General features: G+C 58.3%; 54 protein-coding genes and 2 pseudogenes (1 of these 56 only partly in view). 36 read left to right on the forward strand and 20 right to left on the reverse strand.

Annotation, left to right across the window (positions count from 1 at the left end; translation table 11 throughout):
• Window positions 1–183, reverse strand: a pseudogene (locus ATY80_RS29220) (hypothetical protein); the annotation flags it as partial.
• Between ATY80_RS29220 and ATY80_RS11900 the strand changes: the two are divergent.
• Window positions 182–1,099, forward strand: coding sequence for a recombinase family protein (locus ATY80_RS11900; protein WP_088692632.1), 918 nt, complete (start codon window positions 182–184; stop codon window positions 1,097–1,099). The pseudogene ATY80_RS29220 and the gene ATY80_RS11900 sit on opposite strands and share 2 nt — an antisense overlap.
• 58 nt (window positions 1,100–1,157) lie before the next feature.
• On the opposite strand, the gene ATY80_RS11905 is transcribed toward ATY80_RS11900, so the two are convergent.
• The 6 genes from ATY80_RS11905 to repA form a co-directional block, all read right to left on the reverse strand.
• The gene (locus ATY80_RS11905) at window positions 1,158–1,649 is read right to left on the reverse strand and encodes a hypothetical protein (protein ID WP_088692633.1); all 492 of its coding nucleotides are present in this window, start codon (window positions 1,647–1,649) and stop codon (window positions 1,158–1,160) included.
• A gap of 45 nt (window positions 1,650–1,694) precedes the next feature.
• Entirely contained in the window at window positions 1,695–2,054 is a 360-nt protein-coding gene (locus tag ATY80_RS11910) for a hypothetical protein (protein WP_141105555.1), read from the reverse strand.
• Window positions 2,055–2,209: 155 nt separating this feature from the next.
• Complete coding sequence (locus ATY80_RS11915; RefSeq protein ID WP_088692635.1) at window positions 2,210–2,566, reverse strand: hypothetical protein; 357 nt, start codon at window positions 2,564–2,566, stop codon at window positions 2,210–2,212.
• 296 nt (window positions 2,567–2,862) lie between these two features.
• Window positions 2,863–4,077, reverse strand: coding sequence for a plasmid replication protein RepC (repC, locus tag ATY80_RS11920; RefSeq protein WP_088692636.1), 1,215 nt, complete (start codon window positions 4,075–4,077; stop codon window positions 2,863–2,865).
• A gap of 198 nt (window positions 4,078–4,275) precedes the next feature.
• The gene (gene repB / locus ATY80_RS11925; RefSeq protein ID WP_088692637.1) at window positions 4,276–5,265 is read right to left on the reverse strand and encodes a plasmid partitioning protein RepB; all 990 of its coding nucleotides are present in this window, start codon (window positions 5,263–5,265) and stop codon (window positions 4,276–4,278) included.
• Window positions 5,266–5,482: 217 nt separating this feature from the next.
• Complete coding sequence (gene repA, locus ATY80_RS11930; protein ID WP_088692638.1) at window positions 5,483–6,727, reverse strand: plasmid partitioning protein RepA; 1,245 nt, start codon at window positions 6,725–6,727, stop codon at window positions 5,483–5,485.
• 351 nt (window positions 6,728–7,078) lie between these two features.
• Here repA and trbB point away from each other — a divergent pair, with 351 nt between their 5' ends.
• From trbB to ATY80_RS12000, 14 genes and pseudogenes are all read left to right on the forward strand, one after another.
• A complete protein-coding gene (gene trbB, locus ATY80_RS11935; protein ID WP_088692639.1) occupies window positions 7,079–8,044 on the forward strand; it encodes a P-type conjugative transfer ATPase TrbB in 966 nt (321 codons plus the stop codon).
• The gene (locus tag ATY80_RS11940; RefSeq protein WP_088692640.1) at window positions 8,034–8,429 is read left to right on the forward strand and encodes a TrbC/VirB2 family protein; all 396 of its coding nucleotides are present in this window, start codon (window positions 8,034–8,036) and stop codon (window positions 8,427–8,429) included. Before trbB ends, ATY80_RS11940 begins: the two co-directional genes overlap by 11 nt.
• The gene (locus tag ATY80_RS11945; RefSeq protein WP_088692641.1) at window positions 8,422–8,721 is read left to right on the forward strand and encodes a conjugal transfer protein TrbD; all 300 of its coding nucleotides are present in this window, start codon (window positions 8,422–8,424) and stop codon (window positions 8,719–8,721) included. Before ATY80_RS11940 ends, ATY80_RS11945 begins: the two co-directional genes overlap by 8 nt.
• Before the next feature lie 10 nt (window positions 8,722–8,731).
• Window positions 8,732–11,167, forward strand: coding sequence for a conjugal transfer protein TrbE (locus ATY80_RS11950; protein WP_088692642.1), 2,436 nt, complete (start codon window positions 8,732–8,734; stop codon window positions 11,165–11,167).
• Complete coding sequence (gene trbJ / locus ATY80_RS11955; protein WP_088692643.1) at window positions 11,160–11,969, forward strand: P-type conjugative transfer protein TrbJ; 810 nt, start codon at window positions 11,160–11,162, stop codon at window positions 11,967–11,969. Before ATY80_RS11950 ends, trbJ begins: the two co-directional genes overlap by 8 nt.
• Window positions 11,966–12,169: an entry exclusion protein TrbK gene (gene trbK, locus ATY80_RS11960; RefSeq protein ID WP_088692644.1), complete on the forward strand. Its 204-nt coding sequence runs from the start codon at window positions 11,966–11,968 to the stop codon at window positions 12,167–12,169. The genes trbJ and trbK overlap by 4 nt, the downstream gene beginning before the upstream one ends.
• Window positions 12,163–13,344: a P-type conjugative transfer protein TrbL gene (gene trbL, locus ATY80_RS11965; protein WP_088692645.1), complete on the forward strand. Its 1,182-nt coding sequence runs from the start codon at window positions 12,163–12,165 to the stop codon at window positions 13,342–13,344. The genes trbK and trbL overlap by 7 nt, the downstream gene beginning before the upstream one ends.
• Window positions 13,345–13,365: 21 nt before the next feature.
• Window positions 13,366–14,028, forward strand: coding sequence for a conjugal transfer protein TrbF (locus tag ATY80_RS11970; protein WP_088692646.1), 663 nt, complete (start codon window positions 13,366–13,368; stop codon window positions 14,026–14,028).
• A 14-nt stretch (window positions 14,029–14,042) separates the two neighbouring features.
• A complete protein-coding gene (gene trbG, locus ATY80_RS11975) occupies window positions 14,043–14,873 on the forward strand; it encodes a P-type conjugative transfer protein TrbG (RefSeq protein WP_088692647.1) in 831 nt (276 codons plus the stop codon).
• A gap of 3 nt (window positions 14,874–14,876) precedes the next feature.
• On the forward strand, window positions 14,877–15,323 hold the full coding sequence (trbH, locus tag ATY80_RS11980; protein WP_088692648.1) for a conjugal transfer protein TrbH: 447 nt from the start codon (window positions 14,877–14,879) through the stop codon (window positions 15,321–15,323).
• A 15-nt stretch (window positions 15,324–15,338) separates the two neighbouring features.
• Window positions 15,339–16,637, forward strand: a complete 1,299-nt coding sequence (gene trbI / locus ATY80_RS11985; RefSeq protein ID WP_088692649.1) for an IncP-type conjugal transfer protein TrbI — start codon at window positions 15,339–15,341, stop codon at window positions 16,635–16,637.
• Between the two features lie 570 nt (window positions 16,638–17,207).
• Window positions 17,208–17,606 (forward strand): hypothetical protein, encoded by a 399-nt coding sequence (locus ATY80_RS11990; protein WP_088692650.1) that lies wholly within the window; start codon window positions 17,208–17,210, stop codon window positions 17,604–17,606.
• 39 nt (window positions 17,607–17,645) lie between these two features.
• Window positions 17,646–17,894 (forward strand): annotated as a pseudogene (locus ATY80_RS11995) (HlyD family type I secretion periplasmic adaptor subunit); the annotation flags it as partial.
• 470 nt (window positions 17,895–18,364) lie between these two features.
• A complete protein-coding gene (locus tag ATY80_RS12000) occupies window positions 18,365–18,664 on the forward strand; it encodes a transcriptional repressor TraM (protein WP_088692651.1) in 300 nt (99 codons plus the stop codon).
• Here ATY80_RS12000 and ATY80_RS12005 read toward each other — a convergent pair whose 3' ends face one another.
• Window positions 18,665–19,369 carry an autoinducer binding domain-containing protein gene (locus ATY80_RS12005; RefSeq protein WP_088692721.1) on the reverse strand — a complete coding sequence of 235 codons (705 nt, stop codon included), beginning with the start codon at window positions 19,367–19,369 and terminating at the stop codon, window positions 18,665–18,667.
• Window positions 19,370–19,656: 287 nt separating this feature from the next.
• Here ATY80_RS12005 and ATY80_RS12010 point away from each other — a divergent pair, with 287 nt between their 5' ends.
• From ATY80_RS12010 to ATY80_RS12025, 4 genes are all read left to right on the forward strand, one after another.
• Window positions 19,657–21,282: a hypothetical protein gene (locus ATY80_RS12010; protein WP_088692652.1), complete on the forward strand. Its 1,626-nt coding sequence runs from the start codon at window positions 19,657–19,659 to the stop codon at window positions 21,280–21,282.
• Window positions 21,272–22,267, forward strand: coding sequence for a dienelactone hydrolase-related enzyme (locus ATY80_RS12015; RefSeq protein ID WP_088692653.1), 996 nt, complete (start codon window positions 21,272–21,274; stop codon window positions 22,265–22,267). The genes ATY80_RS12010 and ATY80_RS12015 overlap by 11 nt, the downstream gene beginning before the upstream one ends.
• A gap of 144 nt (window positions 22,268–22,411) precedes the next feature.
• Window positions 22,412–22,591: a hypothetical protein gene (locus ATY80_RS12020; protein WP_018010295.1), complete on the forward strand. Its 180-nt coding sequence runs from the start codon at window positions 22,412–22,414 to the stop codon at window positions 22,589–22,591.
• Complete coding sequence (locus ATY80_RS12025) at window positions 22,588–23,205, forward strand: hypothetical protein (RefSeq protein ID WP_088692654.1); 618 nt, start codon at window positions 22,588–22,590, stop codon at window positions 23,203–23,205. The genes ATY80_RS12020 and ATY80_RS12025 overlap by 4 nt, the downstream gene beginning before the upstream one ends.
• A 23-nt stretch (window positions 23,206–23,228) precedes the next feature.
• On the opposite strand, the gene ATY80_RS12030 is transcribed toward ATY80_RS12025, so the two are convergent.
• Genes ATY80_RS12030 through traA form a run of 4 tightly spaced genes read right to left on the reverse strand, consistent with a single transcriptional unit; the run spans window position 23,229 to window position 29,161 of the window.
• Window positions 23,229–23,846, reverse strand: a complete 618-nt coding sequence (locus ATY80_RS12030; protein ID WP_088692655.1) for a TraH family protein — start codon at window positions 23,844–23,846, stop codon at window positions 23,229–23,231.
• Window positions 23,847–23,860: 14 nt separating this feature from the next.
• Entirely contained in the window at window positions 23,861–25,027 is a 1,167-nt protein-coding gene (locus tag ATY80_RS12035; RefSeq protein ID WP_088692656.1) for a conjugal transfer protein TraB, read from the reverse strand.
• Window positions 25,017–25,580 carry a conjugative transfer signal peptidase TraF gene (gene traF / locus ATY80_RS12040; RefSeq protein ID WP_189637139.1) on the reverse strand — a complete coding sequence of 188 codons (564 nt, stop codon included), beginning with the start codon at window positions 25,578–25,580 and terminating at the stop codon, window positions 25,017–25,019. The genes ATY80_RS12035 and traF overlap by 11 nt, the downstream gene beginning before the upstream one ends.
• Window positions 25,580–29,161: a Ti-type conjugative transfer relaxase TraA gene (gene traA / locus ATY80_RS12045; RefSeq protein ID WP_088692658.1), complete on the reverse strand. Its 3,582-nt coding sequence runs from the start codon at window positions 29,159–29,161 to the stop codon at window positions 25,580–25,582. The genes traF and traA overlap by 1 nt, the downstream gene beginning before the upstream one ends.
• A gap of 252 nt (window positions 29,162–29,413) precedes the next feature.
• Between traA and traC the strand changes: the two genes are divergently transcribed.
• From traC to ATY80_RS12080, 7 genes are all read left to right on the forward strand, one after another.
• A complete protein-coding gene (gene traC / locus ATY80_RS12050; protein WP_088692659.1) occupies window positions 29,414–29,686 on the forward strand; it encodes a conjugal transfer protein TraC in 273 nt (90 codons plus the stop codon).
• 4 nt (window positions 29,687–29,690) lie between these two features.
• Window positions 29,691–29,903: a conjugal transfer protein TraD gene (traD, locus tag ATY80_RS12055; RefSeq protein WP_088692660.1), complete on the forward strand. Its 213-nt coding sequence runs from the start codon at window positions 29,691–29,693 to the stop codon at window positions 29,901–29,903.
• Window positions 29,893–31,848, forward strand: coding sequence for a Ti-type conjugative transfer system protein TraG (traG, locus tag ATY80_RS12060; RefSeq protein ID WP_088692661.1), 1,956 nt, complete (start codon window positions 29,893–29,895; stop codon window positions 31,846–31,848). The genes traD and traG overlap by 11 nt, the downstream gene beginning before the upstream one ends.
• A gap of 81 nt (window positions 31,849–31,929) precedes the next feature.
• Complete coding sequence (locus ATY80_RS30005; RefSeq protein ID WP_280950677.1) at window positions 31,930–32,064, forward strand: hypothetical protein; 135 nt, start codon at window positions 31,930–31,932, stop codon at window positions 32,062–32,064.
• 409 nt (window positions 32,065–32,473) lie between these two features.
• Window positions 32,474–32,743: a WGR domain-containing protein gene (locus ATY80_RS12070; RefSeq protein WP_348626633.1), complete on the forward strand. Its 270-nt coding sequence runs from the start codon at window positions 32,474–32,476 to the stop codon at window positions 32,741–32,743.
• Between the two features lie 33 nt (window positions 32,744–32,776).
• Complete coding sequence (locus ATY80_RS12075) at window positions 32,777–33,253, forward strand: thermonuclease family protein (RefSeq protein WP_088692663.1); 477 nt, start codon at window positions 32,777–32,779, stop codon at window positions 33,251–33,253.
• Between the two features lie 172 nt (window positions 33,254–33,425).
• On the forward strand, window positions 33,426–33,650 hold the full coding sequence (locus ATY80_RS12080) for an HU family DNA-binding protein (RefSeq protein WP_088692664.1): 225 nt from the start codon (window positions 33,426–33,428) through the stop codon (window positions 33,648–33,650).
• A 421-nt stretch (window positions 33,651–34,071) separates the two neighbouring features.
• On the opposite strand, the gene ATY80_RS12085 is transcribed toward ATY80_RS12080, so the two are convergent.
• Window positions 34,072–35,001: a zincin-like metallopeptidase domain-containing protein gene (locus ATY80_RS12085; RefSeq protein WP_088692665.1), complete on the reverse strand. Its 930-nt coding sequence runs from the start codon at window positions 34,999–35,001 to the stop codon at window positions 34,072–34,074.
• Window positions 35,002–35,696: 695 nt separating this feature from the next.
• On the opposite strand from ATY80_RS12085, the gene ATY80_RS12090 reads away from it, so the two are divergent.
• The 3 genes from ATY80_RS12090 (at window position 35,697) to ATY80_RS12095 (ending at window position 37,201) form a co-directional block, all read left to right on the forward strand.
• The gene (locus ATY80_RS12090) at window positions 35,697–36,353 is read left to right on the forward strand and encodes a transcriptional regulator (RefSeq protein WP_088692666.1); all 657 of its coding nucleotides are present in this window, start codon (window positions 35,697–35,699) and stop codon (window positions 36,351–36,353) included.
• Between the two features lie 344 nt (window positions 36,354–36,697).
• Window positions 36,698–36,949, forward strand: a complete 252-nt coding sequence (locus ATY80_RS28585) for a hypothetical protein (RefSeq protein WP_141105557.1) — start codon at window positions 36,698–36,700, stop codon at window positions 36,947–36,949.
• A 12-nt stretch (window positions 36,950–36,961) separates the two neighbouring features.
• Window positions 36,962–37,201, forward strand: coding sequence for a hypothetical protein (locus ATY80_RS12095; protein ID WP_088692667.1), 240 nt, complete (start codon window positions 36,962–36,964; stop codon window positions 37,199–37,201).
• 673 nt (window positions 37,202–37,874) lie between these two features.
• On the opposite strand, the gene dhaL is transcribed toward ATY80_RS12095, so the two are convergent.
• The 3 genes from dhaL to ATY80_RS12110 are packed head-to-tail and all read right to left on the reverse strand — an operon-like array spanning window position 37,875 to window position 40,407.
• Window positions 37,875–38,531 (reverse strand): dihydroxyacetone kinase subunit DhaL, encoded by a 657-nt coding sequence (gene dhaL / locus ATY80_RS12100; RefSeq protein ID WP_088692668.1) that lies wholly within the window; start codon window positions 38,529–38,531, stop codon window positions 37,875–37,877.
• A gap of 10 nt (window positions 38,532–38,541) precedes the next feature.
• Complete coding sequence (locus ATY80_RS12105) at window positions 38,542–39,534, reverse strand: dihydroxyacetone kinase subunit DhaK (RefSeq protein ID WP_088692669.1); 993 nt, start codon at window positions 39,532–39,534, stop codon at window positions 38,542–38,544.
• Between the two features lie 21 nt (window positions 39,535–39,555).
• Window positions 39,556–40,407, reverse strand: coding sequence for a sugar phosphate isomerase/epimerase family protein (locus ATY80_RS12110; RefSeq protein WP_088692670.1), 852 nt, complete (start codon window positions 40,405–40,407; stop codon window positions 39,556–39,558).
• A gap of 228 nt (window positions 40,408–40,635) precedes the next feature.
• Here ATY80_RS12110 and ATY80_RS12115 point away from each other — a divergent pair, with 228 nt between their 5' ends.
• Entirely contained in the window at window positions 40,636–41,565 is a 930-nt protein-coding gene (locus ATY80_RS12115; protein ID WP_088692671.1) for a LysR substrate-binding domain-containing protein, read from the forward strand.
• 70 nt (window positions 41,566–41,635) lie between these two features.
• On the opposite strand, the gene ATY80_RS12120 is transcribed toward ATY80_RS12115, so the two are convergent.
• Together ATY80_RS12120 and ATY80_RS12125 are read right to left on the reverse strand one after the other, a co-directional pair.
• Window positions 41,636–42,484, reverse strand: a complete 849-nt coding sequence (locus ATY80_RS12120) for an alpha/beta fold hydrolase (RefSeq protein ID WP_088692672.1) — start codon at window positions 42,482–42,484, stop codon at window positions 41,636–41,638.
• Window positions 42,481–43,329: an NAD(P)-dependent oxidoreductase gene (locus tag ATY80_RS12125; RefSeq protein WP_245306828.1), complete on the reverse strand. Its 849-nt coding sequence runs from the start codon at window positions 43,327–43,329 to the stop codon at window positions 42,481–42,483. Before ATY80_RS12125 ends, ATY80_RS12120 begins: the two co-directional genes overlap by 4 nt.
• 525 nt (window positions 43,330–43,854) lie before the next feature.
• Between ATY80_RS12125 and ATY80_RS12130 the strand changes: the two genes are divergently transcribed.
• The 3 genes from ATY80_RS12130 (at window position 43,855) to ATY80_RS12140 (ending at window position 48,387) form a co-directional block, all read left to right on the forward strand.
• On the forward strand, window positions 43,855–44,871 hold the full coding sequence (locus ATY80_RS12130) for a TRAP transporter substrate-binding protein (RefSeq protein ID WP_088692674.1): 1,017 nt from the start codon (window positions 43,855–43,857) through the stop codon (window positions 44,869–44,871).
• Between the two features lie 9 nt (window positions 44,872–44,880).
• Window positions 44,881–46,746 (forward strand): TRAP transporter large permease subunit, encoded by a 1,866-nt coding sequence (locus tag ATY80_RS12135; RefSeq protein WP_088692675.1) that lies wholly within the window; start codon window positions 44,881–44,883, stop codon window positions 46,744–46,746.
• Between the two features lie 642 nt (window positions 46,747–47,388).
• Complete coding sequence (locus ATY80_RS12140) at window positions 47,389–48,387, forward strand: MBL fold metallo-hydrolase (protein WP_088692676.1); 999 nt, start codon at window positions 47,389–47,391, stop codon at window positions 48,385–48,387.
• On the opposite strand, the gene ATY80_RS12145 is transcribed toward ATY80_RS12140, so the two are convergent.
• Entirely contained in the window at window positions 48,312–48,788 is a 477-nt protein-coding gene (locus tag ATY80_RS12145) for a recombinase family protein (protein ID WP_245306829.1), read from the reverse strand. The genes ATY80_RS12140 and ATY80_RS12145 overlap by 76 nt on opposite strands.
• A gap of 549 nt (window positions 48,789–49,337) precedes the next feature.
• The gene (locus ATY80_RS12150) at window positions 49,338–51,782 is read right to left on the reverse strand and encodes a glycoside hydrolase family 3 C-terminal domain-containing protein (RefSeq protein ID WP_088692723.1); all 2,445 of its coding nucleotides are present in this window, start codon (window positions 51,780–51,782) and stop codon (window positions 49,338–49,340) included.
• A gap of 207 nt (window positions 51,783–51,989) precedes the next feature.
• Between ATY80_RS12150 and ATY80_RS12155 the strand changes: the two genes are divergently transcribed.
• The 3 genes from ATY80_RS12155 to ATY80_RS12165 form a co-directional block, all read left to right on the forward strand.
• Window positions 51,990–54,503 (forward strand): HAMP domain-containing methyl-accepting chemotaxis protein, encoded by a 2,514-nt coding sequence (locus ATY80_RS12155; protein WP_088692724.1) that lies wholly within the window; start codon window positions 51,990–51,992, stop codon window positions 54,501–54,503.
• Between the two features lie 84 nt (window positions 54,504–54,587).
• The gene (locus ATY80_RS12160) at window positions 54,588–55,481 is read left to right on the forward strand and encodes an MBL fold metallo-hydrolase (RefSeq protein WP_088692677.1); all 894 of its coding nucleotides are present in this window, start codon (window positions 54,588–54,590) and stop codon (window positions 55,479–55,481) included.
• Between the two features lie 12 nt (window positions 55,482–55,493).
• Window positions 55,494–56,583, forward strand: the 5' portion of a protein-coding gene (locus ATY80_RS12165) for a zinc-dependent alcohol dehydrogenase family protein (protein ID WP_088692678.1). It continues 35 nt past the right edge of the window; the window shows 1,090 of its 1,125 coding nt (coding positions 1–1,090); its start codon is at window positions 55,494–55,496; its stop codon lies off the right edge, out of view.

Below are 56,583 nucleotides of genomic sequence, written 5' to 3' on the forward strand. Positions count from 1 at the left end.
GGATTTTCCGCCACAGAAGCCCACTGACGCGCGTTTGCCACTGCGGATGCTCCATTGCTCGTCCGCGATGCCATTTCGAGTCCAACGGGCCGCTATTCGGTGCCTAAAACACGCTTGCAACTGACCGTTTATCACTGCATTCATTATCTGAACAAAGACGCGCGGTTCAATCGAGAATTTCATGGCCAGAAACCGAGAAGGCGCCGCCCCTCCCCCAGCCCGCCGGCTAATCGGTTATGCACGCGTCTCAACTGACGAGCAGTTCAACGATGCCCAAGTCGCGGAACTCCGTGCAGCCGGCTGTGATCGCATCCACCAAGAACACGGATCCGGTGCGTCGCGAGCCCGGCCTGTGCTCGCGCGAATGCTGGGTGAGCTGTCAGCCGGCGACGTCCTTGTCGTGGTGCGATTGGACAGGCTAGCGCGATCCGTCAGTCACCTGCTTAATGTGATCGAGGATCTCGAACAACGTGGCGTCCATTTCCGCTCGCTCCGCGACCCAATCGACACGTCGACGCCGCAGGGCATGTTCTCGCTGCAGGTCCTCGGGGCCGTTGCCCAGCTCGAGCGTGCCTTGATTGCTGAGAGGACAAAATCAGGCATGAGGGCGGCCAAGGCCCGGGGCCGTGTCGCGGGAAACCCGGGACTGCGCGAGCGGCGCCCTGAAGCAATCAAGGCCGCAGCCGCAGCCCGGAACCAAGTCTACCTTGATGAGCTGATCACATCAGCGCAGACGTGGCTTCCAACCGTCAAGCAGCTCCGGCCGAAGCACAGCTGGGACAACGTTGTGCGCGTCCTCAACCGCAAGGGCCATGACTGGACCGTCGAGCGACTTCGCCGCGCCGTTCATCGGATGGTTCGAGAAAAGCTCGCTGACCCTGGGCTCCTGGCGCGATCACCGCGGCGGCCGCCGGAGGATCACCATATGAAGCTCGTCGCAGCGATCGCCATTGCAGATCCGACGCTGTCTCTGCGCGACATTGCCGGCCAGCTCGAACAGATGGGCGAGCGCCCGGTCCGCGGTGGCCGAAAATGGCAGCCTTCGTCCGTCAAAGCGCTCATCGATGAAGCGGTTCGGTTCGGGTTGCTTCGGAACTAGGCGACAAACCATCTGGTCCGCTTTGCGCCAGATGCGGTCATCGTGCACATTGCTGTAGTTAAGGTGCCCGACCGAACAGGAAATAGGCCCGGTCATCGAACTTTATCTTGATGATGGCAGCGGAGGGCCCTCTAACACAATCCTCTAGGGAAAAATTGTGAGGCACAGAATCAGAAATTGCCGTCGGCAGCTTTCGATTGCCGAAGAAATCCAGTTCTTGTGATCGCTTGATCTTTTCTATCTCGATGCTTTGCTTTCTGACGAAAACAAAAGCGAAGTGTCCCTCATCGGAGGAATATTCGACCTTCGCGAGATGAGTATTTACCCTCGCGGCAAGGTCAACGTTTGTGTTCAGTCGATCCTGATATGGGTGGAGGATACATACCGCCTCGAAATCCGACGCCGTCAAAGTGCCCACTTTTCGGATGCTGCCCATCGGAGCGTTTAGCAGCGCCTCATGAAAATCGGACGCGTACAGCTCATAAGCTAAGCACATCGTCGGCGCCGCCACGAGGGCTGTTAACAGAATAATGCTTCGACGCAATACCATATCCGCACCCCTTTCAAGGGCCCTCTTTCCATATTGAAAGCGTGGTCAAGGATATTCGCGCTTGCACATCACTACTAACGAACGCGCCGCTTCGGGCTTTGAAGTAGCCATTTCATCAATGATATTGGCGAAGTTCTGGGTGGCCTTACGGGCTTGCTCCCTTGTGCCGCCTGCAGCGAGAACATTGGCAACGCCCTGCTCATATAAGGTCTTGAATTTGGCCATGTATCGATCGGAAATTGCTTCGTCCCCCGTGTCCTTGTAGGCCTTCGCTAAGGCTCGATAAAACACTGCGCATGCCATCGGCCTATCATCGTAGGTCGATTGCCGCTTCTGCTCCGCCACCGCGGAAAGCGATATCAAGTAAATTCCGGCTGCTGATGCCAGAAGTGTAATCGCCCTCAAGACCGTTCTCTCTAGTTATTAACCCTGTCGCCGCGCTTTGGTTGCAGTTCATACCACAGCGCAATTTCTAAACGGTAAGGAAATCACTAAAAATTTCGACGTACAAAGGGCCGACTCCGGCCCTCCGCCTTCGCGCCGATTTTGGCCTTGCACGCTTATTCTTCGTATCTGCTCGCGACAGCACGCGTTTTGTCAGCGTTGCTCAAAAGCTCAACAACACCACCGCGCTCGAAGCTTGGTGGTTGAACACGATACCGAACTCCGATGTCGAACTCGCGCCCGAGATTTGGATAATCCAAGTAGCTGCCTGTTCCAGATGCAGGCTCATCGAGCTCCCAACCAGCCAGAAGTTGTTCAAAGTCCTTTGGGTTGATTGCGAAGGCACAGGAGATGATGACATCGGTAATGGCATCCGATGAGCAATCTACATCACGGACAGACGGAGGAAGCGAAGGAAGGTTCAGGATAAAAGCGAGGCGGCCAGGGTCCTTGAGACCATCAAGAGTATTCATCGCCGTGGTGAACCCCCATAGCACCGCAGACCCCGCTAGAATTAGCACCAGCGCTCGCGCGAACTTCACTGTCTCACCTCACGATTAATCGGGAAGTTCCTCTTATCGGCGACCGGTGCCTGAATAATGAGGAAGATCAATACAATTTTCCAAGTCAGCTTTGCGCGATAGCCGACATCGACAGTCGGCCACTTTGCGGCAAAGAGTGATCGCTTCGACCTTGCCGAGGAGCCTTCACCAAAGACCCCCGGACCTTCTACATCACTACCTGCCAGATATCGCAGCGCGTTGATTGGCTAACTCACACGACGTTTCTGCCCATCGCCCGCCCTCAATAGCGCCATCAACATCGACCCAAGCGAAAACTCGCCACACACTGCCCGTTTCGTTAGATCACGAAGGTAGCCGCCGGCCGAGTTGATGTGGCCTGCCCGCTCCAGCATGCAGGCCACCGCGACCGCCGCATTTTCAGGCCCCATGGCTTCGCAGGCATCCTGGTAGGCCGACGGGCTGACACCCAGCATGGATCGAACCACGACGGCAGCCGCCATCAGATCGCGCCAGCTCCCAACCGCGCCACCGGGGCCATAGTTTCCAACTTCGGGGCATGCCTTCAAGACCAATCCCAACGGGAAGGCCTTCAGCGGCTCGCACTGGCGCCCGCCGGTTTCACTCGGCCTCGCCCCCTGCTCTTTTCCAGAGCTAGGTTCAAGTTCATTGATGGATTCGGTATTTGAATTCTGTATGTGGCGTTCAAAACGGACGTCATTGGTGTCCGTTTTTTTGGATTTTTCATGAAAATCCAGACGATTGAGGACCTCTGACTGAAGAAGCTGCATTTCGTCGAGGATCGCTTCCAAGTCGGCGACCGCCGGCGTGCGCGGAATCCGGCTGACGAGGGCGATATAGATAGCCTCGACTGCTACCCAGTCGCCTGGTGCGCTTTCTTCGATCGCCGCGGAGATGAGCTTGCGGACGTCGCGACGGCAGATCGACAGAGTTTCCTTCACGCGCCGGAAATGCGCGCGGCGATCGGCTACGTCCTGAGCCATGAGCGCGAGCTCTTCAGCGCGCGCCAAGAGCGGAGCCAGGTCGAAGCCATAGGCGTCCTCGATGCCCCCTTGCCTGTCTTTGCGCGCGTAGCGCTTTCCATTGGCGCTGTCCTTGCGTGAGATCAGTCCGGCCTCGACGAGCGCCGCCAGATGCCTGCGTAACGTCGTTCCAGTGATCCCGTGAGCCCGGACACTCAACTGCGCGTTCGACGGAAACACGATCATGGCCTTGTCCTGCGAGAGTTCGCTTTCGGGATAGAAGGTCAGCAACGCATCGAGCACGGCGAGCGCACGGTCCTGAATGCCGAGCAACGCCCTCGCCTCTGAGGCGTCGCGAAAGACCTTCCACTTTTCTGCCGTCTTGCCGGGCTTGATGTCCGCCGAAACGAGCTGGCGTTTCACCGAGGCAAGCGTCATCGGCCGCCGCCCAAATGGCGTCGTCACACTTTCCGTCCGCATGTCATTCACCTTTCAAGAAGGCAAAGATCATCGTCCCGCCGAGATGGCGTCCATCGACTCTTGACAGTGATTCCGGGAAGTGCGATTCTCTAGGTGCTAAACGAGAGAAATGGGCTTCCGGATGGACATCTGGGGGCCTTTTTCTTTGCTTGGGTTCCTGTCTTCTCCGTATCAAATCATCTGGCACTGTCGTGCCGGTTAGCCATTCCGTGTTTTTTCAAACTCGGCATGGAGTTCTTCAAGGCGTGTGGTCACGAACGCCGCAAATTCAGGAACCACGCGTTCATCGAACGTAAGGCGCGTGGTCTTTCCGAGACGCTCGATCTTTGCTGCCTTCTGACCCTTTGCATTCTTCCACTGCTCACCTGACGCCGCCTTCTTCTTCTGCGGGACCGCAGCAGCGAGCGCCTTTGCAAACCGCTCATCAGACGGGAGCGTCGCGAATTTGGGCTCACCAATCGCACTGTCCAGCTTCTTGCGTGAGGATGGCAAAGTGTCGGCCAGAGCCATCCAACGCGAGCGGCCGGCCTTCGGAGCCGGGCCGATTGCCTGGATAATCTCCGAAGGCAGCGAGCGAGCAACGGCGATGTAGCGGCTGAGATCTGACTTGTCGGTGGAGAGCGCGGCAATGATTGTTTCGCGCTTGTAGCCGGCATCTTCCAGCCGCAGGGCGAAGAGTGCCTTCTCGATGAAGGAGAGGTCCTGCCGGTCGAGGTTTTCCTTGCCCTGCGCAATGACGAGGTCTTCGTCGCTCAGCGCTTGGACGACGGCCCGAACTTTCAGCGACAGTTTCGCGGCAGCACGCAGACGGCGACGGCCATAGGCGATTTCATAGCGACCGGCATGATCGGCCTGCGGACGGACCAGAACCGGGACCTGCTGGCCGTATTGCTGAATACTCGAAACCAGTTCGTCGAAACCGGGATCGACGTCGATCGGAATTCGATCACCGACTGATGAATCGGAAATCGCGGAAGGCTCAATCTCGATGACGACGTTCCCAGAGGCGAGTTGCTCCTGGAGACGGGCGGCAGAGCGCGCGCCCTCGCTCATCTCCTGAAGCGACGTTCCCATCGCCGAGATGGCACCGGTGCGAACCCGCTCGGGGCTTTTGCTGACTGCAGGGCTTGCTACGGTCGGTTCGGCCTTCCGCATGAAGAGTGAATTGACGGTGTCCTTCCGGCTCATCGGCCACTCCCATAATGATTGGACAGACGCAAAGTCGCGCCGCCATCTCTAAAGTTGGGAGCTCCCAACAAACTTGGGGCAGGGGCGTTCACTCCGTCCTGCAAAGCCATGATCAATCCCGAAAACCATCCGCGCGCGATCGAAACGCCCGCGGTCAAAGGTGAATAGAACATGGAATTGGGAGCTCCCAACTTTGGCGCTTGGAAGGGGAGGGCGCTCATCTTTTCTTGCGACCCCACGCAGCTCGAATTTCGTTTTCGATTTCGAGATTGACGGCGTCGAGCGACTCCATGGCGCGATCGTAAGTCGATCGCGTCAGGTTTTCGCGTCCGATCTCATAGAGTGTCTGCTTGGTGAGGCCGGCATCGGAGACGGCAGCCGACTTCAGCATCGGATTGGTCATGACGCTATCGTCAAATAGATTTCGCAACAGAGCCGCGACCTTGGTCTGCGGCGCATCCTGCGGCTCGAACCGCGTCAGCAGATATTTGATGAAGTCATAGCGCAGCTCACCGCCAGCCTCGCGCACGACCGCCAGGAGGTCATGAGTCATCAGCAGGAACTGGCTCATCGATGCGACATCGAGCATCTGCGGATGGACCGTCACCACCATGGACGTCGCCGCACACAATCCACTGAGCGTGAGGTAACCAAGCTGCGGCGGGCAGTCGATGACGACGACGTCATAATCATCGGCGACTTCGCCGAGAGCGCTTGCGATCCGAAGGAAGAAGATTTCCTGTTCGGATTTACTCGCGCCGGTGAGCGCACGCGGCGTCGTATGCTCGAACTCCATGAGTTCCAAATTACCCGGGACGAGATCCAGGCCGTCGAAATAGGTCTGGCGGATCACATCCTTGAGTGGGCGGCGGTCCTCGTCATATCGGATGGCTGCATAGAGCGTCTCGTTATGTCCGACATGGGTTTCCGGCAATATCCCTAGCAGGGCTGAAAGACTTGCCTGCGGGTCAAGATCGAGCGCAAGGACGCGGTATCCCTGAAGAGCAAGATATTGGGACAGGTGGACCGAGGTGGTGGTCTTGCCAGATCCTCCCTTGAAGTTGGTAACGGCAACGACTTGCAAATGATCGTCTGGACCACGTCGCGGCAGAAAGTCGTGAGAATTACGACCACGGGAGGTCGAGGCGAGCCGCTCGCGCAGCTCGTTGATCTGGCCGAGGGAATAGAGCCTGCGGCCATTGCTGGTCAGCTCAGGCTGCGGGCCATCGCCCGCTAGGCTCATTTTTCTCAAGGTCGAATCGGATACACTGATAAGCTTGGCCGCCTCGCCAGATGTGAAACGGCGAAGTGTCTTGCTTGCGGTCGGCGGGAAAATCGCTTCGCTGATCGACTGCAGTTGCGAGCTGATCAACGAGGCATGGGCGCCGATCGTCTCGTCAACGGTTTTCTGCGGGACTACCCTTGTAGATCTCAGCGGCTTGCTCACGCTCAAAACTTCCATCACGGATAAATTACGGTTTCGGTGTTTTCAGCGTGACGATTGCGGAATACCGCGATTCTTGCAAGAACTTAATAGTTAACAGAGTCTTAAGTCGACACTGCCTATTCCCTCTTAATCGCCTGATAAGCCTGAAAATCCCGTTGGTTAGCCCGAATACGGTTGCACTCGCCGGTTCCCATTTCTTGTGAGTCAAGCACCTGACTTGCTGACAAGAAATCTGCCCGGCTCTTGATTCGGGTCGAAATTGACGGAATCGGCCGCGACTCGCGAGGTGCAATATTGCACATAGACTTCGCGCGGCCACCGAGGTCTGTCTCCTCTCGCACTCAAAACGAGGAGACGAGCTTTCCCATGCTTCAGTCGCACTCCCGCCTTGTCCGCAAACTGCAGGACGCACTTGGCGAACATCTTTGCATTGCCCTTGAAGACCCGATGGTCGTCGAGATCATGCTCAATCCGGACGGCAAACTTTTCATCGAACGCCTGGGTCACGGCGTCGCGCCAGCCGGCGAAATGCAGGCGACCGCGGCCGAGACTGTTATCGGATCGGTGGCACACGCTCTCCAGTCCGAAGCCGACGGAGAACGACCAATCATCTCCGGTGAGCTGCCTATTGGCGGCCATCGCTTCGAAGGTCTTTTGCCTCCCGTCGTCAATTCGCCGACCTTTACGATCCGCCGGCGCGCTTCACGGCTTATTCCCCTCGACGACTATGTGACCGCGAAAATCATGACGGAAGCGCAGCCTTCCATCATCCGCAGCGCCATAACCGACCGGCTGAACATTGTCATCGCGGGCGGGACGGGCTCAGGCAAGACGACGCTCGCAAACGCGGTCATCGCAGAAATCGTTTCGGCCTCGCCGGAAGACAGGATGGTGATCCTCGAGGATACGTCCGAGATCCAATGCGCCGCGGAGAATGCCGTCTGCCTCCACACGAGCGACGCGATCGACATGGCCCGCCTTCTCAAGAGCACGATGCGCCTGCGTCCTGACCGGATCATCGTTGGCGAGGTTCGTGACGGCGCCGCACTGACCCTCTTGAAAGCCTGGAACACGGGACATCCCGGCGGTGTCACGACGATCCATTCCAACACCGCCATGTCGGCGCTTCGACGCCTGGAGCAACTGACGTCGGAAGCCAGCCAGCAGCCAATGCAAGCCGTGATCGGCGAAGCGGTCGATCTCGTTATCTCGATCGAACGCGCCGGGCGAGGCCGCCGGGTGAGGGAGGTCCTCCATGTCGAGGGGTTCAATGGCTCGCGCTATCAGACAGAACACTATCCGCAGATCGATGAGGACAGTCATGCAGCATAATCGCTTTTTTCGTTTGGGAATTATCGGCGCATTGCTTTGCGCCTCGCTTGCCGGGCCAGCGCTTGCAGGTTCAGGCGGCGGAAGCCTACCTTGGGAGGGTCCCCTTGAGCAGATCCAGCAATCGATCACGGGACCGGTCGCCGGATACATCGCATTGGCTGCGGTCGCGATTGCCGGCGGCATGCTGATCTTCGGCGGCGAGCTCAACGATTTCGCACGGCGTTTGGTGTACGTGGTGCTCGTCGCGGGGATCCTGCTTGGCGCAACGACGATCGTCGGTCTCTTCGGCTCGACCGGTGCTTCGATCGGCGGCTCGGTCGTTGTCGGCCAAGCCGCGGTCCCGAATACAATTCGGACGGGGGAAGGGGAGGGGCGTGATGGCTGACCCAGGCGCCGCGCTCCATCGCAACCGCATCCACCGTGCTCTGTCGCGGCCAAACCTTTTGCTGGGGGCGGATCGAGAGCTCGTGCTACTGACCGGGCTCGCGGCGATCATCCTGATCTTCGTTGTGCTGACCGTCTATTCGGCCCTGTTCGGCGTGGCAATCTGGATCGTTGTCGTCGGCGCGCTCCGCATGATGGCTAAGTCTGACCCGATGATGCGCAAAGTCTATGCCCGCCATATGCGGTATCGAACGCATTACCTTCCGACCTCCGCGCCTTGGCGTCGATACTGAGGAGTTGTCGATGGTCGCTTTACGAACATTTCGATCGACCGGTCCATCATTCGCTGACCTGGTTCCCTATGCGGGCCTTGTCGATAACGGCATCCTTCTGCTGAAGGACGGTAGTCTGATGGCGGGCTGGTATTTTGCTGGCCCGGATTCCGAAAGCGCAACAGATTTCGAGCGCAACGAGCTCTCCCGTCAGATCAACTCGATCCTCTCGCGACTGGGTACCGGCTGGATGATCCAGGTCGAGGCCGTGCGCGTGCCGACGACGGAATACCCATCTGCTGAACGCAGCTATTTTCCCGACACTGTCACTCGGCTGATTGACGATGAACGCCGGCGGCACTTCGGTCAGGAACGAGGGCACTTTGAAAGCCGGCACGCACTCATCCTAACCTATCGGCCGCCGGAGCGACGCCGATCCGGCTTCACTCGCTATATCTACTCGGATACGGAAAGCCGCTCTGCGAAATACGCTGATACCGCTCTCGACGCGTTCCGGCGCTCAATCCGGGAGATAGAGCAGTACCTCGGCAATGTCCTGTCCGTGCAGCGCATGCAGACCCGAGAGGTTTCCGAGCGCGAAGGTAGTCGCGTTGCGCGCTACGACGAGCTTTTCCAGTTCATTCGGTTTGCCATAACCGGCGAGAACCATCCCGTCCGCCTGCCAGAAATTCCCATGTACCTGGACTGGCTCGCGACGGCGGAGCTTGAACATGGACTGACGCCGCGGGTCGAGGGCCGGTTTCTCGGCGTGATCGCGATCGATGGGCTTCCGGCCGAGAGTTGGCCGGGCATTTTGAACAGCTTGAAGCTGATGCCACTGACCTATCGCTGGTCATCACGCTTCATTTTCCTCGACGCAGAGGAAGCCAAGCAGCGACTGGAGCGGACCCGCAAGAAGTGGCAACAGAAGGTGCGGCCGTTTTTCGATCAGTTATTCCAAACGCAATCCCGCTCTGTCGATCAGGATGCGATGGCCATGGTCGCCGAGACTGAGGATGCGATCGCTGAAGCCTCCTCGCAGTTGGTGGCCTACGGCTACTACACCCCTGTTATCATTCTCTTCGATGAAAGCCGCTCGGCGCTGCAGGAGAAGGCGGAGGCGGTTCGTCGCCTCATCCAGGCGGAAGGCTTCGGGGCCCGCATCGAGACGCTGAATGCGACCGATGCCTTTCTCGGCAGCCTGCCGGGCAACTGGTACTGCAACATCCGCGAACCGCTTATCAACACGCGCAATCTGGCAGACCTAGTTCCGTTGAACTCTGTCTGGTCAGGTCAGCCGTCCGCCCCATGCCCGTTCTACCCACCCGATGCACCGCCGCTCATGCAGGTCGCGTCCGGCTCGACCCCTTTCCGATTGAACCTGCATGTCGACGATGTCGGCCATACATTGATTTTCGGGCCAACCGGCTCCGGCAAGTCGACCCTTCTCGCGCTGATCGCCGCGCAGTTCTGCCGGTACGAAAAAGCGCAGATTTTCGCCTTCGACAAGGGAAATTCGATGCTGCCGCTGACGCTTGGCGTCGGTGGTGACCACTATGAGATCGGCGGCGAGGGCGGGAAGGGGGCCAAGCTTGCCTTTTGCCCTTTGTCAGAGCTTTCGACTGACGCTGATCGGGCCTGGGCCTCCGAGTGGATCGAGACCCTCGTTTCGCTCCAAGGCGTGACTATTGCGCCAGATCATCGAAACGCGATTTCGAGGCAAATCGGATTGATGGCCTCAGCGCCCGGCCGTTCACTGTCTGATTTCGTCAGTGGCGTCCAGATGCGCGAGATCAAGGATGCTCTCCATCACTACACGGTCGATGGCCCGATGGGTCAGCTCCTCGATGCGGAAGAAGATGGCCTGACGCTTGGGCGCTTCCAGTGCTTCGAGATCGAGCAGCTGATGAATATGGGCGAGCGCAATCTGGTCCCCGTTCTGACCTATCTCTTCCGGCGGATTGAGAAGCGGCTCGATGGGTCGCCAAGCCTCATCGTTCTGGACGAGGCATGGCTGATGCTCGGCCATCCTGTATTCCGCGACAAGATCCGGGAGTGGCTCAAGGTGCTTCGCAAAGCGAACTGCGCCGTCATCCTTGCGACGCAGTCAATCTCCGATGCTGAGCGCTCGGGCATCATCGACGTTCTGAAGGAATCTTGCCCAACCAAGATTTGCCTTCCGAATGGTGCCGCCCGGGAAACCGGCACCCGCGAATTCTATGAGCGGATCGGCTTCAACGAGCGGCAGATCGAGATTGTCGCGAACGCCATTCCCAAACGCGAATACTACGTGACGTCGCCCGATGGCCGGCGGCTTTTCGACATGTCGCTTGGCGCGGTCACACTTTCCTTTGTCGGCGCCTCTGGCAAGGCCGATCTAGCCCGCATCAGGGCGCTCTCGTCGACCCACGGCCGCGAGTGGCCGGGTCAATGGCTCATCGAAAGGGGGATCAACCGCTATGAGTGAAGCAATCCGATTCTCAGAACTCGGCAAATCGTTGATGACCGCGTTGGTCGTCGCCGGCCTTTCTGCAACTCCCAACGTCTCCTACGCGGGAGGCGCGGTTACCGGCGCGACCGAGATGACTCAGATGCTCAACAATGGCGAGCTTATCCATCTCGTTGGTCAATCGACCGAACAGATCAACAATCAGATCAAACAGATCACGCAGCTTGCCGAGCAGATCCAGAACCAGCTCAATATCTACCAAAACATGCTGCAGAATACGGCCCAGCTTCCGAACCACATCTGGGGCCAGGTCGAAGGCGATCTGAACCAGCTCCGTGATGTCGTCAATCAGGGTCAAGGCATCGCTTTCTCCATGGGCAATGCCGACGATCTACTGGAGCAACGCTTCAAAAGCTATTCGGACCTGAAGACAAACCTGCCCAACGCCGAGAGCTTTTCGTCCACCTATCAGACGTGGTCGAACACGAACCGGGACACGATTTCCAGCACCCTCAAGGCCGCAAGCCTCACCGCTGACCAGTTCGACAGCGAAGAGGAGACTATGGGCCAGCTTCGATCAATGTCGCAGTCGGCGGACGGGCAGATGAAAGCGCTGCAGGTCGGCCACCAGATCGCCGCTCAGCAGGTCGCCCAGATGCAGAAGCTTCGCGGCATTGTCTCCCAGCAGACAACAATGATGGGAACCTGGCTGCAGAGCGAACAGACGGACAAGGACCTCGCACAGGCGCGCCGCGAGAAGTTCTTCAATGCCGACGTCCAATCCATTCCCTCCGGACAGAAAATGGAGCCCCGCTGGTGACCCGCCCCACATTGATCGTCTCCGTCTGCATCGTGGTCGCGGGGATTGCTACCATCACCACAGTCGTTCTGGTGCGCAGAGAGAGTTCCGCCGCGCCGCACATGAGTGAAGAACAACGAGAAACTCGCGAGAAGTTCTTTGGCACGAGCAAGCCGCTCCCGCCGATCGAGAAGGGACAGGAGATGCGACCGAAATGGTGAAGCGCGGCCGCAGAAGTATCATCCTGGCTGCGGGCATCGCCCTCCTCGCGTTGGCGGCGCCCGCTCTCGCTCAGCAAGGCCAAGTTCTGACGGAATTGGAAAACCAAGTCTCGACGGCCGCCAAAGGGTGGGAAACTACCGTCATGGATGCGGCGAAATCGCTGTTCTGGATCCTCGCAGGCATCGAAGTCGGCATCGCCGCCGTGTGGCTCGCGATCCAGGCAGCATCGCTGGACAGTTGGTTTGCCGAGCTCGTCCGGCGCATCATGTTCATCGGCTTCTTCGCCTTTGCACTCACGCAGGGTCCGACTTTCGCCAAAGCGGTCGTCGATAGCCTGTTTCAAATTGGCGCCGGTGGCGGCTCTGCATCTCCGGCCGAAGTCTTCGACGCAGGCATTCGCGTTGCATCTCAGATCTCAGAACAGGCGAAGTTTGGGGTCTTCGAGGACAATGCCCTTGCGATCGCCGCCGTGCTTGCAATGGGCATCGTCGTCATCTGCTTCTCACTCGTTGCGGCAATCTTCGTCTCGGTCATGGTCGAGATGTATGTCGGCCTACTGGCAGGCATGATCATGCTCGGTCTCGGCGGCTCCTCCTTCACCAAAGATTTTGCGATTCGCTATCTCGTCTATGCCTTCGGCGTTGGAATGAAACTGATGGCTTTGGTCATGATCGCCAAGATCGGCTCAAACGTCCTGCTTGGCCTAGCGCAGGCGCCAACAGCCGAAAGCGATCAGTTCATCACCACACTCGCGATTGCTGGCATCTCCGTCGTCGTCTTCATCATCGCGATGTACGTCCCGAACATTATCCAAGGCGTCGTGCAGGGGGCTTCGGTCTCCGGCGGCATGGAGACAATCCGCCACGGCGGCCAGGCGGCCTCATTCGCGGCGGGCGGCGCCTTCCTCGGCGCCGGTGCTGTTGGTGCTGGTTTTGCGGCCGCGCAGGCAGCGCGCGCCGGCGGGTCCTCGGCGGCGGGCTCGGTGCTTCGAGGCATGGGCGCGAGCATCAGCTCCGGTGCCATGGCTGCGGGATCCGCCGCCAAGGAGAAGGCGATCGGATCACCTGGCGCTTACGCCGGTTCCCTTCTTGGCCTGGCCAACGCGAAGCTCGATCAGGCAAGGGGCAATCCGCCCACTCCGGCGCCGCCTTCGGAAAGACCGGACAAACAATAATTCACGGACAGGATCACACACATGGCAGGGCATCCCGCACCTGAGAACCCGTATCTTGCCGCAAGGCAGGAATGGTCAGAACGTTACGGCTCCTACGTCAAGGCCGCCTCCACCTGGCGGGCCGTTGGCATCCTGAGCCTAGGATTGGCCGTTATCGGCGTCAGCTACGCGCTTTATCTCAGCACGCAGGTCAAGCTCGTTCCTTACATCGTCGAGGTCGACAAACTCGGCAACACGGTTTCCGGCGGCTTCCCGCAGCAGATCGAATACGCCGATACGCGGGTCGTACGTGCGACCCTTGGGAATTTCGTGACCAGCTTCCGTTCGATCACGCCGGATGCGGTGGTCCAGAAGCAATATATCGATCGCACCTATGCCCTGCTGCGAACGAGTGACGCTTCGACGCAAAAGGTCAACGCCTGGTTTCGCGGCAACTCGCCGTTCGAAAAGGCGGTCAACGCGACAGTGGCGATCGAGGTGAACAACATCGTCGCGCTTTCGAACCAGACCTACCAGATCGACTGGACCGAGTACGAGCGTGATCGGAAAGGCAAGGAGGTCGCCACCCGCCGCTTCCGCGGGATCGCGACCGTGTCGATCACGTCTCCGCAAGACGAAGCAACAATCAGGCTCAATCCGATCGGCGTCTATGTGACCGATTTCGACTGGACCGCGCAACTTTGAGGGCAGGATCTGCAATGAGGATCAAACACAAACGCGTCGCTCTTTGCTGCATGCTGGCGCTTGCCGTTTCGACCAAGGTCTCGTCCATGGCCATCGCGCAAAGCCTGACGATCAATGAGGCGAAGGCAACAAACCTTTCCGGCAAATGGCGCGGACAGGCAGGACTGGTCACCCGCGGCCCGGATGGCAAGGTGATCTTCCTCTTTGGTGAGACGCAACCCTCCGTCGTCTGCTCACCCTTGCAGGTCTGCGACATCGAGCTACAGGGCGGCGAAATCGTCCGCGACGTCCTCGTCGGCGATACGGTTCGCTGGAAGGTCGAGCCGGCAACGTCTGGCGCCGCCGGCGGGCAGGTGATCCACCTGATCGTCAAGCCGGCCGAGCCGGGGCTTGTCACGTCGATGGTGGTGACGACCTCACGCCGCACGTACCATATCCAGCTGAAATCTCATCCCACACAATACATGGCCCGGGTCGGATTCGAATATCCCGAGGATGCCGCCACAAAGCTCTCAGATATCAATGCCCGAATCCAGTCCATGACTGGGCCGGGGGGCGGTGTCGCTCCCGAACAGCTTGCCTTTTCCTATTCCTTGAGCGGACGCGCTCCATGGCGACCGAAGCGGGTCTATTCTGATGGGCAGAAGACCTACATCCAGTTCCCGCGCGCGATCTCCGGCGAGGACGCGCCAGTTCTCTTCGTGGTTTCGGGCGGGCAGAACCGCATCGTGAATTATAGGATGAAGAACGACCTGATGATCGTCGACTACAATATCGACAAGGCGATCTTGATCTCCGGGGTCGGCTGGAAACAGCAGAAGATCACGATCCGGCGGGGAGGGTGAACCATGCAGCTCCATCGCCTCATTCCCATTGTCCTCGCCCTCGGTCTAGCCGGATGCCAGACGGCAACCGACGGGCTGTCTACCAGCGCTGCACCCGCTGACGTTACCGGACCTGCCGCGGGCGCTATCGCTGGCGACATGGCAGGACGTTTCGCCGAGCAGGCCGGATCGACTTCCACGCCGATTAAATTGCAGAAAGACACGTCCGAATTCTCAGTCGCACTCGAGGCCGCGTTGAAAGGCTGGGGCTTTGCCATTGTCACCGATGACAAGAGCACAGGCGAAAAGGATGCGGCGAAGCCGCTCGAGCTGGCCTATTCGATCGCCGCTGTAGACGGACAGGTGTTGGCGAGGCTCTCGACTGACACGATGGAGCTCGGCCGAGCTTACTCGGTTAACAACGGCGTGGCGACGCCAGCAAGCCCGCTTTCCCTTATGAAGCGAAACTGACAGGCGGAGACGATCATGGTCCAATCGCTACAACTGGGAACGTCCAATCAGACTGCTGACGAGAAGGGGATGAAGCGCCTCAATCGCATGCCTCTGTACGTCGGCCTCGGGATCCTAGTTCTGTTCCTCGCCGTTCTCGTTTACGGCCTCTCCTCACGTGGATTGAGGTTTGGCCAACACGACCCGAACGATAGCGGATCTGGCACTCCGGCCTCTACCTTTGCCGATCAGTTGAAGCGGGGTGTCAAAGACGGGATCATCGGAGATCGAGAGGAACAGCAGCCGATGTTTCAGCCAACTCCGGTCCCGCAGCCGCAGGAAGCTGCCCGGCCGGCGGAGGCAGAACCAAGGGTCGAACCACGGGAGCCGGGCAGGTCTCGCATGGAATCGGACGAGGAGTGGAACGCCAGGATGCTTCGCGAGCAGCGGGAACAGATTTTTCGCGAACAGCAGCGCCAGCGCATGGCAAGCCTACAGGCGAGAGGAGCGGCTTTCGACTCGCCGCTGAAGGTTGATATCACCGATGTCGCCGGACAAGTGCCGGCAGCTGCTGCTACCGGACCCCGGCAATCCACCAGCGCAGGGAACGGCACGCAGGATCTGTATGCCGCAGCATTGAGAGCGGGCGTCGCGGGACAGGGCGATCAGAACGGCCAAGCGTCCAAGGAAGATTTCTTCAACGCAGACATCAAGGATCTTGGCTACCTGCCCAACCAAGTCGTACCTCAGCAGTCACGTTACGAACTCAAGCGTGGATCGGTGATCCCCGCGACACTGATCACAGGTATCAATTCCGACCTCCCAGGCCGCATCACTGCCCAGATCAGCCAGAACGTTTACGACAGTGCGACCGGCCACTACACGCTCGTTCCGCAGGGCACGAAGCTTCTTGGCCGTTACGACAGCAAGGTGTCGTTCGGCCAAAACCGGGTCCTCGTCGTCTGGACCGACATCATCTTCCCGAATGGTTCAACCCTTCAGATCGGCGGCATGGCCGGGACCGACTCGGAAGGCTATGGCGGCTTCACCGACAAGGTCGACAACCATTATCTGCGGACCTTCGGCTCGGCCGCGCTCGTCGCGCTGATCGGGACAGGGATAGACCTGTCGATGCCTGAGAGCTCAACCCTTGCCACGCAGGACACCGCCTCAGACGCGGCGCGTCGGAATTTTGCCGAAACTTTTGGAAGGGTCGCCGAGCAGACAATCTCGAAAAACCTCAATGTCCAGCCGACGATCAAGATCAGGCCAGGTTACAGGTTCAATGTGCTCGTAGACCAGGACATCATTTTCCCGGGTATTTACGGCAATTGAGGTTTGAGTACGATGTTGGAGTCAGAACAAGAACTGTTCCCCCAGGCACGCTAAGGCGCAACAGAATATCAACATCAAAGCTCGCGTAAGAGAGGTCGCCAAATGTGCGAGATATGTAACGTTGCTCACGTTTTATCCAGTTTTTTACCGCCGCTTCGGCACGCGGTGATGTATTCTTCTGACACGCAGCGACTTGCGATTATAAATTTATATATTGCACAAATTTCTACTTGCGCGATATTAAATATTCCTTTAGTTGAATACTATGATTGAAATACGCAGTTTGCGGGAGTTGTTCGCGCAGACTTTAATATACTCGCCGATGTTTGTTGTTGACTGGTTCTTCTGCGGTGCGTTCCAGCATTAGAGTCGGATAATAACCGACTCGTAGAATATCATCTCCATGCCGAAGCGTGTGATCTGACCAACCTCGAGTCCACCTGCTAGGGAAATTAGTGGCGGCTCCGTGTTCCGCTATTTTGCCGCTCTGGATGTCTGCGGACAGGCCTTAGTGCTCGTACTTTCACGGTCGGGAAACTATTGATAAGTTGTGTTCTCATAGTGAAATACTTGTTTGCCGCTTTTGCTGGCTTGAGCATGCAGCTCGCGGTGGGCTGGGCTCAAGAAGCGGTCGCTCAAGACGTCGCGTCGAGGCGTTGCGCGAACGAAATGAAAGACTTTGTCGCGACGATCGATCTCCTGATGTCGTCGCAGTCCCCAAATGTCGAACACCGAACCGACTTCCTAAGAGAAAAGGTTCCAACCGGCAAATGCGACGTGGAGGTTGTTCGCGAGTCTGCGCGCCATTCGAAATACTTCCTCTATTCCCGAAAAGGAGAAACGTCCGAATCCTTCAGATTTGCTAGCGAGACGCTTGTAGCAACGTTTTGGATTGATCTGCGGATCATGGAAATACCGGGCGATTCGCCCGTCATTCATGTCAAGAAGACGGAGGGTGATTTTCAATGAGCGAACGTATCGTTGTGACTTACGGCTATATACCCGGGACCGGCTCCGCCTATCATGCAGATCGTCCCGGATAACGACCTCCTGACGCCGGAGCTCAAGCTGTCGCCGCAAAGCTATTACAGCCTGCGCGTTTCAGTTCCCGCAGAAGAATGGGCACGGCTGGGCAATCTCACACCTCTCGCCGGGATGCCGGTGGAGGCATTCGTTCAGACAGGCGAGCGGACAGCGCTGGCCTATCTTGCAAAGCCGCTGACGGACCAGGTGGCTCGGGCGTTCAGGGAAGAATAGGGCGTCCGCGCGCCATGGGCGTGTCGGGAATTGGCATCGTCGCGTGAGGGCCTGGGCGATGCCATTGCGGACCTCCATATCTATGATGGCGTCTTTTATCATGGATATTCAGCGTGTTGGGCCCAACGTGTTGAGCCTAACCAAACTAGATGGCCGCCGGTTCGAACGTGTTCAAGAGCTAGCAAACGGCTAAATCCGCTATAAGAAAGGCCGTTCGCGGCAAATCACTTCCACGAGAACCGGCAGAACTGGGGTCGGAGCAAGAATTGTTCCCCCCATGTTGGGTGAAGTGCAGGCGAAAGAAACCGGCTCCGTCGATCAAATAAAAATTGCTGCAAAACTGCAGTGGATGCGTCCCGAACCAATCGCTAAAATAACTCTCAAGGCCGTACGCACTGTTTTGCTCGATTCTCACACGAGCAAACCTGTTAGCGTACACAGCAGGCTGTGCGTAGGCGTTGGGAGAACTTATGGGCTACGAGAGAAACGACACTTCCAAAGACATCGACCTGCGGCCGATTGTCGGATTGCTCTCTAACGAGTCCGAGCAAGTCATCGAAATCCTGACGGTTGGCGCGATCAAGAAACATCGCACGCTTGTCGACCGCGCCGAAAGAATGTTCCAAGTCGCCCATGCAGGAGACCGAGGCGACGAGAAAGAGCCTAGTGACGCTCACCTAGCCTATCTGGAGGCAACGATCGAAATGCATGCGCAGATGTCTGCGCTCACAACACTTCTCAACATTCTGGGTCGAACGCCGAAAGTCTGATCAAATCAGGCCACGCCGAATTGCCAGAGCCACGAGCTGCGTGTTGTTGCAAAGGTCATAGCGCCGTCGTGCCTCGGCGAGCGCAATGCGGACGGTATTATATTTGACATGCTCGATCTCAGCCGTGTCTTCCACCGTTTTGCCGAGTGAAAGCCACCGCGTGTAGGTTCCCTCCTTTGGAGAGAGGTAAAACGGTTCCTGGATTGAAGGCGTTACCTTTAGCTGCTCAATGCGAGCATGTAGCTGCCCAACCGCAGAGGATGCGGAGATCGGATCGATTTCGTCCTGCGCAGTCAGAACGGACTTTGGAGAGACGAAGCTGAGGACTGAGATGGCGCCACTGGAAATCGCAATTGGAATGGTGATGCCTGAACGGATCCCGAACCGCGCCGCAGTTTCATAGAAAGCCTGGTCTTCCTCCGGCTGCGTTCCTTTTCGTGGGGTACCAGACCAGATAAAGGCGCGGCGTGATTGTTGGGCGCGCTTCATAATCGGATTTCGTCGGTCCAGGTCCAACTTTCGGCTTCGTTTCAGCCAATCGGGATGAAGGTTCGATATCACGTAAAAGTCGCCCGGCAGCATTTTGGCATAATCGTAGCCGGAGAATTCGAACCGTTCTGCCAAATCCGCCAGGGCGGCCTTCAGCGTTGCATCGTCATGCGCGACAGCGCTGATTTCTAAAAGCCCCGCGACTAGTTGGTCCATCCAAATCCCCTTCATTCGGTGCCGCTCCTCCCGTCCCGGAGCGGCTCTTGGCGACAGCAGCGGAACGTGGACCGGCTCCTGCCCGACCTCTTCTGCCAACGTTGACGAGCGCAACGTGCGCACGCCACTCAGCCTGAGGTTGATTCATCTACTTCCGCATGTCGACCACTCGCTATGCGTTTGTGCGAACTTTATCCAACCTGAATTCGATAATGGGTGATTGAGTGATTTGGCACGATGTAATATGAAGTGCAGCGAAACGAAACGAAATCAGAACTGGTAATCGATTGTTTCAGAACGGGAAATTATTTCTGCCACCGCCGAATGACGGCAGTGACTGGAAGGAATTGTTCAAGAAACTGGCCGCGGCGGGCGCAGGCAGAGCACTCGGTGAAGACGGATTTCCAGCTGGACCATGGACGCCAGAGCTACTTGCCGAGGCTATCTCACAGATCGATTCGAACCGCGCTGGGGTTGATCTGAGGACAGTTCAGCTTTGGTTTCAGGAAAACGACCGGGGAATTAGCGCGGCGAATATTCGTTGGCTTGCGAGGGTTTTCGGATGTGATGATCCGGAAGCCACGGCCGCATGGCAGGTCGAGCTAAGTGCCGCTCAGGCGCGGCTTCAAGCCAAGAGACGGGAGGCGAAAAAGGCGGACGGCCGTGCGCCAGAACGTCCAGATTTGTTGCCTGACCCCAAAATTGACGACGAACTCTCGTCATCGGTCGAGCCAAAACCCGACACCGAACCAGAACCCGATGCCGATCGGAAGAAACAGCGCATCAGTTTAGCGCGAAGATCGGAGACGCTTTTTAGCGGCGGCTCGCCGCTGAACTTGCCCGCGGTGGTGTTTGCAGGCGCCTCCGCTCTTGGCTTTCTGTCCTACATTTTGGGGATCCACAGCGCCGTTTACCTCCGCGCGGATAACGTTGTGAAAGAGGTTGGATTTCTCTGGGCGCCGAATTGGACCCTCCTCTTCATGGTGCTCTTGCCGCTGTTTTTCGCACTCGTCGCCCAACTGCTCGCCTTTTGGACAGGGGAGGGACGCGTGAAGCTGTCGATGTGGAGCGACACGACGACAAGTGGCGATGACTGGGCACGTAATGTGGACGCGTCCTCCTTTTCATATTGGGCAGTGTTCTTGATCTGTGTGTTGTTCGCCGGTGTTTTCCAATGGATTGGCGTTTGCCTGATCCCATTGCTGGAAGGCGGAGCAGACTACGCGACAAGCTGGGGCACGCTGGCAATTGTGCGACCGGAGGTCATTTCGGTCCCGGTGTCGATCGCGTTCACTGCCCTCGCTTACCTCTATATGTGCCTCTGCTTTTACCTATTTTTTGCCGGGCTCATTTTGCTCCACACGATGATCCACGATCTCAGAAGAATTGGCCTGGACGCAACGGTCCTTCGGCAAGGTGGGTCTCAAGGCGAAGTACATGAGCTTTGCTTAAGATTAATGCGTGGGATATTTCGTTGCACAATTCTAGGCCTTCTGGTCGCGTTGTGCATGAAGGCTCAAAGCTCCTATCTGACATCGAACGGCAAAAACATCCTCGACTGGTTGGCCGGGGATTTGTCCTCAGCGCTGGCTGGTCGTGACAGTGCCAGCAATGGGTTCCACTATCGGATGCCTACCCATTACAGCAGCCTGCTTGTTGCACTTTCGACCATCGTCGTCTTTGTCTACGGTTCGATCTGCCTGCGAGGTATAGGCACGCGATTTCATAAACCTCTCTGGACGATGGCGGCGATCGTGACATTGCTGTTTGTCACTTACTTGCTGGTTGACGCGTTCGTGGGATTCTCAATCGTTTTGACTATCGGTGTGGTCGTCGCGGTGTGCAGCCTGATTGATCCTGGCCTCGGCAGCCGGCGATCCAATGAAGTAGGAAGCAAGCAAATTGTATCTTAGGTGGCTTGATCGGTGGGATGAACAGCGGGCGCGACGCGGTGAAGACGGGAAGGAGGCGACGAGTTTCATTCTGGATGCCGACCGTGCCTTTCCAGGTGAGAAAATCGACAGCATCCGCGAATTTTTTGCGCGAGCGGATGAAGCGTCGGCTGACCATAAATTTTTTGATGAGCCAAATGGCGGCGATCAATGTTTCGACGTGAGCGAGCATTGGATTAAATTCGCATCGGACATTTCCACCGATGTCGCAGAGAACAACATTGTCTGGGCGAAAATCACCAAAAGTGGATCCCTCGACAAGGCACTGGTGATCTTTCACCATTGGAACGCACGGGCTCGAAACGCTCAAATTGCCGGCTTTTTGTCACGGCGCGGCATCACAGTCGTCGAGATCGCAATGCCTTATCATTTCGAGCGTAGCCGTCCCGGCTCATTGCACGCGGATTACATGCTGAGCGCCAACCTTGGTCGAACGATCCAAGCCGTGAAGCAGGCAGTGTGTGATGGAAGAAAACTCATCCGCTGGCTGAAGGGCGAAGGCTACCGAGAAATCTCCGTCCTCGGCATGAGCCTCGGATCTTGGGTCGCAGGATTGATTGCGGCCCATGATCTGGACGTTTCGAAGGCCTCGCTGTTTCTGCCAGGTGGAAGCCTTGCGGATATGGTTTGGACTGGTCGCGCCACACGAACTATCCGCAGCAGCCTCGAGCGAGAGATCGAGCTGGCTGATTTCAGGCGAGCATGGGCTCCCCTCAATCTCGAAAACTACACGCATCGTTTGGCTCGGCCGGATCTCGATATCCAGATGGTGCTCGCCAGGAGAGACACGGTCGTGATGCCAGAGCTATCGGAGAGCTTGTTAGGCAGTTTGAAGAACGCCGGCGGCCGACCGCAGGTACTGAAACTAAATTGTGGCCACTATTCCCTCGGGAAGCTGCCGTACATTCTGTATGCCGGTTTAAGCTTAAAACGGTTTCTGTCTTGAGTTGACGTATCGGATGGAAGAAATGAACGTTTGCTGCGTGTCCGCGTTAGGAACTCGACCCTGGCATCTGCCCGGTCCAAGTTTGCGCTTTTGCAGGAATCCCTGTAATAAACTACGAGAAATTAGCTCAGGAGGGCCTCGACGATGACAGACATCCAGCTGGAGGCGCTCATCGCGCTCATGGAAAAGCGGGCGGAAGACGCCGCCAAATCTCCGGACGATGCACGCCGTCATTTGATGGACGCCGGCATTGTGTCTGCCGATGGCAAGCTCGCCCCGGAATACGCACGCGACGACGACGCAGAGGAAGCGGCCGCCGCTTGAGTTCCAATTATCCCGCATACGTGCTCGGCTACCACGGCTGTGACAAGGCGGTTGGTATGGCTGCGCTAACTGGCGCATCGCCCCTTCTTCCGAGCGAAAAAGCGTATGACTGGCTTGGCTCCGGCATCTATTTTTGGGAAAATGACCCCGAGCGTGCACTCGAATGGGCGACGCAAAAAGCTGAATCCGGCGCATACAACGAGCCTTTCGTGCTCGGCGCAATTATCGATCTCGGCAACTGCCTAGACCTCATTACCCGCAAGTACGTTCCTCTGATTCAGACCAGCTACCGCATGCTGAAAAGCCAGATCGAGGCCACCGGCGGCAAAATGCCGGTGAATTCCGATGCCAGAGGCGACAAGAATTCCGACAAACTGGTTCGGAAGCTGGATTGCGCCGTTATCAATTACGTCCACGAGATCGCCAAGGAAGCCGCCCTTCCGGCATTCGACACGGTTCGAGGGCTGTTTCCCGAAGGTAATGAAATTTACGATGGCGCTCGCTTTCACGAGCGTACCCATACGCAGATCGCCGTTCGCAATGGCGCGTGCATCAAAGGCTTCTTCCTTCCGCGAGGCGAAGCGCCGGCGCTGACTTTTCCGGTTTCGCCATAGCGCCTACTCATCCGCAGCGCTCGTTATTTTTGTCCGCCGATCCGCGAAAGATCGATCCTCATTCCCGCCTCCGTGGCCTTGCCCGGCTCGGCTGATTGTGAGGTATCTTCACTTTCCGGGGGAGGCGCCACGGGATCCTCATCTTCAGCAGGCTTTTCTGAGCGCGGACCTAAGAAGGTCGGGCCTCCAGGATCTTGGGCACGGAACACGTTGTCGCCCTCGAAGGTGCCCGTCTTCCAAGCGTAAATCGTATCGTCGATCAACTGCGGAAGAAGCTCCGTGTTCGTGGGGCGGCCATACCATTTGGTGACGATCCGAGCGACCTTTGCAAATATGCCTGTCCCTGTTCGCAAATTCGCGCAGGCGTCGAACATGTCCGGCTGAAGCTGTGACGGGTCGCTAACCCCAACGCCCGCCGGAAACTGAGTGATGCCGACTCGTACGATGGCATGATTGACATAGTTCTTGACCACACCCATGGCCTCGTCGGGCGAGCGAGGCTTGGGGATGAGCACCAGCCGACCATCAGCCTTCACCGTTACGGCCAGTGGATCATCGGAACCGACGGCCGAAATGAACTGTTCGACGATAGCGGGGGGAACGCTTGGATCCGCGCATTTCGCGATGAGGGCAGCGTCCATGGTCTTTCTCCAGATCAGGTGTTGAAGGACATCACGAGAGGTTTGCCGAACAGCCGTGCCCAGGCTTGCGTGCTGGCGCGCTGAATGGCGATGATTGATGTCCCTTTGGTCCACCAGCCGTTTCCGACGACGATGATGAGGTCTGGACCATGGACCATCGACTGCAGGACGGGCCAGATGATCAGCTGCTCGTAGCAGATGAACGGAGCGACGCGCTGGTCCCCGACGGTCACGATTGGATTTGCGAAGAAGTCCGCTCGGGCTCCGCCGCCTCTTCCGATCAATGGCAACCAGGGCTGCCACATCGAGCCAGGCACCGGCATGCGTTCCCGATAGAGGATCTCACTTTCGGTGGCCGAGACGCGAACCAGCACATTATCATATCCTTCCGCATCGACGACAGCCACGCCGGCGATGAGGCTCAGATCGGCCCCGGCAAGCTGCTGCCGCCACACGCGTTCGACCGACGGCGTCCAAAAACCGAGAGCACTTTCAGGCAAGAGCATGTAGGCGGTGTCGGACCGGCGCTGTGAGCGAAGGGTTGCAACAAGGTCACTATGACGAGCAAGACTGTTATCGCGACCCAGACTATTTCCGAGCTGCAGGTCGACGCCTTGCCAAGCCCGCCCTATGTCGGGAGCGGTCCAGAATGCGGCGGACCAGAGCCAGAAGCCTACGAGGGTCATGGCTGCAGCCGGTCGATATCGCGTTGTCATGATTGCGAGACTGGCTGTCACTGCCGCAAGTCCGGCCCAACCCCATCCCGGAAAAAGGACGCCTGCTGCGGTGATCGGATGCGCCCAGCCGACAATGCCGAAGGGCGGAAGGGCCATGAGAAACATTGCGATTGTATATCGCAGGGCTTTCCAGGCGCCGGATCGACGCGACCAGAGTGTGGCATGGACAAGAACGAAGCCTGTTGAGGCCATAAGCCACAAGATCAGTCCCGGCCAGATGTCCGCTTGATAGAAGGCAGCCACGCCTTGCGGCAGACCACGCGCCGCCGCCAGAAAATAAGCCGCCGAAACGAGACTTGCTGCCCGACGACTGCGTGCCAGCGACCAGAGCATGGGAAACGCAATTGCTGCGGGAAGCGCCAATATGTGCCCGCTCCAGGCAATAAATCCGGTCGAGGCAGAAGCCATGGCGAGGGAAAGCGGCTGGAGCCAATCAGGGCGCATAGGTGAGCACCTGTTTTGCTAGGCCGAGGACACCGGCGGCAGGGACCGGCCCGAAATACCGGGAGTCCCAGGATCCGGGGAATGGCGAATGGAGGAACAAAAAGCCGGCCGGAATCGTCCCTCCTGCATACGGGCGCAACAGCCGCCCCTGGCCATCCTGTGAGATGAGGCTCGAGCTTGCGATTGGCCGCCCGTCGATCGTGACGCCGCCGGCGACATCGATGCGCTGACCGCCGACTGCCGCAACCGTTTTGATGAGGGGACCAAAGCCGCCCGGGCACAGGCCCGAGCGAAGGTAGCCTCGCTCGAATCCTTCGGAAACGGTGTCGGTCTTAGGTGGGCAGACGAACACCATGTCGCCGACCTGAACCGGGCGATCGAGTGGTGTGACACGCCAGAGCCCGAGCGGCTCGCTTGGCATGGTGTTGATCCGCAGGCCGCCGATGGTGCCGCCGACAATCACCGTGAGCGCGACGCCACATGACATTGCGAGGAGAGTGAGGGCTTGGCGCCTTTGGCGGACTACGGCCGGGGTGGAAGAAGCATGAGACATCATTTCAGCGACAACCCTTTCGTCTGGGTCCGCCGCATGGTCTCCGCCTGCTTCAGCGCCACGGCTGTCCGCTCATGCGCAGCCAGTTGTTGGACGGTGCGAATCGTGTCCCAGGCCGATCGCAGCTCGTTCTTCTGCGCCGGCTGCATACCCGCGGACGCTGCCTCGAACGCCTTCCCGTCCGCTGCCTTTGCCGCAAGCGGCAGGAAGGTTCGTTCCCCGAAGCGCTGCGACACGGCCTTGGCAAAGCCTTCGAGCTCGGCCTTCACCATTCTGTCGGCCAAAGCGAACTCAAGACCGGCAGGGATATCGTTTCGATCGATCGCATCGCGCACGCGCTCGAGCACCTGCTTTGCGGACGCGGAGAGAGCGGGAATATCGAGGGAGAGCTTGGTGCGGACGGCACGTTCCTCGTCCTCATAGCGGCTGGCCGCCTCTGCCCGTTTCGCAATGAAGCCTTGCAGATCGCGGGCAAGGGCTGGCGCGTTCACAAGTGCTGTATCGCGCGCCTGCTTGTCGGCGCTGCCTGCAAACAGACCGGTCTTCCCCTTCAGTGTACCGAAGCTTTCCGGCTGCTCGGCAATCCGCACAATCGTCGTTGCTGCTGTCGTCTCATTCGCCAGCATCGCGTCAACATTGATTGCCTTGAAGGCGGCCTGCGGATCCGCAAAGACGTGATGGAAGCGAGCGGAAACCTCCTGCCAGCTGTCCTTCAGGCCGGGATCGGCCGAGAGCCTGTCTTCGACCGCCTGAGCAATCGATCTGGGGAAGGTCGTCGTGCCTGAGACCATGGGTTTTGCCTCCTTGATTACAGATGTTGTGGATACGGTCGGCTTCGCTCCGCCAAGTCCGAGCTTTGCAGCAACGGCGGCAAGGCGCGCGCCGAGCGCGGCGAGTTTCGACGATTGACGGACGGTCCATTGAAGCCGGTCGTGTGCGATGGTGCGGGCGACATTCATGAGATGGAGGCCACGCGCCTCCGCAAAGCGAAGCGCGGCGCGATAGTGCGAGGCGTCCTGATAGTCGAGCGTCGTTTCTTTCGATCCTGCACGCGATAGCCGCTCATGGAGCCGGGCCATCGCCAGTTCCTCGATCGGAACGACTTTCCAGGAATTGCGGTCAACCTCGGTACCATCAGGGAGCGTGACGCGCTGCGATCCGACGTGCTTCAGGCCGATGCGATCACCGATCTCGGCTTTCGATTCATCCATCGCCCGCGCGAGATCGACACCCCAGACGGTTCGCTCCTGGCCATCGGCATAGCCGAGCGTCACGTAGTAGCTGTCCCGGTTGCCCGGCTTGTGTTCGTAAGGCGCTTCGCCATGAGCGATCAGCACGCCGCCGCGCCGTTGCGCAAACTCTTCCAGCCCGACATAGAGCTCGGCCGTCTCGCGGTGACGGGTCATGGCGACATAGGACAGGTGCCGGTCCAGCGTGCTCGACGCCAGCACCTTGACGCGATCGACGGTGGCGCCTTGGCTCTTGTGCACCGTGGTGGCGTAGCCGTGATCGACATTGGAATAGAAGCGCTGTTCGACCACGACCTGACGATGATTTTCGCCGTTGCCGATCTCAGCAACAAGCCGCCCCGGCTGGGCATCAACGACACGCGCCAACATGCCGTTCTTGACGCCGATCGAGCCTTCATTCTTCAGGAAGACGATCTGATCGCCGGCCGCGAAATGCCTCGTCCCGTCTTCCGTCTTGAACGCATGACCAGCCTCGATCACTCCTCGCTCGACCAGCCTGCTGCGCGCCATCTCGTTCAGCAAACGCACATCAACACGGCGATGGGCGAGGATCAGGGTGGCTTTGGCAGGATCGAAATCGTGGTCCCAGTCAGCGATCAAAGCTGCGATCGCCTCGTCCCTGGTCCAGGCGGTCCGCACCATATCGCGCTGCTCGTAAGCGTCGAGTGCTGCCGACACGTTTCCACGCGCCAGATCGAGGGAAGCATCGCGCATCCACTGCTCGCGCTGACGATAGATTGTCTCGAGTTCCGCATAGCCGGTCCGCTCGGCAATGGCGCGGAAGGCAGCGCCAGCCTCGATTGGCTGAAGCTGCTCGGGATCACCGACCAGGACGAGCTTGGCACCGGTCAAGGTTACCGCTTCGACGAAGCGCGCCATCTGCCTAGACGAAACCATTCCGGCCTCGTCGAGGACGAAGACGGTCTGTTCATCAAGCTGGTCTCGCTCCTGATCCCATCGCAGCTCCCAGGCGGACAGTGTGCGGGAGGCAATGCCCGCTTCCTTCTCCAAGCCCTCCGCCGCCTTGCCCGCAAGCGCGCCGCCAACGACCCTATAACCGGCCGCCTCCCAGGCTTCACGCGCCGCCTTCATCATCGTCGTCTTGCCGGCGCCGGCGCGACCGATCACGGCGGCGATCCGCTCCGGACCAGCGACATGTTCAATTGCGGTTTTCTGCTCATCCGACAGTCGGTCATGGGGGGAGAATGTGCCGCTCAGGACCGCTGGCTTGACGGCATGAGAGGATCGCTGCGACAGCCAGATCGCCTGATTGGCCATCTGTGCTTCAATGCGGATCAGCTCCCGCGTCGTGTATTTCGCCGGTACCCTGACGCCTGTGTCGAGATCCATACGCTCACGGTCGAGCCGCAGCGTCTGCGGGCTCCGCAGGATCCGCGCCATTAGGTCCTGGAATAGCGCCGCGTCGTCGATATAGCGGTAGAGGACCTTGGCGATGTCGCGGTCTTCGAAGACGCTCTTCTCGCGGGTGATGAGGTCGAGCACAATGTCAGGATTGCGCTGGATACGCAGGGCATTTTCAGTGCGTCGTTCCTCCTGCAGCTCCAACCGCTCTAGCGCAACCTTTTCCTCCGACCCGTCCCCTTTCCGTTCGATTGCCTTCGTCCCGACGCCAAGATGGATCGTCGGCGTCAGGTCTATCCCTTGCTTCTCGAAGGACCGTCCGTCGATGCGGAGATCGAGACCGGCCAGCGCCAGATGCTGGTTCTGACAAGCGAACCAACCATCTCGAAAGACATTGAATTCGTCGGCGCCGCCGGCCCAAAGCTCGTAGACGGTCCTGCCGGCATCGTTACGGACAGGATTACCATCAGGTCCCAAGACCGTGACCTTCTTGGCGCCAAACCCGTCCTCGGTGAGTGGGCGCAAGGTCGTCATCAGATGGATATGCGGATTGCCCGATGCGTCGTGAAAAACCCAATCGGCCACCATGCCCTTGGCGGTAATGTGCCGTTCGACGAAGTCGCGGACGAGAGCGATGTTCTGATCTGCAGAAAGCTCAATCGGCAGGGCGATGGTCACATCCTTGGCGAGCTGCGCGTCGCTCCGCTTTTCGAATGCCTCGACCTTGTTCCAGAAGGCTTCCGAGGCGCCGGAGACCGAACGATCTGTGATCATCTCCTGCAGCCATTCCGGTGCGTCTTCGGGGATGACGAACTCTTCATGCAGCAGTCGGTGCTTGCGGCTGTAGTCGATCGTGCGGGCTTCCCGCTCGAACTCCATCTTGGCGCAATGCCGGTAGGCCGCCGACAGCACAGCGCTGCGGCCGGAGCCACGGGCAACGATGCTGACTGAGAAATGCGGGACGGCCACGGCGAGAACGAGCTCCTAAATCGAACAAAATCAGACTGTTCGTCGCGAGCAGCAGGCCCCGCAAGGGGCCTTGAGCAAGGCGTCGCGTTAGCGACGTATAATTGCGCCCTTGGATCCGCTCCTTCGGAACGGCGGGATCATTCGCCGAAAGCTGACGCTTTGGCGAGGTGCAACATTGCACCTTTCCAGCGGGAGAAAATTCGGGGCAAGGTTCGGTTTCATTGAACTATAAGCCACGAGGAAGCGACGCCGATGAAGAAGCCAACCGCCAAGATCCGCGAAGAGATTGCTCGCTTGCAGGAGCAGCTCAAGCAGGCGGAGACACGTGACGCCGAGCGCATCGGGCGCATCGCGCTGCGTGCGGGGATCGGGGAGATCGAGATAGAGGAGGCTGATCTTCTGTCGGCATTCGAAGAGGTTGCCGGCCGGTTTCGCGGAGAAACGAAACCCGCCCAGGGGCGCAAGCCTGCGACCACGTCGCCGAACGGCGCTGGCGAGGCTGCGGGCCACTTTGCTGAGGCTTGAGCGAATGCAGAAAATGACAGCGAGCGAAGCCCGCAAGAAGGATGCGCGCGAAAAGATCGAGCTCGGCGGGCTGATCGTCAAGGCGGGCCTGCGCTATGAGAAGCGCGCGCTCTTGCTCGGGCTGCTGATCGACGCCGGCGCGCGGATCAAAGCGGACGATGCGGAGAGAACGCGTCTCAGTGAACTCGGTGCAAAGGCATTCGCCGATGACGCCTAAGAGGATCCTTATCGCCGCCATTCCACCCGTGGCCATGCTCGCAGTTGCGCTGAGCCTACCCGGTATCGAAGGGTGGCTCGCCGCATTCGGAACGACGGATCAGGCGAAGCTGATACTCGGGCGGATCGGGCTCGCACTTCCCTATACGCTCGCCGGGGCATGCGGGCTCATGTTTCTGTTCGGCACGAGGGGATCGGTCAACGTCAAGACCGCGGGCTGGAGCGTTGCCGCGGGCGGTCTCGGCGTCATCTCCGTCGCAACGCTCAGGGAGGGATCGCGCCTTCTGGCCTTTGCTAGCCAAGTCCCCACGGGAAAGACGCTTCTTTCCTATGCCGATCCTTCGACCATCGCAGGAGCAGCCACCGCGCTGCTTGCGACTTTCTTTGCGCTGCGCGTTGCGAGGATGGGCAATGCGGCATTTTCGCGAAGCGAGCCGAGACGCATCCGGGGCAAACGCGCCCTGCACGGAGAGGCGGACTGGATGACAATGCAAGAGTCGGAAAAGCTCTTTCCAGAAACGGGCGGTATCGTCATCGGAGAGCGATATCGTGTCGATCGGGACGATCCGGCGGCCACGTCGTTTCGGGCCGGTGAGCCGACGACCTGGGGAAGGGGAGGCTCCGCACCGCTGTTGTGCTTCGACGGCGCGTTCGGCTCATCGCATGGGATCGTTTTCGCCGGTTCAGGTGGTTTCAAGACGACCTCTGTCACGATCCCGACCGCGCTCAAGTGGGGCGGCTCGCTCGTGGTGTTGGATCCCTCGAGCGAAGTGGCGCCGATGGTGATGAAGCACCGGCGCAAAGCGGGCCGGCGCGTCATCGTCCTCGACCCGAGGAACACCGGCTCCGGCTTTAACGCGCTCGACTGGATCGGCCGTCATGGCGGAACCAAGGAAGAGGATATCGCGGCCGTCGCATCATGGATCATGAGCGACAGCGGACGCGCGACCGGCGTCCGCGATGACTTCTTTCGCGCGTCCGGACTTCAGCTTCTGATCGCGATGATCGCCGATGTCTGCCTGTCCGGACATACCGATAAGAAAGAACAGACGTTGCGGCAGGTCCGCACCAATCTGTCGGAGCCGGAGCCGAAGCTTCGCGCACGCTTGCAGGAGATCTACGACAACTCCGCTTCCGGCTTCGTGAAGGAGAATGTTGCCGCCTTTGTGAACATGACGCCGGAAACCTTCTCGGGCGTCTACGCCAATGCGATCAAGGAAACGCACTGGCTGAGCTATGCAAACTATGGCGCCTTGGTGTCCGGCTCCAGCTTCTCGACCGAGGCGCTTGCCGATGGTGAAACCGACGTCTTCATCAATGTCGACCTCAAGACTTTGGAAACCCATGCCGGCCTGGCGCGTGTTATCATCGGCTCCTTCCTCAACGCGATCTATAATCGCGACGGGGCGATCAATGGCCTGGCACTCTTTCTCCTCGATGAGGTGGCAAGGCTGGGTTACATGCGGGTGCTGGAGACGGCACGTGATGCCGGCCGGAAATATGGCATCACGCTTACGATGATCTATCAGTCGATCGGCCAGCTGCGGGAAACCTACGGCGGTCGCGACGCGTCCAGCAAATGGTTCGAGAGCGTCAGCTGGATCTCGTTTGCGGCAATCAACGATCCAGAAACAGCCGATTACATCTCGCGCCGATGCGGCACGACGACAGTCGAGATCGACCAGGTCAGCAGCAGTTTCCAATCGCGCGGGTCGTCACGAACGCGTTCGAAACAGCTTGCGGCCAGACCGCTCATCCAGCCGCACGAGGTTCTTCGCATGCGTGCTGACGAGCAGATCGTCTTCACGGCAGGCAACGCGCCATTGAGGTGCGGCCGCGCGATCTGGTTTCGGCGCAGCGATATGAGATCTTGTGTCGCCGCAAACCGGTTCGAGCAGAAAGCTGAAGCGGCCGGCGAGGGGAATGACACTGACGCCGACGGATAAGTACGAGCGAAGAGGGCGATGCGATATTGGGAAGCATGTGAAGCGCAAGTGTCGGCTGATGAGGCTATTGAGGAGTGCCGTGTGCATGACGTTCAGGCCGAGATCCGCGAGACGGATGGGGCATTGATCGATGCGGCAACCGGCGACGTTATCGCCTTTGCCGATGACTACAGCGAATATTTCGGTGCCGCTATCCTCGGCTATCTCGGTTACTGAGCCGTTGATCTGTCGAGGCGAGCGAGGAAGATAGCCGTCGAGCTATCCTCCTCTCTAAGCCGAGCGTCCGAACAGGAACGGACGTTGGGGTCTCAACAAGTTTGAAACTAGGAAATTGCCAATTGGTTGCGACAACTGACTTACGCCTTCCGGCGTAGTCGCGCGAAGACCGTACAAGCGGGTCCGCTGCCCATGTAGCCTGGGCTGACAGTGCGGCACTGTCGAGAGCATTTGAGCATGTTGTGATTTAAAGAGAAACTCGCCAATAGGCTTACGGAAAAGAAGGGCAAGCTCGCCGAACTAAAACCCGTTGCCCGCATAACGTCCGCTCTTCACTGAAATGAATCGATAGGACCGGACCGATTCAAAACAGTCGTTGGACGCAATGGCGCGAAAACGCGATTCTGCCATGATGATCGCACAGCACTATCGACTTTACATCGAACGCACGGACGCCGAACAGAACATGGCTCGCTTCTACGCGATGGCCATTGAGCCAAACCTATTTGGCGAGGCATGCCTGACCCGTCGCTGGGGACGCATTGGCACACGTGGACAGACAATGACCCAATATTTTGAGCGGGAGAAGGATGCCGTCATCCTGTTTCTTGATCTGCTCCGGCAGAAAAGGGGCAGAGGATACACCACCATCTTTCAGCAAAGACATCTTGATGGCTAAGGGGTACCTGACCGTGCAAAGGAAGTCCACGTGATGACAGGTTTTAGAATTGTGTATCGTCGACCGTCTTCGACGTTAATCAGGATCTTTTTTCTCGCAGCCATGCTCGTCGTTCCAGTCGTTGTGACCGAGAACGCTGAGGCTGCGCAACAGACCAGCGCGCAATCTGTGTTCCGCAAATGCACTAACCGGGCGCGCGCCAACTGTGTCGTTGATGGCGACACGCTGTGGCTGCGGGGTGAGAAAGTCAGGATTGCCGACATCGACACGCCCGAGATCAGTCAGCCCAAATGCGCATCGGAACTCGCGCTCGGAAACAGGGCCACGCAGCGTCTGATTGATCTCGTCAACGATGGGCCGTTCGAACTTCAGGCATGGCCGGGACGAGATGAGGACAGGTACGGCCGGAAGCTCCGGGTTCTCGTCCGTGATGGACGCAGCCTCGGCGACATCCTCGTCTCCGAAGGCTTGGCGAGGACCTGGAGCGGGCGGCGTGAGCCGTGGTGCTGAGCGAGGAGCGCCGATTTAATCCCCATCTGTTGCATGCGAAAGCGGACCGACAGGGTACGACGGCGCTGGAAGGTGTGGAAATCCCGGTCTGCTGGCCGTTCTGCTGCGCTGCATCGATGACATCCGGCAATCGGTCGGACACGGATTCTCTCGTGAAACACGAAGACACGACATGACAACCACCAATGAAATTGCAGACAAGATCGCGACAGAGCACGGCCTCACCAAAATCCAGGCCAAGGAAATGGTCGAGGCGGTGTTCGCAGCAATCGCCGACGCTGCTGGATCCGACACAGAGTCATCCATTCCCGGCTTCGGCAAGTTCAAGGTAAAAGCCTACCCGGCGCGCGAAGGCCGCAATCCGGTAACCGGCGAAGCGATGAAGATCGCAGCCTGAAAAAAGCTTACCTTCCCCCCCCCCAAGGCCATCAAGGATGCTCTAAACAAATAATCGAAGGGGTTGAGATAGAACGTCCGCCGAGGCGCGGCTTCTTGATCGACTTGAAAGGTGGCGGCCCGCAGGGCCCGCGCCGGTTATCAACAGGCTCCGCCGACACTTCGGCGCGATTTGGGGCGCGTTCTGGCTCCGCCTGCTTCGACGGCTTTCTGACGAAAGCCGCCTACGCCCCTGCGGGGTTGATAACCGACGGCGCTGCGCGCCTGGGATAAGTGGTGGCAATGCCACCCGTGGGTCTTGGACCGGTCGATCCGGACGAGACCCGCACGCGACGCATACCGGTCTTCCCAACATCAAAGAACCGATTGGGTAGTTGGTATCGGCCAATGACAGGCCGATACCAACTCAATAAATTCGGCCACTAGGCGGCCTGTCCTTCGCCATTTTCTGCATTCGGTTGCAGTTCATGAAGATAGGTCATGGCCTTTTCGGCAAACGATGCCGCCTGAAATATCGCGCGCTTGTCATTCTGCAAAACGGTCAGCCATGATTTAATATAAGCGGCGTGGTCATCACGTGGCTCGATCGAGAGACCTAGGTCTGCGGCAAAGAACACGCTTCCCAGCTCGGCGACCAGCTCCTCGCGGGCATAGCCTTCATCACCCCATGATTCGCGCCCGAAGTCGCGGTCAAGCCGGGCCTTGGCCTTCGTCCAATGGATTGCTTCATGAGCAAGGGTGGTGGCGTGGGCCTCTGCTGAAACGAACGCGTCAAAGTGCGGCATCTGGATGAAATCGCCTGTCGGGCTATAAAATGCCTTCTTGCCGCCCTCACGGATATCGGCGCGAAGATTTGAGAAGAACCTATCGGCGCGCTCGATACGGTCTTTGCTGTCGGTGGCATTACCAGCATCGGGTTTGCCGTAGAAGTGGTCTGACAATCCTTCGATCTGATCGGCGCAAAATACGCTGTAGCCTTTCATGAACGGGATGCGGCGTGTCTTGTCCTCGCCATCGGCGTCGTCTTGCTGCTTTTCGATTGCTCCGGCATAGACGACGAGGCTGGACTTCTCGCCCTTCTTGACCTGCGCGCCGAGTTCCTGGGCCTGACTGTAAGTCATCCAATAGGGCGACTGAAACCCACGCTCGGCCGCCGTCATCCACAGCAACACGGTATTGATACCGCGATAGCCAACGCCGTTATGGCGCAATGGCCGAACAGGGGATTGACCAGCAGCCCAAGGCTGCATCCACGGCCGTGTCCCCTTATCGAGCAGGGCGATGATCGCGGCGGTCACACGCTCGTAGACATCGGCGCGCTTGGTGTCAGTCTGCTTCGCATTCTTGGTCATGGTGGTATCTCCGTTTGTCCGCGAAGCGGTCTGGCTCTGCCAATCGGGCAGGAGCCCCGCTCCTGTTCCCGAGCAACCGGCGATCCGGTCGGGAGAGAGGGGGACAAGCGGAAAATCGGGAGGGGGATCACCCGCCCGAAGAGGACAGCGACGATCCGCGAACGCGGTCGACGTCTGGTCCTGCACGGCAGCGCCGCAGGCGATGTCGGAAGGACGGGGAAACCGGATTTTGTGCTTGTGGGGGAGAGAGCGGCGGCCGCTCTTTCCCCTCAAGAGAAACAAAGACTGCAGGGAGTGCAGCCTAGTTGGGATCGAGCAAGATCGTCGGATCTGCTTAATCACCTGCACGGCGCACACCGGCACCAGACAGGCAAAGAAGCATATCGGAGAAATCAGCATCGCGCCGCGTCATCGCGGGATTTCGGGAATTCGCGTCACGCAAAAATCGGACGAATGACAGCCATAGGAGCGGAGCAAAGCGCGCCCGGAGGGCCTGCGAGACTGACTGTCGCCGGTTTTTGCGTTCCGTTTTGGCGGTCACCGCGTGGATTTTAGGTCCGCTCGCGCTTTCGGCACACGATGACTTGGCTTCAACACTCCGTTAAAGATGGCCAACTTCGATCCTCTGGCCAGACATGTCTTACCGACACGGAAGATCGTGCCCGATCTACGAACAAAACGAAGGACCAGACTATATGAAAAAGCCCGAGAGGAACTTTGTGGTCGAGTTCAAATCCGGCAACCGGCGACAAGCCCCGAAGCCAACCTCCATCTGGGGAGACGTGGATCTCAAGGCGATTTCGCTCGCGGTCGAAGCAGATGCTTCGGATCAAGTTCTTCAAACGACAGCAAAGAGCGCGAACAGTGCTCCGTCTAACCTGCGAACACGAGAGCAGATGTTAACTAAAACCTTCGAGCAGCCAAAAACAATGCTGCCACCACAGGAGGAACGTATGGCCGAAGAAACCACCCCAGTGCTAAGTGCCGACAACGCAAGCATTGAGACCGCGACACCAATCACAGAACCTAAAAAGCGCCGTGGCCGCCAGGCAAAAACTGTTGCTCCGAAAATAGCCGCGAACGATGAGAAGACCACACCTGTGAAGCCTACAAAGAAACCACGCGTAGCAAAGTCTGCAGCAGTGGCAGAGGCAGGGGCAAAGGTTGCGACAAAGCAGCCGCGTAAGACGCGCACGCCTAAGGAAGCAACTGCGGCCGGGAGTACTCCTGCAGCACACGAGATGGCCGATCTGGTTCAGCTTGAAGAAGAAAACCAGAAGCTGCGAAAGCAGCTAGCGGAAAAGCTGCGCGCCGAGAACGCCGATCTTCGGAAACGCCTCGGCCATTCGTAACGTCATCAAACGCCGGTTTGCCGGCGCTTAATCAGCCCATCCGGCAATGCGCGATCATTGCCGGATGGACATCCTATTTGATGATAGAAGAAGTTGGGCGCGACGATGGTCTCCCTGGAAATTTCTTGTCGGAATTGCCCGGCGAAACCATGAGCATGCCAAGCCGGACGCCAGCCTGACCTCTGGTGACGAGGCGCCAATATCTTCCGAGCCGACCGTTACGTATCCGACAGAGCAGAAAGCCGCGCCTGCGCACGACGGACTCGACATAACGGGCGTGAGCGGTTCGGATTACGAGGCCTCTGCTCACGTTGACGACTTGCCAACGCTCTTCGCAATCGCCGTTGCTGCAGCAGAAACGAAGGAAAAAAAGTCCGGTCGCTACCTTCGGGCTGGAGCGTGCTGGAAAGCGGGGCAGCCAAGCTGTCAGCAGCAAGAGCAGGCGTATAGAACCCGAACCCGTACACGCAGCGAAACCAGTGGATGAAGCCCGCGCGCTTGATCATGAAATCCTGCAATTACGGGTTCAATTGGCAAAAAAACTTGAGATGCAGAATTCGCTGCTCCGAAAAATGCTGGCGCGGTTTGAGCATTGAGTAGGCGGTCGAATGTCGGAGTTTGAAGTGCAGCAAGGATCGGACGTGTCGGCAATCAATGTAGCATTGAAAACCCTCTGCCGAGAGTACGGCGTCGAGCGTGATAGGAAGTCCGTCCTGCAGATTGCGACACTCCTTGTGCGGCTGTCAAACGAAGGAACTCTCGGCACCGAGGACCTCGTTCGGATTGCGCGGGATGAACTGATGGCCGGTTTCGCATTCAGTTCAGATGCACAAGACCACTCGAGTTAAATAGGGCAAGAGGGCGAGAAGTGCCAGCCGACAGTGTGATAAATTTATTGTTCATTCTCAATATTTTAGCGAAAATCGCGTAATCGTTTTTAGGGAACCAGCAGAGTTACCGGGAGACAGTTAAAGCGCTTTTTCTTCGACGCATTGTCCTATCAAAGGCCGCTAGAGGCTGCCGGCCACTCAAAGTCATCTTTCGCGCTCAGGTCGCTCGAAAACCGCTATGCCGCGTCAGCATGAAGTCGCTGCATAGATGGAGAGCGTCAAGCGACTCTTTAGAGGAACCAGACTCTTCGTCGCGTCAGCTTCAGTCCCTCCTGGATAAGGCCATGTCGCCATCAAGCAGTGGAAGCGGTGGTACGACGCTAACTTCGCTGCGTCCTGCCTTTTCGCGTTTTTGCGGAACCCGACCCCGCAAGCGAGCCCGAGGGGCCGGACACCGAATGCATGGTTCCCTGCCGATCCAAGCGGTCCGCTAAATTTGACTCCCGGATGGCCGCGGAAGTCGGGTCACACGCAACGGAGGGATTTGCCGGATTTCTATCGCGGTGTTCAACAGCGGGCTTTGCCTCCAGACGGTACGACGTCGACGAGATGCCGCTCTACGTCAACAACGGATCGGCATTCTGGATCGGCTTCGCCTTAAACTCGGCATTCATTCGGAGCTCAATCAGGCTCAAGAAGCCGTGACACTCTGAAGCCTATCACGGGCCCCCTGAGACAGCTCCCTGAGGATAAGTGCGCAAGAGGTCGCCCCAGCATCCAGGACGCCAAGCGATCTTCCGCCGAGCCGGCTGGCTCGACCGATCCGCGCAATCAAGTTTATTGTCGAATCACGGCCAGTCTCCGCTGCCGCAACGAGGAGTTCCAACGCTTGAGCGAAGGATTTGCCTTCCGCTGTCGCTTTGTCAAAAGCTTCGACAGCGGGCACCAACGTGTCCAGCAACGTCTTGTCGCCGACTTTTGCCGAACCAATTTCCTGTATACCCGTCAAGCCAGCATGCAACATTCGGCTGAACGTCTTGTCGTCGATCTGGTCCACATTAGCGATCTGCCCGGCAAACTCGGTGAACATTACGCCGTAAAGCGGCCCCATCGATCCGCCAATCTCGGTCATCAGTACTGTTCCGAGTGTCTCAAGCGCTTTTGCGAGCGACAACTCCTTGCCGCGGATCCGATCGGCCACAAGTCCGAAGCCCTTGGCCATATTGATTCCGTGGTCACCGTCGCCGGTCTTGCCGTCGATCTCGCTGAGGTAGCCACGGTTATCGATGATCGCGCTCGCCATGGAGAGAGCGATGTCGCCGGCTGCCGCGTTTTTCAATGTTTGCATTGTTCCCTCCTTATAGTGCTGTCGTGCAGCGGACCTCCACGTCCAGCAGCGCCTTGAGTTCGTCATCGAGCGCCATGACCGTCAAAGTCGCTCCGACCATCTCAAGAGAAGTGAAGTAATTACCAACATACGCTTTGTGGATCCTGAGGCCGCGGCCGGAAATCTCCTCCTCGACGGTGTCGAAGAGAATGTAAAGTTCGTTCAGCGGCGTTGCGCCAAGGCCAGATACCAGTACGGCCACTTCCGTCCCCGAGGCGAGATCATGGTCATCCAGCACGATCTGGCACATATCCTTGGCGACCTCGGATGCGCTCTTGAGCGCTTCTACCCGCACACCCGGCTCGCCGTGATGGCCGATACCGACTTCAATGGTGCCAGGCTCGATCTGGAAGTTCGGATGTCCGACCGCCGGAAGAGTGCACGGTCCCAATCCGACACCGACCGAGCGGCAATTGTCGATGGCCTTCTGCGCTGCGTTACGAACCTCGGATAGGCTGGCGCCCATCGACGCTTTCGCTCCGCCGACCTTCCACATGAAGATCTCTCCGGCAACCCCTCGGCGCTTCGCCTTCTCCTCGGCGGGGGCGGAGCATACGTCGTCGTTTGCAACGACCGTGGCAACTTCGATGCCGTCCTTTGCGGCGAGCTTCATCGCCATCTTCACGTTCATGTTGTCTCCGGCATAATTTCCGTAGAGGACAACGACCCCTTTTCCACCATTGGCTTCGCGTATGGCATCATGAAAGCTCTTGGCCGTTGGCGACGAAAACAGCTCGCCGACGGCGACTGCATCGAGCATGTTGCGGCCCGCATAGCCGATGAAAGCAGGCTCGTGTCCGGAGCCACCTCCGGTCACGACACCCACTTTACCTTGCGCGGGCTGGTCGATCGCCGTCACCACGCGTGGGTTTTCGGCAAGGCGCACGATGTCTCGGTGTGCCTTCACAAAGCCCTTGACGGTATCTTCCACGACCTCGTCGCGGTTATTTACAAAGCGTTGCACTGCGTCCTCCTCCAGACACGGTCATTGATTGTCGTTGAGCGCTCGCCGGACGACCTTGAGGGACCGAGCGAGCGAGTCTTCGATTGTTGACAGCGGCACGGGATCTTGGCGGCGAAGCGGCTGCGCCTGCCGATTGCGATGCAGTCTCAAGGGAAGTTCAATGCTGACGGGGAAGCCATCGACCTTTGCGATCGCAGCCAGGAGGCGCTCGCACCCGACCTTGCCGTCGCCGATATCGCAGAAAAACCAGCCTTTATCGGTTTTACGGACATCCTTGATATGGGCGTGCGCCGATCCCGGCAGCGCCAGGATCCCATCACCTGCGAGATCGTCCATGTCCGGTCGATGTGACGCAGTGTTTGCGGCGTCGTAATTTAGCTTTAGAAAGGGCGATCCGAATTCCTCAACAAGGGAAATACCGTCCCGCGCGGTGTTGATCAGGCTATCGCTGCCGTCTCCTGGGTTTTCCAGGCCAACGACGATATTAAGGGCTTCGGCTCTTCTCAGTATGATCTCGACGTTGCGACGGAATGTTGCTTCTCTTTCTCGGGCGGCCGCGTTGGTCGCAATAACCTTGGCTCCAATCGCCGCGGCGAATGCCATGCGGCCCGTGAACACTTCGACCGAATGTTCGAAACCCAGGTCGATGTGCGACGACATTGCGTGACACGAGAGCCCCGAAGCTTTCAGCGCGCTGCGCCAACTGGTCATCTCTGAAGGTATGAAGGCGGTCTCGTCAAAGGGTTCTGTATACCCTAGGATAAAGGCCGGCTCGAAATGCGTGAACCCGAGGGACGCCGCGCTGTCCAGTGCGGCCTCTCTGCTATGCCCATCGTATGGCGCTCCGGACACGGAGATCACCCGTTCAGCCATGCATTCCTCCCTTTCGCGAAGAACGGCGCAAAGGCCGTTCCGAAGGGCAAAGTGTTAAAAACGCTTCATCCGGACAAGCGAATTCCGTCGATCGATGCATGAATTCATCTCAACAACTGCATCATTTGCGTTAAATTTCCTCATGGAATATAGAGGACGGGCGTCCTCCAGCTTACTGAGTGTCTACTGTGAAAAGGTGGCCAGGCACGCATAAACGGGAGGAGGGTGATGAGCGCGTTGGAGTTCCCTTCGCTGCGATCGCTACAGGTGTTGGAAGCTGTCGCACGTCTTGGATCTTTTGGGAAAGCCGCCGAGGAGCTGAGCATCAGCCCCTCGGCCGTGAGCCATCAAATGGCCGCGCTGGATTCGGACCTCGGAATTGCTTTGTTCCATCGCTCCGGGCGTTCGATCATGCTGACCGACGCGGGTAGGGCCTACGCCGAGGAAATCAGCGCTTCGTTTCGAAGGATCGAGAGCGCCACGCGCAATTTCACGAAGAAGGGCAAAAGTGACATTCTGAATATCCATTCGGTTGTCAGTCTCGCTTCGCAGTGGCTCATGCCTCGCCTGGCCCGGTTTAGCGCCCGCTATCCGGAGATCGATCTTCGACTGCACGCTTCTGGTGACCCGGCCGAGCTGAGGACCGGCAACGTCGATATCGACATCCGCTATGGAACGCAGCCCGTAGAGGTTGGCATCGCCGTCGAGCCCTTCCCACCTGAGCCGATCATTGTCCTGTGCGCCCCATCGTTGGTCGACGGCGCAAACGGGATACGCTCACCGCCGGATCTCGCCAGATTTCCGCTCATTCACTCCGAAGTGAACCTCTATCGCTGGCAGGATTGGGCGGACGACCACGGCGTTACGCTCAACATGGACAGAGGACTACGTTTCGATAGATCTTTCATGTCCATCAACGCGGCCGCAGATGGACTCGGCGTTTGCCTGGAAAGCCTCACACTCGTCCGGCAAGATCTGAAAAGCGGGAGGCTCGTTGCGCCGTTTGCCCTGGAAGGCCCCAGCATCAATTGCCATAGTCTCGTGTACTTACGATCCAGGGCAAGAACGCCAAAGATCGCTCTGTTCAAACGATGGATCGAAGAAACCCTGGCTGCCGACGCGGCTTCTGTGGGTGAAATCGACGTCGGCGGGAAGTGAGTGTGCACACTCAAGGTCGACGATGCGCGACTGGTGGATCAGACGCGCATCACCGACTTCAGGCAGTGGTTTAGCCGAAGAATTTCCGGAGTTCGTTCGCTATGAATTCGGGAGCTTCTTCCGCAACCCAGTGACCGGAGCCCGGGATCACTCCGCCCCGAACGTCACTTGCCACCCGCTGCATTGATTCCATCGTCTCCATGCCGCGGCCAAAACCACTGTCTCCGCCCAGGGCGAGGACCGGCATTTCGAGCTTGCCATCCCTCTCGAGGAACAATTTGTTGTCTTTGACGTCAGTTGGAAAGCCGCGATAATAGGCGAGAAGTGTGCGCAAGCCGCCCGGTTTCAGATAGGTACGCAAGTACTCATTCTTGTCTTCCTGAGATAGCACGTTTGCCCGGCTACCATAGTTGTCGAACAACCATTCCAGATAGATATGCTCGCGACCGCCGAACATGGCTTCCGGCAAATCCGGCGTCCTGAAGAAGGGGTGGTGCCAACGCCGGCCGCCTTGCGACATGTCCGCTCCATCGCCAGGAATGGTAACGTCCAGGATCGCGAGCTTGCTAACAGCTTTCCGGTGCTGCGCGGCCAAGGCAAACGCCACCGGGCCGCCCCAGTCGTGCCCCACAAGATTGAAGCGATCGATCTTCAGGTGTTCAGAAAGAAGCTCCCACACGTCTTTGGCAACCGTCTTCTTGTCGTAGCCATCGACGGGCCGGGAAGTGTCGCCGAGGCCGCGCAGGTCCGGCGCGATGATCGCGTACTTGTCGGCGAGGAAGGGGATCACGTGCCGCCATTCGTGCGAACTCTGCGGCACCCCATGAAGGAGAACCAGCGGCTCGCCGGATCCTGCGGTCAGGTAGTGCATGGTGATGCTGGACAGTCGCGCGTAATTGCTTTTGATCTCGTGACTCATTTCTTTGACTCCTTCTGACCGGCGGTCATACCCCGATACGCACGAATGACCTGACTGTCATCTGCCGAGCCCGACCCCTGCCCAGACGCGGCAAGGAAGAACTGATGCGCAACGGAGGCGAGCGGCAGGGCGGCCCTGGCAGAGGAGCCAGCGGCAAGCACGATACCGAGATCTTTCACAAAGATGTCGACGGCGCTCGTTACCTCAGGGTCCTCCAGAAGCATACGCTGGCCACGATCGTTGAGCATCCAGCTGGAAGCCGCCGAGCCGGACACGATCTCGAGCACCGTTGAGGTGTCGAGCCCAGCTCTTTCGGCGAGCGATAGCGCCTCAGCGGCGGCCGCCAAGTGTACGCCGCACAGCAGCTGGTTGACCGCCTTGGCAACTGACGCCTGACCAGGCCGCTCTCCGAGATAATAGATCTTGGAGCCGAGCACGTCGAAAAGACCGCGGCTTATTTCATAGGTTTGCCTGTCGCCTGCCACCATGATGGAAAGCGACGCGTCGCGCGCTCCGGCGACGCCGCCGGAAACAGGCGCATCCAGAAACCGGTGACCGCGAGCAGTCACGGCCTCGGCGAGCTGTTCAACCTCGCCGGGAGGGCATGTTGACATCAGGACGACGACGCTCTGCCTGGTTGAATTTGCCAGGGCGCCCCGTTCGAAGAGGGCTTGGTGCGCCTGGTCGATGTTGACGACCATTAACATCAAGACGTCAGTCTCGCTGGCGGCTTCCGTAGCGTCTGAATAGGCAGTCCCGCCACTGTCGGCGAAGCTTCTTAGAGCATTCTCCGAGATGTCAAACCCCTTGACCCTGAAGCCGCTTTTCAGGAGATGCGACGCCATGGGCAATCCCATAGAACCGAGACCGATAAAACCGATTGTCGGTTTTCCCGGTCTCCGTGCCGGGCTCAGCTTTGTTTCTAAAGCTTGGTGCACTTCCGGATCTCCTCCGAGATACTTGCATGTCATTGGCCGGCACATTCCATAGGCGGGTCCCATGCTCGAATACGAAGCGGTTAACATGGCCGCTTCCTCCGCATCAAAAGAGTTTGCGCGATGGACATGTGACCTGGATTCATGTTGCCTGACGCCTCTGCCGGGAAACCTTTGTCATCCTCCCGCATCGCGCCGAACGTCCCTGAGCTCAGTTCACCAATGCGAGGTGGCAATTCATTTGCGGACGTTTGGCGCAAGCGCCTATTTTACGTCCAGCCGCACACTGGGAGGCTTCCAGCTTTCAACAAACATCATTCAAAGGTCAAAAGGTCAGGCGACCTGCGAGTGCTGAGGGACGCTTACGAGGAGAGCGCCTGCACAGCAAATTCCCAAAAACATCGACATAGATCAACACGGTTAGAGGAGGAACCAATGATCACAATGAACCGACGTACGCTTATTATGAGTTCCGTGGCGATGACCGCCACGCTTGCGGCGCCGCGCATCATGCGCGCGAACTCGCCTGAGTTTTCGTTTAAATTTGCCAACATCATGCCCGTTGACCACCCGCTCAACACCCGCATGACCGAGGCTTCCAACAAGATCAGCGAGCAAACCGACGGCCGGGTCAGCATTCAGGTATTCCCCGCGAGCCAGCTCGGCACGGACGCCGATATGCTCAGCCAGCTTCGATCGGGTGGCTTGGACCTTCTTGCGCAAACAGGCCTCATCGCAGCGACACTCGTTCCGCCGGCGGCCATCACCGGCGTAGGATTTGCCTATCCCGACTACGAGCAGGTCTGGAAGTCGGTGGATGGCGAGCTCGGCCGGAGCATCCGGACGGCTTTTGAGAAGGTCAACCTGATCGCCTTCGAGAAGATGTGGGACAACGGCTTCCGGCAGACCACCTCGATCGGCAAACCGATCAAGTCGCCCGAGGACCTCAAGGGCTTCAAGATCCGCGTCCCTCCTGCGCCCCTCTGGACATCGCTCTTCAAGTCTCTCGGCGCCGCGCCGACATCAATTCCATGGGGCGAAACCTATTCCGCGCTTCAGACCCACGTGGCTGACGGTCTCGAAAACCCGCTCGCTGGCATTTACTTTGCCAAGATGTACGAGGTTCAAAAGTTTCTCTCCCGGACTAACCATATGTGGGACGGCTTCTGGATCCTCGCCAATCGCGACAACTTCGAGGTGCTGCCTGAGGACTTGCGTGACATTGTCGTCACCGAGATCAATCGCTCGGCCCTCGTGCAACGCGCCGATGTCGAAAAGCTGAATTCCGAACTCCAGGCAGAGCTGACGAGCAAGGGTCTTGAATTTATCGACGTCGATGTTTCCAAGTTTCGCGCGACGCTGCAAGCTTCGTCGTTCTACTCCGATTGGAAGGGGCGTTTTGGCGAGGAAGCATGGGCGTTGCTGGAGTCTACCTCGGGCAAATTGATCTGAGGCGTTGACATGGCTACTTCTGAAAATGTCAGCCCCCCGGTGGTCGGCACATGGCCAGTCCTGGCGAAAGCTGAAACGGGCGTCGTGCGCCTGATTGAAATGATCGCGGTTGCACTTGTTGTAGTCGAGGTGCTCGTGCTGTCGGCAGGCGTCTTCGCCCGCTATGCATGGGGCGAGCCCCTCATCTGGTCGGACGAGCTCGCCTCCATGTTGTTCCTCTGGCTTTCGATTGCGGGCGCGGTCCTCGCTTTTCACCGCGGACAGCATATGAGGATGGGCGTTATCGCGGACGCGATGCCGCCTGTCGTAAGGGCAAGGCTGGAGGTGGCTGCATTTGTCTTTTGCCTTTCGGTCTGCGCGCTTCTTCTGCCCAAGGCCACGACCTACGCTCTTCACGAAGTTCCGGTCGTCACTCCCGCGATGGAAGTTTCGGTCGCATGGCGTTCGTTTGGTCTTCCGATCGGACTTGGGCTGATGCTTATCCTTGGCGTGACCAACGCTCTCCAGCGCATCAGGCTGAGCGATTTCCTGATCGGGATCCTTGTAGCAGCATGCTTGATAGGGTTGGCGATTGCGGCGAAACCGTTGATCATGGCGATGGGCAACTGGAACCTCGTGCTTTTCTTCGTAGTCTTCATCGCACTGGGTGTGCTGAGCGGCGTACCAATCGCGTTCGTGTTCGCTCTCGCTGCCATCAGTTATGTGGCTCTGGGTACGAGCCGTCCGATAAGCGTAATCGCGGGTCGGCTTGATGAGGGAATGTCGCATCTTCTCCTGCTGGCGGTCCCGCTGTTCGTGCTGCTGGGTATGCTGATGGAGGTTACGGGCATGGCAAAAGCGATGCTGAACTTCCTGGCGTCCTTGCTCGGACATGTCAGAGGCGGCCTGTGTTACGTCCTCGTAGCGGCAATGTACCTGGTATCTGGGATATCGGGTTCGAAGACCGCCGACATGGCTGCCGTCGCCCCGGCACTGTTCCCGGAGATGAAGGCGAGAGGATCAAAGCCCGGCGATCTCGTGGCCCTGCTTGCGGCTACGGGTGCGCAGACGGAGACGATCCCGCCGAGCCTGGTATTGATCACCATCGGATCGGTTACGAGCGTATCGATTTCGGCCCTGTTCATAGGCGGCCTCTTGCCTGCATTCGTCTGCGGATTGATGCTTTGTGTTGTCGTCTGGTGGCGCTATCGCAACGAGGACATGTCGGGTTTTCGCAAGCCCCCAGCCAGGGAGATCTTCCGCACATTCCTTATTGCGCTTCCGGCTTTGGCACTACCTTTTATCATCCGCACAGCGGTTGTCGAAGGCGTTGCTACCGCCACGGAAGTCTCGACAATCGGCATTGCCTACTCGCTGCTGGCAGGCCTCGTCATTTACCGCCGGTTCGACTGGAAGCGGGTGGGTCCGATGCTGGTGGAAACGGCGGTCTTGTCCGGAGCCATCCTTTTCATCATCGCGGCGGCAACGGCTGTGGCTTGGTGCCTGACCCAATCGGGTTTTTCGCGTGGTCTGGTTCAAACGATGGCGGGTCTTCCCGGAGGAGCGCCGATCTTTATGATCGTGTCGATCGTCGCGTTCATCGTGCTCGGTAGTGTGCTGGAAGGCATTCCCGCGGTGGTTCTGTTCGCACCCCTGGTATTTCCGATCGCCAAGGGATTGGGTATCCACGACGTGCACTATTCGATCGTGGTCATTCTCGCCATGGGAGTGGGCCTGTTTCTCCCGCCGTTCGGGGTCGGATATTATGCCGCCTGTGCAATCGGCCGTGTGAACCCGGTGGAAGGCATAAAGCCGCTGTGGGGGTACATGATCGCCCTGCTTCTCGGGCTTGCGATCGTCGCGGCCGTGCCCGGGATCTCGATCGGTTTCCTGTGAGGTGTGACCGTAGGTGGCCGACAGATATATGTCGGCCACTTCGTTGCGCCACCATCTTACGGATTTAAGGACGAATGCTGGGCTGGCAACGTGCTTGCGAAGCATGGTGCCGGCTCCGCAACATGTCCAAGCGCAAAGAAAAGTGTGTCCATTCGAAGATCGTGACGTGTTCGCGGTTTTCCGTGGCATCTTCTTCAAGGAGCCGTGCGCGTCTTCGCCGGCAGAAGTAACACCTCTTCCTCCGACCGCTATCTGAACACCCGTTGGCGACCTGCCGCAGAACCGCTCACATGACCGTGAGGCAGGCAAGGAGATCCTCGATAATCTTGCCGACATTCGGATAGGAGCCGCGTCCCGCGGTCAGGGAACCAAGAGTTCTTCCGAACTCGGCAAAAGCCATTGGCGATCTGACGGCTGAAGCAGCGCAGCACCTCGGAACCGGTTGATTCGATTGATGAATTGCATGTCTGATCGAGATCATTTGTTGAGCGATGCTCATAGAAGCGGACGTGCAATTCAATTGTCCTGGACCTGCTACTTGATACCTTTCCGATGCAGTCGGAGCCGAAATCCGTCGCAAGACAAGCGCGGTGCATATGCGCTCGCACTGCAAACGCACTTTTGCAACTGGGGAGGAGTGAAATGGGAAATGAACGTTTCGAGATCGACCGCCGCAACTTACTATTGGCAGGAGGAGCTGCTTTGAGTGGAGCCGTTTTGGGTGCGAACAGTGTAGCGGCTCCCGCTGAGGCAAGCCCCGTTTCTAGGGCACAAGCTCCCGACTTTTATCGATTTGCCATTGGGGACGCCCAGGTAACCGTCGTATCAGACGGCCCACTTCCGCTTGGCGACCCGACACAAAGCTTTCTCGGCGTCCCTGCCGACGAGATAAGATCCATGCTATCCCACAGCTTCTTGCCCACGGATGAGGTCGTTCTCGCTCAGAACGCACCTGTCGTGAACATCGGTGGCAAACTTGTTTTGTTCGACACGGGGATGGGATCGCTCAAGCAATTTGGCCCGACGACTGGCCGTCTCAAGTCTTGCTTGGCCGCCGCGAATATTGCGCTGGAAGATATTGATGCTGTCGTCTGTTCGCATGCTCATTGGGACCACGTCGGCGGAATCTGGGGCGACGACGGGAAACCAACGTTTCCAAACGCCCAGGTGTACATCAGTCAAACCGACTACGATTTCTGGACCGACGAGAAAAAACTTGGAGGCGATCTCAACGGTCTTGTTAAAGCTGCGATCCACAACCTCAAACCCGTGCGGGACCGCATGGTTTTTTTCAAGGACGAACAGGAGTTTCTCCCGGGTATTCATGCCATTAGCGCTCCCGGACACACACTCGGCCATAGCTGCTTTATGATAGAATCAGCAAGCAAAACAATGTGCTATGGCGGCGATCTCACTCATCATCCGGTGCTTCTGTTCGAAAAGCCTTTGATGGAATTTGCCTTCGATACCGATCCCAAACTATCGGCTCAATCCCGTGTGCGTATTTTGAAAATGTTGGCGTCCAATAGAATTCCCTTCATGTCCTACCACTTCCCATGGCCGGGCTACGGGCACGTTGGCATAGCGGGAGACGGTTTCGAGTATTTTCCTGAGCCACTACATCTTAGCCTGTTGGACTGACTATTGACGGTCTGGGAGGCGGATCCGACACGAGAGAACGTCTCGAAGAAATGGACGATCGTCTCTCTGATTTGCATGTCCGGCTCAAGGGCCACATTGCCGGAATAGTCATAGACCAGCCCGGTTGGCAGGGGGCAGCGGAACTCGCCGCGCCGTGCCTTGTTGAGGATGCCGCCGCGCAGCCTTGCCTTGATCACATGCAATTCGGCTTCACTCATTGTTCCCTTGAGACCGAGCAGAAGCCGGTCGTTGAAGCTTGCCGGATCGTAGATGCCGTCCTCGTCGAGGATCAGGGTGTCAGCAAGGGCGCAGATCTCGAGCAGACGCTGCCAGTCGGCATTGTTGCGCGCCAGACAGGAGACTTCCAGGCTCATGACGATCCCGGTGCCCCATGCCGACATCGCTGACCAGCCGCTGAACCCTTCACGCCAGACCGCCGATGCGCCGGATTCACCCTGTCGTTATCGATAACGATAATCTGCTCCTCGCGCCAACCAAGGGCGATAGCGCGGCCGCGAAGCGCATATTGCCGCATGGCGCTCTCGGTATTGTCACTTGCCGCATCGAAGATTGGCGGATGTAGAGGTAGGCGCTGCGTTCGAAGGTGATGAGACTGGACTTTCAGGTGTACATTCATCGTGCTCTCCGTTGGTGGATGTTCATGGCTGAAGGAAATCGGTCGAGCCGAACAGCACGAGAATGTGGCAGCTCGGCTCTATACGATTGACGATTCCGATCTCGCGATAAGCGTGAGCTCAGCTCGAGAGATTGCGAAAGGCATCAAAAAAGCGTCGGACCGGCGCTGTCGCGAACGTGACCGTCAAGGCTTCCGACGCCATCTTCGCCGGCTATGAAGGTCTTATCCTGTCGCCCGTCTTGAGCCATTCTTTCACTCACTCATCGAGCTTCACCGCTACGGCACCAAACGTAGTCTTTGATTCTCTGCACAATCAGAGCGCCAAGACAGCGCCCTTTTGCGTGACAGTTCCGCTCAAACGGATGTCGGTGGCCGAGAACCCAGCCACTACTGGAAATTCTCCCGCCTCTATCCGCCAGCAACGCTCGGTCGTGTCGAAAAAGGCAAATGTTCGGGCGTCGAGAACGAAACTCATTTTTCGTTTCTCACCGGGTTCCAGGACGATTTTCGAAAAGGCTTTCAGTTCTTTGACCGGTCTGGGTACAGATGCTTCAACATCCCCGACGTAGATTTGCACCACTGCCGAACCAGGACGCCCGCCGATGTTGGTTAATCCCAGCGTTACCGTCACCGCGCCGGCGGCATCCGGTAGCCCTACCATCAGGTCCGACATCGCAAAGCTTGTGTAACCGAGACCATGACCGAACGGGAACAGCGGCTTAATGCCGAGGCGATCGTAGTGCCGATATCCAACGAACACACCTTCGTCATATCGCACATGGCCATCCTTGCCTGGATAGACCACGTCATCCTCGGTATGTGTGGGATTGTCAGCCCAGCGCACGGGGAAGGTCTGTGCCAGTCGGCCCGAAGGCTCGGCCTTGCCGAGGAGTACATCGGCGATCGCATTGCCAGCCTCCTGTCCGGAATACCAGCATTGCAGTACTGCACGAGCACCGGAAAGCCAGGGCATTTCCACCGGCCCACCGGTTTGCAGTACGACAATCGTGTTCGGATTGGCCGCAATTACAGCCTCAACAAGCTGGTCCTGCAGACCCGGAAGTGCAATGCCGCGGAGATCGGAGCCCTCGGTATCCCAGTCGCCCGTTCTGCCCACGAAGACTACCGCATGATCAGCCTTTGCGGCGACGGCTGCTGCCTCGGCAATCTCCGCTTCGGCCGAAAACCTGCCTATTCCTACCCGAATTGCGGCGATATACAGGTTGACGTGATCGTGCCGGGCGTACTCGGCAACGACCTCGTATGTACGGCCGGCTTCGAGCGTGATTTCACCCACGACCTCTTCGCAGCCTTCTTCAAAGAATGTGGTACCACGTGTCCAGGAAGCCCAGGCGTCCACCACAAGCTTGCCGTCCACATAGACCCGGCCAAGCCCAGCCGAGGTCAGCCCGACGCGATAGACGCCCGCTTCTGAGGCCCTGAAAGTGGTGCGCATCCGGGCCGAAAAGCGATGCGGATCGACCGTGCCCTCGGCCACGGGGGGCAACCAAACACCAAGGCTCGACGGTTCCTCGACAACCTTCACCGGCTGGCCAGCAAGTTCCCTTCCTTGGAAAAATTCGAAGGTTGTCGGGTTTTCGATCAGCGGCTGAAACCGATAATTGCTGCACCCCTGAGCGTAGAACAGGTTCTCCTCACCCAGCACGTCCACCAGCCCCTGCCACGGACTGACGACATAGTGAGGGTTCAACTGTGCCGAGCCACCTCCCATAACCTGCGCGATCTTTGCATTGGGGCCGATGATGGCGACCGTACCTTGCTGAGCCAATGGCAGGATGCCGTCATTCTGCAGCAGAACTGCGCTTTCCGCTCCCGCACGCCTGATGAGCGCCCGATGTTCCGGCCGATCAATGGCGTACTCCTTAAACTCGCGATGATCGTTGATTGCACCGGTGCGTTCCATCAACGTCAGGATATTGTGCACACAGGCGCGGATCGTCTCGGCACTTACCTCGCCCGCTTCGACCGCGGCCAGTAGCTTGGAGCCGCGATCGCGGGTCGGGCCCGGCATCTCCAGATCCAGCCCGGCATTCACGGTGGGTGCGGTCGAACGCGAGCCGAACCAGTCCGACATCACCACGCCGTTAAAACCCCAGTCACCGCGCAGAACCTCGTTCAACAGCCAATGGCTTTCCGCCGTGTAAGTACCGTTTAGTTTGTTATACGAAGACATCACGGCCCAGACCTCTGCCCGCTTCACCGCCGCCTCAAAGGGTATCAGGTAGACTTCGCGCAGAGTGCGTTCATTGATATCTGAAGAGATGGTTGTACGTTCAATCTCGGACTCGTTGCCGACGAAATGTTTTATCGTGGCACCGACTTTCTTGGACTGCAGACCTTCGATATAGCCCACCGCAAGTTCCGCCGTCAGTACCGGATCCTCAGAGAAACACTCAAAGTTGCGGCCGTTTGTGACGCTGCGCTGGATGTTAACGGTGGGCGCTAACGAGACGTGGGCACCTTTGGAAAGAACCTCGTCACCTAACGCGCTGCCGATTTCCCTGGCTAGATCCGGGTTCCAACTCGCTCCGATGGCGATGCCTACAGGGAAAGCCGCTGCAGTCACGCCTCCGACAAGAGACCCCGCCCCGCGGGCTCCGTTGGGGCCGTCGGTTAATCGCAATTTCCCTATCCCTAGGCGGTCGATGGGCGGCAAAGACCAGAACGAATCCCCGGAAAGGAGTGAGACCTGCTCGGCCAAGGTCATCTTAGCGAGCAATGCTTTCGTATCAGTCATCTTCTTTGCTTCCTCAATTTCAACGTTCACGTTTTCCCAGATGCGTACCTGGCGATGCGACAGAGAACATCATTTTGTCAGACAATCCGTTGACAGACAATCGTCATTCGCGCAGCTTCGTATCGTCATTGATGATTCGATGCTTCCATCGGAGGCGGATCCCGATTGATGAAGTTTCTTCACCGCCTATGGACAAGGATCGAATCTATGGACAGGCTCTTGTCCCGTTTCAGGCTACAGACGAAAGTAATCATCTTCGTACTACCTTTCATCATCAGCATTTGTGCGGTGGGGTTTTTGGGGCACTACGCCGCGGGTCTCCTACAAAGCCGCCTGGAAACCTCGAGCCAGGTGATGCAGGTGCTCTCAGGTTTCCGTGACGTCTCTGCCTCGATGAGAGAGTTTCTCGACGACGCGTCGGAAGAAAGGCGCGATCGCGTGAAGGCTGACCTGCTCGCCCAGCAATCGCATCTGCAGGCTTTAGTGACGAATGCCGGACCCACGGGGAGAAGCGAAGGCCTCCTGTCGGCAAACGCGATCATGCGGGACGTGGTGGACAATTTTGACTCTCTCTGGAGCGTCCATGAAAGCGAAGAGCAACTGGTAAGCTCGATCGCCAATCATTCTGAATCGCTGGTTTGGTCGCAGGGTGAAATGCTCAGGCTAGCTGACGAGTTGAGGGAGTCCGGCGAGCAGTCCGAGGGCGCCGCCAAATCGATGTTGCGCGATGCCGACAGGGTGACAGGCTATGCAACCTTCTTCCTTGATCTTGCCGCGGGCTACCAATCCGCCGGAACGACCGAGCTGAAACTCAAATATTTGGGCGGCAAAGTGGGCGAGTTGCGTCGGAGCGCCCGAAATCTGCGGGCTTCCTTGCCGTCGGACGCCACAAAACTGTCGAGCTCGGTCGACGGCGCGGTGAAAAGCGTAACACAACTTCTGTCGCAGGGCGCATCGGACAACGCCGTAGGCCTCGACACCGCAATGTCCGCGTTCAAGGACATCTCCGTCGCGATTAACGCGGTGGCGAACCAGCAAACAAAGAAAACAATCGTCGAGTTCGCGGGTCTCGACCAACGTTTGGCGAAGATCAGCAGCGCCTTGGACGGTAGCCGAAGACTTTCGGACTCCAGCTATCTCATCAGGATAAACCTTGCGCGCTTCATAGCCGACCCTACCGAACAAAACCGCGCGCAGCTCGTCGAAAACTTCGACAGAACGAAGAAGGAGATATTGGACATTTGGAGTGCCGCTTCCGACCTCGACCTTTTCAAGGCAGTCCAGAATACGGTCCCGCCGGCGGTAGAGGGTATGACGCAGGACAGTGCGAAGCTCGTCGAGATCTCGGAAGTGAGGCGTGCGCGATATAGGCAAACGACAGACCAGTTGAACACCATATGGGGCCACCTCACGGCGTTTGCCGACGCCCAGCGCGCAAGGGCCATTGAAGAGATGGCTTACGCGAACGGCATGGGCCTCATCACGACATTGGCTGGCGTCATCGTCGCGCTTCTCGCTGGCTTCGGGATGATTGCGACTTTCAAGAAACCCGTCGTTCGATTGACCGACGACATGCGGCGTTTGGCGGAGGGGAACCTTGACATAGAGATCGGCGGTTCTGAGCGCGCTGATGAACTCGGAGAAATGGCCCGGGCGCTCTGTGTCTTCAGGGAGAATGCCGTTAGGAAAATCGAGATCGAGAACGACGCGGATCGTCAACGGTCGGCTTCCGAAGCTGAACGTCGCCACAACGAGGCGGAGAAAGCCGAGATCGACAAACAGATCGGCGACGCCGTCGACAGTCTTGCCGCTGGGCTGGAGAGGTTGTCCAACGGTGATGTTTCGAGCACGATCGATCAACCGTTCTCCGGGCGGCTGGAACAGTTGCGAAAGGACTTCAACAATTCGTTGCTGCGTTTGCAGGCGACGATGTCGGAACTTCGCGGCAACATCGTGCTCATTCGGCAAAATGCAGACAACCTCAGCAGTGGCGCCGATGATCTCTCCCGCCGCAGCGAGCGTCAAGCCGCGTCGTTAGAGGAGACCGCGGCTGCGGTTCATCAACTCACCGCGACCGTGCGTTCGTCGACAGAGCAGGCGCAAGCCGCAGCCCTGCTTGTAAAGGAAACCAAGCAGGCCGCGGATGCGTCTGCTTCAGTGGTCACGAACGCGGTCGACGCTATGGGCCGAATAGAAGCGGCTTCCGGGCGCATTTCGCAAATCATCGGCGTTATCGACGAAATAGCGTTCCAGACCAATCTCCTGGCACTCAATGCTGGCGTCGAGGCCGCGAGAGCTGGAGAAGCGGGGCAGGGCTTCGCTGTCGTGGCCCAGGAAGTCAGGGAGCTTGCACAGCGGTCGGCTCTCGCCGCCCAGGAAATCAAGGAACTCATCGCAAGATCGACCGAGGAAGTCGCTTCGGGATCGCGATTGGTGAACGAGGCGGGCAAGGTGCTGATTGCCATATCGTCGAATGTTGCCGGAATTTCCGAAAGGGTTGAGCTTATTGCTGCGGGCAGCAGGGACCAGGCGGCTTCCCTTATCGAAGTTAACCAAGCCGTTGGTGAGATCGATGACAGCACACAGCGAAACGCTGCCATCGCCGAGCAAGCCCACGCCGCCACTCAGGAACTTACAAAAGAGACCCAGCGGCTGATGCAGCAGATCGAACAGTTCAACATCGGCAGGCCAAGGGGTCACGTGCTTTCGGTCGTTTCCTGAGGTCATAGACGATTACTAATATTGTGTTGACAGATTTTCATACAATCTGTCAAATAATACAGCCAATCTGGGAGGATAAGCGGCGTGCTCAATGACGAAGCGCATCAGACTAAGTTGCCCTACTTTTATCCGTTCAAGTTCGGAAGCGGCGAAATAACGGTACTTTCGGACGGACCGTTGGAATTGGGCGACCCGCGGGAGAATTTCCTCGGGGTCGACGCGGCCACGGTGACGGAAATGCTCGACAGGAACTTCCTGTCAAGCTCGTCGGTGACCCTTGAGCAGAACATCCCCCTGGTCAAAATCAACGGAAAGACCATCCTGTTTGACACCGGGATGGGGACGTCGAAGATTTTCGGGCCGACGACCGGCCGCCTGCCGAAGAGCATGCAGGAGGCAGGGATCGACCCGTTGGAAGTCGATGCCGTGGTGTTGTCCCACGCACACATCGACCACACCGGCGGACTTTGCGATCAGGACGGAAAGCTTAATTTTCCCAACGCGGAGATCTTCATAAGCGAAAGCGACTTCGATGACTGGACCGACGGAGGGAAGCTTGATGACGGTTTCAAGGCCCAAGTGGAAAATGCCCGGAGGAACCTTCTTCCACACCGTGATCGGATAACGCATTTCGTCGACGGTCAGGAGTTTCTGCCGGGAGTGCAGGCGGTGCACGCTCCAGGCCACACCTTGGGCCACTTCTGCTTCCTCATCCAGTCGGGGAACGATCGGCTCTGCTTCCTTGGCGATCTGACCCATCATCATATCCTGCTGATGGAACGCCCGTGGATGGAGTTCAAGTACGACACCGATCCCAAGCTCTCGGCGCGGTCGCGCACTCGGGTGCTGGATATGCTCGCGACAGACCGCATACCCGTGATGTCCTATCACTTTGCGTGGCCCGGGCTCGGCAACGTCGCTCGGGAGCGGGAAGGCTTCCGCTACGTACCCGCCGCCATGCAGATGCTCTCGCGATAGGAATACACGACAATGCAGATGAAATCAGTCATTCTCCGAGAGTCAGGGCTTCCTAAGCCGTATGCAAATTCGCGACCTCTCAGTGTCGAGACCGTCGATCTGACGCCTCCCGGCAATCTTGAGGTCCTGGTCAAAATCAAGGCCGCTGGTGTGTGCCACTCCGACCTGTCGGCGATAAATGGCGACCGACCCCGCCCGTTGCCTGTCGCGTTGGGGCATGAAGCATCCGGCATTGTCGAAGAAATCGGACCCGGTGTCGATACAGTGAAAGTTGGCGATCACGTCGTGATGTCGTTCCTGCCGATCTGCGGACACTGCGATTACTGCGCGGGAGGACGCGCTAGCCTCTGTGAGCCTGGCTATCGCGCAAACGCCGCCGGGACATTGTTGAACGGTAGCAAGCATATCCGTCTTCGCGGCTACGATCTCAACCATCACAGCGGCGTATCGGCGTTTTCGGAATACGCGGTTGTGTCGGCGCACTCGGTCGTCAAGATCACCAAAGACGTGGACGTCACGATGGCGGCCCTGTTCGGATGCGCCGTTATGACAGGGGTCGGTGCCGTCGTAAACACATGTGGCGTGAAGCCGGGACAGTCGGTCGCCGTCATCGGCCTGGGAGGCGTGGGCTTGTCGGCGGTCCTCGGAGCGGTGGCCAGCGGGGCAAGCGAGATCGTCGCCATCGATTTGATGCCGGAAAAGCTTGAGCTGGCTAAGTCGCTGGGCGCGACGCGTACGTTCCTGGCAACCACGCCGGATGTCGTTGGCGAGGTCAAGGAAGCGACCCGCGGGGGTGTTGATTACGCCATCGAGATGGCCGGGTCGGGCAAAGCGTTCGAAACCGCGTATGGCATTACGCGGCGCGGCGGCACGACCGCCACAGCGGGTCTGGCGAACGTGAACACCAAATTCGAAATTTCGCCACTTCCTCTTGTCGGGGAAGAACGCATCATCAAAGGCAGCTACATGGGATCCTGCGTGCCTTCGCGCGATGTTCCCCGTTATATCGACCTGTTCCTCAAAGGTCGGCTGCCCGTGGAAAGACTGCTGTCCAGCACTGGCCCGCTTGAGGAAATCAACGAGGCCTTCGACCGGTTGGACC

Source organism: Rhizobium sp. R711 (genome assembly GCF_002211365.1).
In the GTDB taxonomy this organism is placed as follows: domain Bacteria; phylum Pseudomonadota; class Alphaproteobacteria; order Rhizobiales; family Rhizobiaceae; genus Rhizobium.

What these genes read in the sequence shown, in the direction of transcription:
- ATY80_RS11945 (WP_088692641.1), top strand. Translation starts at nt 8,422, where the DNA reads ATGGCTGACCCAGGCGCCGCGCTCCATCGCAACCGCATCCACCGTGCT.
- ATY80_RS12130 (WP_088692674.1), top strand. Translation starts at nt 43,855, where the DNA reads ATGATCACAATGAACCGACGTACGCTTATTATGAGTTCCGTGGCGATG.
- ATY80_RS12030 (WP_088692655.1), bottom strand. Translation starts at nt 23,846, where the DNA reads ATGGACGCTGCCCTCATCGCGAAATGCGCGGATCCAAGCGTTCCCCCC.
- ATY80_RS11940 (WP_088692640.1), top strand. Translation starts at nt 8,034, where the DNA reads ATGCAGCATAATCGCTTTTTTCGTTTGGGAATTATCGGCGCATTGCTT.
- traG (WP_088692661.1), top strand. Translation starts at nt 29,893, where the DNA reads ATGACGCCTAAGAGGATCCTTATCGCCGCCATTCCACCCGTGGCCATG.
- ATY80_RS11905 (WP_088692633.1), bottom strand. Translation starts at nt 1,649, where the DNA reads ATGGTATTGCGTCGAAGCATTATTCTGTTAACAGCCCTCGTGGCGGCG.
- ATY80_RS12085 (WP_088692665.1), bottom strand. Translation starts at nt 35,001, where the DNA reads ATGACCAAGAATGCGAAGCAGACTGACACCAAGCGCGCCGATGTCTAC.
- ATY80_RS12090 (WP_088692666.1), top strand. Translation starts at nt 35,697, where the DNA reads ATGAAAAAGCCCGAGAGGAACTTTGTGGTCGAGTTCAAATCCGGCAAC.
- ATY80_RS12080 (WP_088692664.1), top strand. Translation starts at nt 33,426, where the DNA reads ATGACAACCACCAATGAAATTGCAGACAAGATCGCGACAGAGCACGGC.
- traD (WP_088692660.1), top strand. Translation starts at nt 29,691, where the DNA reads ATGCAGAAAATGACAGCGAGCGAAGCCCGCAAGAAGGATGCGCGCGAA.
- dhaL (WP_088692668.1), bottom strand. Translation starts at nt 38,531, where the DNA reads ATGCAAACATTGAAAAACGCGGCAGCCGGCGACATCGCTCTCTCCATG.
- trbJ (WP_088692643.1), top strand. Translation starts at nt 11,160, where the DNA reads ATGAGTGAAGCAATCCGATTCTCAGAACTCGGCAAATCGTTGATGACC.
- ATY80_RS12115 (WP_088692671.1), top strand. Translation starts at nt 40,636, where the DNA reads ATGAGCGCGTTGGAGTTCCCTTCGCTGCGATCGCTACAGGTGTTGGAA.
- ATY80_RS11970 (WP_088692646.1), top strand. Translation starts at nt 13,366, where the DNA reads ATGGCAGGGCATCCCGCACCTGAGAACCCGTATCTTGCCGCAAGGCAG.
- ATY80_RS12125 (WP_245306828.1), bottom strand. Translation starts at nt 43,329, where the DNA reads ATGGCGTCGCATCTCCTGAAAAGCGGCTTCAGGGTCAAGGGGTTTGAC.
- repC (WP_088692636.1), bottom strand. Translation starts at nt 4,077, where the DNA reads ATGCGGACGGAAAGTGTGACGACGCCATTTGGGCGGCGGCCGATGACG.
- ATY80_RS12095 (WP_088692667.1), top strand. Translation starts at nt 36,962, where the DNA reads ATGTCGGAGTTTGAAGTGCAGCAAGGATCGGACGTGTCGGCAATCAAT.
- ATY80_RS11950 (WP_088692642.1), top strand. Translation starts at nt 8,732, where the DNA reads ATGGTCGCTTTACGAACATTTCGATCGACCGGTCCATCATTCGCTGAC.
- ATY80_RS12155 (WP_088692724.1), top strand. Translation starts at nt 51,990, where the DNA reads ATGGACAGGCTCTTGTCCCGTTTCAGGCTACAGACGAAAGTAATCATC.
- ATY80_RS12000 (WP_088692651.1), top strand. Translation starts at nt 18,365, where the DNA reads ATGGGCTACGAGAGAAACGACACTTCCAAAGACATCGACCTGCGGCCG.
- trbL (WP_088692645.1), top strand. Translation starts at nt 12,163, where the DNA reads ATGGTGAAGCGCGGCCGCAGAAGTATCATCCTGGCTGCGGGCATCGCC.
- ATY80_RS12075 (WP_088692663.1), top strand. Translation starts at nt 32,777, where the DNA reads ATGACAGGTTTTAGAATTGTGTATCGTCGACCGTCTTCGACGTTAATC.
- trbG (WP_088692647.1), top strand. Translation starts at nt 14,043, where the DNA reads ATGAGGATCAAACACAAACGCGTCGCTCTTTGCTGCATGCTGGCGCTT.
- ATY80_RS12120 (WP_088692672.1), bottom strand. Translation starts at nt 42,484, where the DNA reads ATGAGTCACGAGATCAAAAGCAATTACGCGCGACTGTCCAGCATCACC.
- trbB (WP_088692639.1), top strand. Translation starts at nt 7,079, where the DNA reads ATGCTTCAGTCGCACTCCCGCCTTGTCCGCAAACTGCAGGACGCACTT.
- ATY80_RS11900 (WP_088692632.1), top strand. Translation starts at nt 182, where the DNA reads ATGGCCAGAAACCGAGAAGGCGCCGCCCCTCCCCCAGCCCGCCGGCTA.
- ATY80_RS12135 (WP_088692675.1), top strand. Translation starts at nt 44,881, where the DNA reads ATGGCTACTTCTGAAAATGTCAGCCCCCCGGTGGTCGGCACATGGCCA.
- repB (WP_088692637.1), bottom strand. Translation starts at nt 5,265, where the DNA reads ATGAGCCGGAAGGACACCGTCAATTCACTCTTCATGCGGAAGGCCGAA.
- ATY80_RS12005 (WP_088692721.1), bottom strand. Translation starts at nt 19,369, where the DNA reads ATGGACCAACTAGTCGCGGGGCTTTTAGAAATCAGCGCTGTCGCGCAT.
- ATY80_RS12145 (WP_245306829.1), bottom strand. Translation starts at nt 48,788, where the DNA reads ATGTCGGCATGGGGCACCGGGATCGTCATGAGCCTGGAAGTCTCCTGT.
- traF (WP_189637139.1), bottom strand. Translation starts at nt 25,580, where the DNA reads ATGTCTCATGCTTCTTCCACCCCGGCCGTAGTCCGCCAAAGGCGCCAA.
- ATY80_RS12035 (WP_088692656.1), bottom strand. Translation starts at nt 25,027, where the DNA reads ATGCGCCCTGATTGGCTCCAGCCGCTTTCCCTCGCCATGGCTTCTGCC.
- ATY80_RS12140 (WP_088692676.1), top strand. Translation starts at nt 47,389, where the DNA reads ATGGGAAATGAACGTTTCGAGATCGACCGCCGCAACTTACTATTGGCA.
- trbH (WP_088692648.1), top strand. Translation starts at nt 14,877, where the DNA reads ATGCAGCTCCATCGCCTCATTCCCATTGTCCTCGCCCTCGGTCTAGCC.
- ATY80_RS12150 (WP_088692723.1), bottom strand. Translation starts at nt 51,782, where the DNA reads ATGACTGATACGAAAGCATTGCTCGCTAAGATGACCTTGGCCGAGCAG.
- trbI (WP_088692649.1), top strand. Translation starts at nt 15,339, where the DNA reads ATGGTCCAATCGCTACAACTGGGAACGTCCAATCAGACTGCTGACGAG.
- ATY80_RS12110 (WP_088692670.1), bottom strand. Translation starts at nt 40,407, where the DNA reads ATGGCTGAACGGGTGATCTCCGTGTCCGGAGCGCCATACGATGGGCAT.
- traC (WP_088692659.1), top strand. Translation starts at nt 29,414, where the DNA reads ATGAAGAAGCCAACCGCCAAGATCCGCGAAGAGATTGCTCGCTTGCAG.
- ATY80_RS12070 (WP_348626633.1), top strand. Translation starts at nt 32,474, where the DNA reads ATGATGATCGCACAGCACTATCGACTTTACATCGAACGCACGGACGCC.
- ATY80_RS11915 (WP_088692635.1), bottom strand. Translation starts at nt 2,566, where the DNA reads ATGAATACTCTTGATGGTCTCAAGGACCCTGGCCGCCTCGCTTTTATC.
- ATY80_RS12020 (WP_018010295.1), top strand. Translation starts at nt 22,412, where the DNA reads ATGACAGACATCCAGCTGGAGGCGCTCATCGCGCTCATGGAAAAGCGG.
- repA (WP_088692638.1), bottom strand. Translation starts at nt 6,727, where the DNA reads ATGGAAGTTTTGAGCGTGAGCAAGCCGCTGAGATCTACAAGGGTAGTC.